Here is a 54,349-nt window from a genome sequence, read left to right as displayed (position 1 = left end):
GCCCTTGGCAAACTTCACGAACGGGTAGGTTCCGGGCTGCTTCACCTTGAGCAGCGCGAGGTCGGTCTTGGGATCGGTCCCGATCACCTTGGCGTCGAGCGTGCGCCCGTCGTCCATCGTCACCGCCACCTCGACGCCGTGCTCCACCACGTGGTTGTTGGTGACGATGTAGCCGTCCGGGGTGATGAAGAAGCCGGAGCCCTGGGCCTGCGCGAACTGGTGTCCGCGCGGACGCTGCGGGGCGCCGCGGCCGTTGGGCTGGCCGAACTGGCGGAAGAAGTCGCGCAGCTGCGGAGGCAGGTTCGGCGGCAGGCCCTGGGCGCCGCCGTCTTCGTCGTCGCCGCCGCCGGCGATCTCGCCCGCGCCAGCGCTGACGTTCTCGACCTTCACCTTCACGGACACGACGGCCGGCTTCACCCGCTGCACCGTATCGGCGAAGGACGGCGGGCCGGCCATCGGCTGGGCGGAGGGCGCCTGCGTCTGCGCGTTCGCGACGGCGGTGGGGAAATCGGAATAGTGAGCCGCGCCGGCGCCGACGACCGCGATCGCGCAGGCCCCGGCCAGGAGGCCGGCGCGGACCGACAGGCGGCGCCTGGGGGAATTCGTCTGATGGGACATCGATCTGCTCCTGAGGTCTGGACTGGGGGGCTTCCCCGAACCTGTGGAGCGGAAGATGGGGGCCGGCGGCTTACGGCGCCGTCACGGGATCATGAAACTTTGGAAAGGTGGGCGAATGCCGGTCAGGCGCCCGGACCGGGGCCGGTCACGCGCTCCAGCGCGGTCCGCTCCTCGACGCTGAGCGGCGACGGGGATCCCGGCCTGCGCCGCCGCGCCTGCGACCAGACTACGACGAGGCCGCCCAGCAGCACCAGGAAGGGCCCGCCCCACAGGAGCGCCGTATGCAGCGACAGCGCCGGCCGCAGCAGCACGAACTCGCCGTAGCGATCGACCAGGAAGCGCTTGATCTCGTCGGCGCCCGCGCCGGCCTTCAGCTTCTCGCGCACGATGACCCGCAGGTCGCGGGCCAGCGGCGCGTCGCTGTCGTCGATGGACTGGTTCTGGCAGACGAGGCAGCGCAGCTCCGAGGACAGGGCGCGCGCGCGGGTTTCGAGCTTCGGATCCGCCAGCACCTCGTCGGGGTTCACGGCGAAAGCCGGCGAAACGGCCAGGAAGGCCAGCAGCGAGATCGCGACGGCGAGCGCGCGCATCATGCTCATTCCGCCGGGAGCGCGGCGGGCGCGGCACGCCGGACCGGGGCGCCGACCCTCGCCCTGCCGTCGGCGAGCGAAAGCCCGCCGCCGGCGGCCATGACGACCGCGCCGAGCCAGATCAGCAGCACCCAGGGCTTCCAGTAGAGCCGGACGCCGACGCGCCCGTCGGCCTCGATCTCGGCCACGCTGGCGTAGACCTGGCCGAGGCCGACCGTGAGCAGGCCGGCTTCGGAGGTCGGCATCGTGCGTCCGGCGAAGATGCGCTTGCCGGGCTCGAGCACGCCCACGGGCGCGCCGTCGCGGCGGACGGACAGCAGAGCCGCCGTCTCGCGGTAGTCCGGCCCGTTGCGCGGAACGACCGCCTCGAGCGCCACCCTGTACGGGCCGACGTCCAGGCCGTCGCCCGGCTTCAGGGTGGCGATGCGCTCGACGCCCCAGGCGGTGGCGGAGATGCCGATCACCGTGACGCCCATGCCGGCATGCGCCAGGGCCGTGCCCCAGGCCGAGCGCGGCAGGCCGGCGGCGCGGCGCAGGACGGTCGCCACGGAGGCGCCGGCCCGGCGGGAGCGGGTGATCACCTCGGTGGCGGAGCCCAGGATGAGCCAGAAGCCCAGTCCCACGCCGAGCGGCGCGGCGACGGGTCCGCCCCGCGTGAACGCGAAGACCGCGATGGTGCCCGCGACGGCGATCGCGAAGGCGGCGGACAGGCGCTGCGCCACCCCGGCGAGGTCGCCCCGCTTCCAGGCCAGCGACTGGCCGACCGGGACGAGCAGCAGGAGCGGCGTCGCCAGAGGCAGCACGGTCGCCTCGAAGAAGGGCGGGCCGACCGAGATCTTCGCCCCGGTCAGCGCCTCGAGCGCCAGCGGGTAGAGGGTGCCGATCAGCACCGCCGAGCACGAGGCGGCCAGGAACAGGTTGTTCAGCACCAGCGCGCCTTCGCGCGAGATGGGGGCGAAGAGACCGCCCTGGCGCAGCATCGGGGCCCGCCACGCGAACAGCGTCAGCGCGCCGCCGATGAAGAACACCAGGATGGAGAGGATGAACACGCCGCGCGACGGGTCGCTGGCGAAGGCGTGGACGGAGGTGAGCACGCCGGACCGCACCAGGAAGGTGCCGATCAGCGACAGCGAGAAGGCCAGGATCGATAGCAGGATCGTCCAGACCTTCAGCGAGTCGCGCTTCTCCATCACCACGGTGGAATGCAGCAGCGCGGTGCCGGCGATCCACGGCATCAGGGAGGCGTTCTCGACCGGGTCCCAGAACCACCAGCCGCCCCACCCCAGTTCGTAATAGGCCCAGTAGGAGCCCATCGCGATGCCGAGCGTCAGGAACATCCAGGCCAGAAGCGTCCAGGGCCGGACGAAGCGCGCCCAGACAGCGTCGATGCGGCCTTCCAGAAGCGCGCCGATCGCGAAGGAGAACGCGATCGAGAAGCCGACATAGCCGAGATAGAGGAGCGGCGGATGAATGGCGAGCCCGGGGTCCTGCAGGATCGGGTTGAGCCCCTGCCCCTCGAACGGCGCCGGCAGCACGCGGGCGAAAGGGTTGGAGGTGATCAGGATGAAGAGCAGGAACGCCGCCGCGATGGCGCCCTGGACGGAGAGCACATAGGCCAGCAGGCGCACGGGCATGGCCGCGCCGCGCCAGGCCACCAGGGCGGCGAAGATGGCGAGGATCAGCACCCAGAGCAGCATCGAGCCTTCGTGGTTCGACCAGACGCCCGAGATCTTGTAGGCGAGCGGCTTGGCCGAATGCGAATTCTGCACGACGTTCAGGACCGAGAAGTCGGAACCCACATAGGCCGCCGTAAGCGCCGCGAAGGCGAGCGCGACGAAGCCGAACATCGCGAAGGCGGCCGGGCGGGCGACGCTCATCAGGGCCGCGTCGCGGGTGCGCGCGCCCCAGGCCGGCACGGCGGCCAGCGCGAGCGACAGGGCCAGGGCCAGCACCAGGGAGTAGTGTCCGAGTTCGACGATCATGGTCACGATCCCGGTTTGGCTTCGGCCGAAGCCGGCTTGGCGGTCGAGCCCGCGGAGGCGGCGGAAGGCTGCCAGACCCCCTGCTTCTTCAGGGCCTCGGCGACCTCCTTCGGCATGTAGGTCTCGTCGTGCTTGGCGAGGACGCTGTCGGCCCTGAACTCGCCCGAGGGCTGGAGCGCGCCTTCGGCGACCACGCCCTGCCCGTCCCGGAACAGGTCCGGCAGCAGGCCCCGATAGGTGACCGGGACGGCGCGATTGGTGTCTGTGACCTCGAAGCGGACGGTCTGGTCCGGGCCGCGCTGGATGCTGCCTTCCTTCACCAGCCCGCCGATGCGGAACCTCGTGCCGGGCTTGATCGCCTTCTCGACGACGTCCGTGGGCCCGTAGAAGAACACGATGCTGTCGTTGAGGGCGAAGAGCACCAGCCCGGCCGCCGTTCCCAGGACGGCGAGCGCCAGGGCGATCAGGGAGAGACGGCGCTGCTTGCGGGTCATGACGTCAGGAGCCTTCGATCTTCAGTTCCCGGCCCAGCGCCTCGATACGGCCGAGGCCGGGAGCGTCGCCGGCCAGCGCGGCGCGGGCGCGCGCCAGGGCGTCTCGCGCCTTCGCGGGCTCGCCGAGGACCATATAGGAGCGGACCAGCCGCAACCACCCTTCGACGTCCGCGCCATTCGCCGCAAGCCGCGCGTCGAGCCCCGCCACCATGGAGCGGATCGCGTCCTGGCGCTCGCCGGCCGGCATGGACGCGATGGCGTCCGCCGCGGCGCCGGAGGGCTGGTCCGGCGGCGAACCGCCCAGCGAGGAGATCTTTTCGTTCAGGCGGATCCGCACGGGGCTGCCGGGAGGCGCCTCGCTGGCGAGCTCGCCATAGATGGCCAGGGCTTGTTCGGTCGCCCCGTCCTGCTCGAAGGCGAGCGCGCGGTAGAACCGCGCCTTCACGAGCTTCGGGTCGAGCGAGAGCGCCTTCTCGACGCTCTGGCGGGCCGCCGCCGTGACGACGCCCTCGGCGGAGGCGACCTGCGCCTCGCCGAGCTTCTCGAAGCGCTCGCCGCTCTCACCCAGCAGACGGATGGCGTTCTCGAAGGCGCGCTGCGCGTCGTCGTAGCGGCCGCGGCTCATATAAACCGGGCCGACGACCTCGAAGCCGCGTCCATCCTGGGGATTGGCCGCGAGGTGCTCCTCGATCTTGGCCACCGCCTGGTCGAGGCCGAGCTCCGAGCCGGATTTGGCGACCCGGTCCCTCAGGGGCTGGTCGGCGATGTTGGGATTGCCGAGGCCCAGATAGAGCCCCAGGCTGAGAAGCGGCACCCCAACCAAAGCGAGACCCGAGGCGAGCCGGCGGCGTCCCTGCGCCGGAGAGGGCTCAGCGTGGCCCTCGCCGCGCCGCGCGGCCGCGAGCAGAAGGCGGGCCGCCTCCACCTTGGCGGTCTCGGCCTCGGCCGGATCGATGAGGCCGCGCTCGGCGTCCCGCTCGATGTCGGCGATCTGGGATCGATAGAAATGCGCGTCCGTGGCGGCTTCGGGCGAAGCCTCCGTGGCGGGCCGGTCGCGGCCGAGCGGCCCGATGACAGCGAACACGGCGGCGCCGGTCATCAGGGCCATGATGATCCAGACGAGCATGCCGTTCGATTACCGGGCCTTGGCCTCGGCGTCACGCCAATTCGCGCCCCTGCGGCATCCGGATGCGTACGGACGCCGGCGCTCAGGCGGCCGGAAGGGTCAGTTCGGCCCGCAATCCGCCCAGGGGCGATTCGCCCAGCGTTAGGGCTCCGCCATACAGGGTGGCGAGGTCCGACACGATGGACAGCCCGAGGCCGGAGCCGGGCTTCGACTCGTCCAGGCGCGCGCCGCGGCGCAGCATGCTGGTCCAGGCCTCCTTGGGCAGTCCGGGCCCGTCGTCGTCCACCTGGATGCGCAGATAGATCCGGCCGTCCTTCGGGTCCGCCGGGCGCACGTCGACATGGACGTGGGTGGCCGCCCACTTGCCGCCATTGTCGACCAGGTTGCCGATCATCTCCTCGATGTCCTGGCGCTCGCCCCTGAACAGGGTGTCGGGCGCGACCTCGCCGTCGAACACGATGGCGCGGTCGCCATGGATCTTGGCGGCCGTCCGCAGGATGCCGTCGACGATCGGCTCCACGGCGGTCGACGCCCCGACGGAGCCGGCCCGTGCGGCCGCCCGGGCGCGCTCCAGATACCAGTTCACCTGGTCGCGCATGATGGCCGCCTGCTCCTGCACCTTGGCGGCGAGCGGGCCCCCTTCGGCCGCGGCCTCGTTGATGACGACGCTGAGCGGCGTCTTCAGCGCGTGGGCGAGGTTGCCCACCTGGGTGCGGGCGCGTTCGAGGATCTCGCGGTTGGAATCGATCAGCAGGTTCACCTCCGCGGCGACCGGAGCGATGTCGTCCGGGAACTCGCCGGAGACGTGATCCGCCTCGCCCCTGCGGATGGCCCCCACGCCGGCGGAGAGCCGCGCCAGCGGCAGCAGGCCGAAGCGGACCTGGAACACGGTGGTGGCCACCAGCGCCAGCCCGAGCAGCGTGAAGGTGAGGCCCAGCGCCCAGCGGAAGCTGTCGATGGCCGCCTCGATCTCGCCGGCGTCGGCCGCCACCTGGATCAGGAACTTGCCGTCCTCGCCCAGATCGATGACCCGCTCGACCATGCGCAGGCGCCGTTCGTCCGGCCCGGTCGCGTAGCCCTCGCGAAGCTCGCCCGCCTTGGCCTTGACGTTGCTGGCCGCCAGCGACAGCAAGCGGCCGCCGAACAGGGAGGTCGAGCCCTTGATGTCGGGCGCGTCGCGGTCGATGCGGGTGATCTGCCAGTACCAGCCCGAGAGCGGCAGGTCGAAGCGCGGCTCGCCCAGGCTGTAGGGGTCGGAGCGCTCGCTGTCGTTCGGGGACGCCACGTCCGCCACCAGCGATTTCAGGTAGACATGCAGCCGTTCGTCGAAGGCGTGTTCGGTCGTGCGCCGGTTGATGGTGGACAGGATCACGCCCGCGACCAGCAGGATGGCCAGGCTCCAGGCCGCGGAAGACACGAAAAGCCGCGTCGCGATGGACTGGCGTTTACGGAGGGAGTAGCGGCGCAGGACCATCAGGCGCTCCGCTCGCGCCGCAGGGGCGTCATGTCGGGCCGGTCGGAGCCTGAAGGACGTAGCCGAGCCCACGCACGGTCTGGATCACGTCGACGCCCAGCTTGCGGCGGAGCCGGCCGACGAACACCTCGATGGTGTTGGAGTCGCGGTCGAAGTCCTGGTCGTAGAGGTGCTCGACGATCTCGGTGCGGGACACCACGCGTCCGACATGGTGCATCAGATAGGCCATCAGCCGGTATTCGTGGGAGGTCAGCTTCACCGGATTGCCATCCACGGTGACGCGTCCCGCCCGCGTGTCGAGCCGCACGGGCCCGCATACGAGTTCGCTGGTGGCGTGCCCGGCGGCGCGGCGCAGCACGGCGCGCACCCGCGCGAGGATCTCCTCCATGTGGAAGGGCTTGGTGACGTAGTCGTCGGCGCCCGCGTCGAAGCCCTGAACCTTGTCGCTCCAGCGGTCGCGCGCGGTGAGGATGATCACCGGCATCGCCTTGCCGGCGCGGCGCCAGGCCTGGAGCACCCCGACCCCGTCGAGCTTGGGCAGGCCGAGATCCAGGATCACGGCGTCATAGGGCTCGTTCTCGCCCAGATGGCAGCCCTCCTCGCCGTCGAAGGCGCGGTCGACGGCGTATCCGGCCTGCTCCAGCGCGGAGACGATCTGGCGGTTCAGGTCCTTGTCGTCCTCGACGACGAGCAGGCGCACGATGTCATCCTTGGTCGGTTCGGGTCAGCGCGATCCCATGACCTTGCCGGTCTGGGCGTCCACATACACCCTGACGACCCTTCCGTCCCGCTTCAAGGCCGTGATGGCGTAAACGAGCCCGCCGTCGTGTCGGCAGAGGCGCGCCCGCACCGCCTCACCGCCCAAAGCGCCGCGGGCGGCCCTTAGGGCCGAGACCTGCGGAACGACCCGCTTGGCGGCGACCTCCTCGCGGATTTCGCTCTCGCCGAGGCATCCCACCAGCTTCGGCACTTCGGACTCGGAGGCCCGCGCGGCGGACAGGGAATAGGTCGCAACGACCGCAACGGCCGCCATCATGATCCAAGAAAACTGTGCCATCCCACACAGGAAGCCGCAACGTTCCTGAACCGGGGCTGAATGAGCCCGGCGACAATTCGCCGCCGGGCCCGGCCCGAATCAGCTCAGGCGCCGGGTCGCCACGATCCGGAACGCCGTGGAGGCGATGAAGCTCAGGCCGGCGACGACCTGCAGGCCCGTGTCGGCGAATTTGCCGGCGTCCAGCTGCGAGGTGTCGTAGCCGAGGGCCGACAGGCTGACGGCCGCAAGGCCGATCAGGTTGGACCAGACCGTGCGGCTCTGGAGGATGGGTTTGACGAGGTCCATGGCGTTGCTCTCCTGTGCGGGACCGCCGCCCGACGCGGGCGGGCGGGCGGAAACGCCGGCCATCGCCAGCGCTTCGCGTTCGATGAAGCCGACGCGCCTCGTCCAGCCGCGGCCGAAGACGGGCCAGGTCGGCAGGCGCTGGATAAAGCCCAGCCTGAGGCGGCAAAATTCGGAGATGAGCCGGGCCGGATCGGCGCGGCGGGCGGCCTCCAGCGTCGCGGCGTCGCGTTCGTCCGAGCGCGGGAGCGCCAGCGCCTGCCGGAGCAGGGCCAGGGCCCGGCCGGGGCCGGAGTTCACGGCGCAATCGAACACCGCGAGATCCACTCCGGCCGGCAACGCGTCGGCCTGGACCGCGTCCCAGTAGCGGGCGCGGTAGATCTGCTTCGCCTCGGCCTGGTCGAGCGCCATCACGTCGGCGTCGGAGACCGGCCTGCCGCGGGCGCGGGCCAGCGTCGCCTTGGTGACGCCGAAGCGCGTGGGACCGCCGGGATCCAGCGGATGGGAGACGTAGCCGCCCTCGAGCCTGAAGACGACCGCCACGGCCCGATCGAAATCGCCCTGCATCGCGCGCCTCACAGTTCTGCGGAATAGTCGAAGGGGCCGGTCCCCGATTGCAGGGGCGCGGCCCGCATCTCGAAGGCGAGGTCGGCGGGGTTCTGGGCCGCAGCCGTCCTGCGAAAGAAGCGCCGGGCCATGACGGTCTCGATGGCGGGCGGACGGCGCTCGAAGGGCGTCGCGGCGGAGCCCTCCTCGACCTGCACGTCGGCGATGTCGATCGACCCGGCTCCGGCCGCCGACCGGAACACGCGAAACGACAGGAAGGAGCCGGGCCCGACCGTCTTGCCGTTGAGGTCCGGCGGCGTCAGCCGGATGGTCTGGCGCCGCCACGTGGGGGAAGCCGCAAGCGGGGTCAGGCCCAGGCCCGTCACCGTGGGGCTCCCGCCGGCGCCGAACGCCTGCGCGAGGTCGGCCGCGAAGCCGGCGGAGGCCGTCCGGTAGGAGAAGGACACGACGGCCGCGCGCCCGGCGAGCGCCGCGACGTCCTCCATCCGGGTCTGAAGTTCGGGAAAGGACGCCGCGGTCGCGGCGGCGATCGAGAGCGTGGCGAAGAAGCGGGCGCCGGGAACCTCCGTCTGGCCCGCCGCGAAGGGCGTTCGCGCAAGGGTTCCGGTCGCTCCGGCGGCGGATTGGATCAGCCAGCGGTCGGGGCCGAAGACCGGAGCCGCCGCGAGCGCGAACGGGCCCGGCCCCCGCTGGGAGATGGCGAAATCGGCGTTGACGACGAGGTTCCTGAAGGCGTGCGGCAGGCCCGCCGCCCCGGACGGGAAACTGACCGCGCCGGTCGCCGGATCGGCGGCGATGCTGTCGCGCCAGACGGCGCCGTCGGCGGAGACGCGCAGGCGCCAGCGTTCGTCGCCCACGAGCCCCGTCTCGGCCCTGCCCTCGAAGCCGGACTGGAACAGATGCGAGGCGGTGGCGGCGGGCGCGCTCTTGTTCAGCTTCACCCGCAGGTCGCCCGTGCCGCCCTCGGCGGCCGTCCTGGCCGTGAACAGGGCGTTGTTGATTTTGGCCACGAAGGGGTTCGCGGCGTCCGGCGCGGCGCCCAGGCCCAGGCTCTCCAGGCCGGCGAGGCGTCGCGCGAGTTCGTCGAAGTCGCGCCACGCGGCGCCGTCGAAGACCCTCAAGCGCCCTTCGGACACGACATAGACGCGCCATCCGGCCCGCGGCGCCAGGAAGCGCCAGGCGCCGTCGTCGAAGGCCGCCAGGGCGCCCCCATGCCCCTGGAAGACGCCGGCCGGCGTCGCCGACAGCAGGTAGCGGTCGCCGTCCTGGGGCGCGTCGGGCGGCGCGCTCCGCTCGCGCTCCAGCACGGCGCAGTGCACCAGGCCGTCCAGGATCTGGAGCGCCTCGTTGTGGGTCACGTGCTTTTGGGCCTGGGCGGCCGCCAGATAGGGCAGGCCCAGCCGGGTCGTGTCGGTCATGTTCGCCTCGCGATGCGGCTCAGAGGATGGGAAGGTCGGCGGCCAGCGCGGCGCCGCGGCCGACGGCCGCGCTGACCTGGGCGATGCGGACCGCCAGGCGGGTCTGGGCGGCGCCGAAATCGGCGAGCTCCTCCGCCGCCGCGTAGAGGGCCCGGGGCGCGGCGCAGTCCAGCGTCCTGACCACCTGGCCGCCGCTCAGGATGTCGACCGCATAGGCCTCGGCCTCCTCGCCGAGCGGGATCTCGACCGGCTCCCAGGCGTCGGCCTCGCTGCGTCCGCGCCGGATCCAGCGCAGCCCGACGCCGCCGGGCGTGCGCGTCGCTTGTGCGCGGACCGGAGACAGGCAGGCCAGCGCGGCCGGGCCCGGACTCGCCGAGAAGGCCGTGACGGCCGCGTCGTCGCTGCCGCGCGGGGCGGGGCCGACCCGGTAGGAGTAGCCCCGGCCGAGGCTGGCCGCTCCCACCCCGAGCGGCGTCAGCGCCGAATCCAGCAGCGCGACCAGCGAGCCGGCGGGAGCCGGGCGCGCCGCGGCGGCCTCCGAGCCGCCGAGGCCCCGGATCAGGCGCGACAGCCGCCATTGGCCGGGACCGATCAGCTCGGACCTGGCGAAGCACAGCGCCTCCCACGCGCCGTCCGCGCCCTGCACGCCGACCAGGGTCGCCTGCGCCAGCGCGGCGGCGTCGGACGGCGCCGGCAAGGCGCCGGAGCCGAGCGTCAGGCGCAGTTCGGCCGCATCGTCCCAGCGCCAGAGCGGGCCGGCCGCGAGCGGGGCGATGAGGCGGCCCAGCGCGCAGGGCCGGTCGATGAAGGCCTCGGCCTCGAACGCGGCGCCGTCGCTGGAGCGCCAGACGGCCAGGCGCCCCGGCCAGGGTTCGGCCGCCACCGCGAGCGCCTGGAGCACGGCGGGCTCCTGGCGCGCAAGCGGCAGGTCGACCACGACCGCGAAGGGCCGCCCCGCGATGCTGGGCGCGGGGATGGGCTGGACAGGGCCGGCGCGCGGCGGCGCGTCGTAGGTCCCGGTCTCGACCGCCCGGGCCGTGACGTCGCGCTGCTCGGCGTCCCGGATGCGGGTGATCCTGAAGGGCCGCGCGGCGCCGTCGACCGGCAGCCGGACGCAATCGCCCACCTCCAGCGCCAGCCACCCGGGCCGCAACCCGAACTGGACCGTCTCGCGGCCCACCCAGGCGTCGTAGAGCGCCATGTCGGCGAGCCGGGCCGCCGCGGCGCGCGGCAGCGCCGCGGCGATCTCCGTCTGGCTCTCCCGCCGGCTGGCGCCCTCGAGCCGGCGCGACATCACGCTAGCGCGGGCGTAGTCGCCCTCGGCGTCGATGAAACCCAGCGTCAGCTCGCCCGGCAGGTCCGAATCCTGCGCCCGGGTCAGGCGCAGCGTCGCGCCGTCGCGGTCGGGGACGAGGTCGTCCTCCGTCAGGGTCGCGACGGGTTGCGCGTGACGGCCCGAGAAGGACAGCATGCCCCCGGTCGCGGCCGCGTCGAACTCGAACAACGCCGCGAGCGGCTCGAGCGCCGCCCGGGCGCTCAGGGGACGGTCGACCACGTAGCCGTCGAGGAATCCGTCGATCGCCATGCGCCCCGGGGCCGCAGCGCCCCAATCCTCCAGGATCGCGGCGACCAGCTCGTCGAGCGCCGCGCCCTCGAGACGCCCGGTGAGCCAATGCCCCCTCTCCCAGCTCGACGCGTCGCTCCAGACGCCTGAGAGGGCCGGAAAGGCCGGGAACGGCCTTGCGTCCCAGGCCCAGACATGGATCCGGGCCGGATCCACCATGCGGCCGCCATAGAGGTGCGAGACCGGATTGTCGGCGGGATCGAAGCCCGGGGACGCCGGGTCGAAATGCGCCAGCAGGGCGGCGACCGCGCGCGCCTGGATCAGATCGTCCCGGAAGTTGCGCGAGAAAGGCGGCGGGCGCCCCTCGATCGACTTCGGGTCGGGGAAGGCGTTCGGCCCGTTGGCGCCCTTGTCGACGGCCGGGCAGCCGCATTCGACGAACAGGATCGGCTTGGATTGCGGAATCCAGGCGGTCGGCGCGCCCGCCTCGACGCCGCCTGTCCGCTCCACATGCGGACGGGCCCACCAGTTGACGAAGTCCTTCGGCCGAAACACCCATGGCTTGCCATAGGCCCCGTCCGTGATCGGCAGGCGGGCCTGCGCGGCCCGCCCGACGTCGTCGGCGTAGTACCAGTCATACCCCTCCCCGCGCGCGACATTGGCGGACAGGTAAGCGGGGTCGGCCGCGTTGCGGCCCAGCGCGGCGTCGCGGTGGCCGGGCGCGTCGCGCCAGTCTCCCATAGGCTGCCACAGGTCCACCCCCACCGCGTCGATGGCGGGCGACGCCCAGAGCGGATCCAGCGGGAAGCGAAGCTCGCCTGGCGCGGGAACATGAGCGCCGTATTCGGTCCAGTCCGCGGCGTAGACGACCTTCGTCGCCGGTCCGACCACCGCCTTGACGTCCGCCGCCAGGGCGACGAGGAGCGCCGCGGCCGGATAGGCGCCGGGGGCCGAGCGGGTGCGGGTGACGCCGACCAGTTCGGAGCCGATCAGCATCGTGTCGACGCCGCCGGCCGCCGCGGCCAGATGGGCGTAGTGCAGCACATGGCGGCGCAGCGACCATTCGTCCGGCCCCGCATAGGCCACGCCTTCATCGACCACGGCGAAGTCCTCGCGCCGCGCGGACCCGAACAGGGCGGCGATCTGGGCTCCGGCCGCCGGCGTGGCGTCCGGCGAGCCCGCCACGCCCGGAGCCGGATGGCACGTGATCCGCCCGCGCCACGGATAGGGCGGCTGTCCCGGAGCGCCGGTCGCCGGATTGGGCAGCGCGTTGCCGGCCGGCACGTCCATCATGACGAAGGGGTAGAGCATCACCTTCAGGCCGCGCGCCTTGAGGTCGCGGATCGCCGCCACCACGGAGGCGTCGGAAGGCGTGCCGCCATAGGCGGGGCGCCCGTCCACCTGCGAGACCAGCCGCGCATCCTGGCGCTTGAGGCCCGCCGCCGCCCATTCCACGCCGGCATGGGCGCGCCCGATCCCCTCGACCCGCGGCGCGATCGTGCAGAGCCCGGCGCGCAGGTCGTCGCCGAACCACGCCGCCACCAGCCCGACGCTCTCCAGCCGCGGGCACAGGGCCTGCAGCGCGTCGAGGGAGGCGGCCCAGTCGCTGGCGTGCGTGAGCACGTGGCGGTTCTCGGGCGTGGTGACGCCGAAATCCGCCTCGCGCGTGACGAGGTCCGTCGCATAGACGAACTCGCCGGCGCCCGGGATGAGGTCCACCGCGCGGATTCGCGCGCCGAGTCCGGCCACGGGGCGCACCACCTCGAAGCTCAGCTGCGGCACGCGCTCTCCGAACGGCGCGAGCGGCAGCCGCTCGAACACCACATAGGCGAGCCCCCGATAGGCCGGCGCCTGGTCCGCGCCTTCCTTGGCGACGATCAGCGGGTCGGGCTCCTGGTCCTCGGAGCCGAGGTGGACGCGGATCGACAGGTTCGTCTGGTCCAGCTCGCGCCCATCCGCCCAGATCCGCCGGACGAAGGCGATGGGGCCTTCGCAGAGCCCGACCGCCAGGTTGGCGTAATAGGAATAGGTCTGCGTGCTGGCGGATCCGCCGGTGCCGCCGATCCCCTTCCCGCCCCCGCTCTTGACGGTCGAGGCCACTTCCTCGAAGCGCGTCGCCCAGATCGCTTCGCCGCCGATGCGGGCCCGGCCATAGACCCGCGGGATGGGCGCGCCCTCGGTCGAACCCAGCCCCGCCAACGTCTTCAGGCGCGGGCCTTCGACGCGCTTCTGGCCCGAGCCGCCCAGGAGGGCGCCGTCGATGGCCGATCCGGCGGCCGCCCCGAGCGCCTGCCCGATCGCGCCGCCGATGGGCCCGCCCAGCGCGGTCCCGATGGCGGAGCCCGCCGCCTGGAGGATGAGGGTGGTCATGGGTCGAGCCGTCCTTCGTCGAGAGGCGTCCTGCGCGCGGGAAACCGGAAGGCGGCGCACAAGCGCCGCGTCCAGACGCCGATCGCGACCTCGCAGACCCGGGCGCCGTCATGGGCGTGGATCATCCGGCCTCCGCCCGTGGAGACGCCGAGATGCTTGGCGGGCGCGCCGGCCCGCCATCGAAACAGCAGCACGTCGCCCGGCTCCGCGCGCTCCAGCGGGACGCGGTCGAGATGGCGTTCGGCCGCGAGGGTGAGGACGTCCCGGCCCGTCGCCTCCGCCCAGTCCGGCGAGTAGGGCGGCGTCGGCTCGGGCTCGTCGCCATGGAGCGCGCGCCAGACGCCCCTCACGAGGCCCAGGCAGTCGCATCCGGCGCCCTTGAGGCTCGCTCCATGGACGTAGGGCGTGCCGATCCAGCTGCGGGCCTCCGCCACGATGGCGCGGCGAAGCGCGTCCTGCCCCGGGCTCACCGGAACAGGCTCCCGCCGTCCATGGCCACGTCGCCGTTGCGGGCGACGCGAAGGAGGAAGTCGTTGCCGGGCATGTGCGGGAAGCCGCGGAAATTGGCCACGTTGTCGAAGCGCGCCGCGCAGGTCGCCAGGCGCTTGTCGCAGCCCGCCGTGACCGCGAACGCGTCCCCGGCGGCGATCGGGAAGCCGGACGGCCGCCAAAGATGGACCTCGCCCGCGCCGGCCGTCGCCCGGTGGTCCTTCACCTCGGAGCCCCATCCGGCGTTCGGGCCCGACGTGAACGTCAGTCGCCCGCCGGTGAAGAACCCGTCCGGGAAGGCCTTCAGGGCGGAGGACGCCAGGGTGGACGCGCCGTCCGTCGCGCTTACGGCGCCGGCGGCGCGCCAGGCCGGGAGGGCGAGGTCGACCCCGCAGCGCGCGTCGCCCAGATCGGCCGAGCAGGCCGGCTGGAAGGTCCGCCCGCGCGGCGTGTCGAGTTGCTGCGCCAGGCCGCGCAGCTCGGCCACGAACGCGCCGGGGGTGCGCCGGACCTCGCCGATGACATAGACGTCGAGGAGCACCCGCGAGGCCGGGTCGGACCAGTCCACCAGCCAGACCTCCACGGCGGCGGCGTCGTAGCGCCCGGCGGCCAGGTCCGCCTCGTCGAGGCTCGCCGAGGAGAGCGCCCCCGCGACGTCGCCGCCGCCGACCGCGAAGCCGAGCTGGCTTTCGGTGTCGGCGGCCTCGAGCCCGGTCGCGGCGGCGTAGACGACGCCCCCGAAGGAGAGGTCGCGGTCGTGGTCGGTGAAGCCTTGGGTCACGCCGTCGCGGCGCATCAGCTTCCAGCAAAGGGCGAGCGTCGTCGCGCCTTCGGCGAGCCGGTCCGAAAGCGTCGGGGGAAGCGGGCGCATCGGGCGCTCCTGTCGGGTTCAGGGAATGATTTCGATGAGCGGGATCAGCGGGATCTCGCCGGCCGCGAAGGCGTCGAGATCGACCAGCAATTCGTCCGTGTCGAAGCGGACCGGCACGTCGAACAGGAACCCGGCCGTGACCGCCGCGCCGGGCGGCGGGAGAGCGCCGGCCCGGAACGTCACCGTTCCGGTGGCGGCGTCGAGGTCCCACTGCGCGCCGGCGGTTCTCTCCTGGCCCGCCACCGCGACGCGCACGCTGCCCTGGACGGGCTTGGCGATGGGCCGCCTATAGGGCGCGAACGCCGCCCCATAGGTCTTGACCAGCGGGAAGGACGCCCTGCCCGCCTCGCCGGTCCCGATCGGCTGGTCCAGCGGTCCCGGCAGGCTTCCATGCCCGCAGGAGCGGTCGTCCAGGCGGTCCCGCCACCGAAATCCGTAGAGGCGCCCTCGCCGCTCCTCGAAGAACGCCACGACGGCGGCCAGCTCGGCCAGGGTCTTGACCCCGTACCCGGCGTCGTAGCGGCGGCGCGCATGGGCCCAGCGGGCGTTGCGCTCCTCCCTCCCTGATCCGGTGACGACCACGTCGGTGCGGCGGCGCGGTCCGCCGCGGCTCTTTAGCGACACGTCGACGGGAAAGCGCACCTCGTGAAACGGAGCCGGCACGGCGACCTCCTGGACAGGTTGACCTCGCTCAAGGCGCGTCGGCGCCGGGCGGGATGAGATGGCGGCGTTGAAACGAGGAGCTGGCGATGACCCACGTCCCCCACGGCCTGCATGAGGAATTTCCCAACGCTGCGGCGGCGATCAGCAAGCTGAAGATCGGCGACGCCCATTTCGCGCGGCTGGCCGACACCTATGAGCACGTGAACCGCGAGATTCACCGCATCGAGGCCGAGATCCAGCCGGCCGACGACGCCGCGGTCGAGGAGCTGAAGAAGAAGAGGCTGCGGCTGAAGGACCAGATCGCCGCGATGCTGCGCGCCGCCTGAGCGCGCGAAGCGGCGTCACAGCCCGCGCTGGCCGCGGGCGACGGCCCTGGCGATCGCGGCGCTCACCTGCGCCTCCGAGCGGCGGAAGCTCTCGGCGTCCGGGGTGGCGATGTGGATCGTGACCGGTCCGCCGCGCGCCGGGCCAGACCGCACCCCGAGCTTGCCGTCGGCGCCGCGCGCCAGCGGCAGGATCGCCTCCGGCCCGGCCTCCCCGGCCAGCCCCAGCCCCCCGGCCGTGGGAAAATAGGTCGGCGCGCGCACCACGCCGCCGTCGGCGAAGGCCTGCACGGGCGCGCCCGATCCGCCTCCGGAGAACAATCCGCCCTGGCCGGCCAATCCGCCGAACAGGCTCTGCAGCCCCCCGGAGATGGCGGCGTCGAGCGGCTTGAACGCCGCCTTCAGGGCGACGTCCTGCAGCCGCTGGCCCACCGTGCGCAGGATGTCCTCGAACCGCCGTCCCTCAGACGCGCCCTTGGCGAAGGAGGATGCGATCGAGGCGCCGAAGGACTGGGCGAGCCTGTCCAGGTTCTTCAGCTGGGATTCCTGGGACGTCAGATCGGCCAGGTCGGCCATGTCACTCTCCGGCGTGCGGCGGGGGGATGTCGGGAAAGGCGCGGATCAGGTCGGACAGGGCCGCCCGGCCGAGCGGCTCGGGCGGCCGGCGCCCATGGACTCCTTCGGCGGCGGCCGCGAGCTCCCACGGCGTCAGGGCCCAGAATTCGGCGGACGACAGCCGCAGCGCGCCGAGCCCGAAGGCCATGGCCTCTTCCCAGGGGAAGGGCGAGGCCGGCTCCATCGGGGCGTCGACCCGGCGCGCTGCGGCGGTCAAGGGCGCGGGGACGGCGCCTCCGCGCCGGTCCCGAACGCCAGAGCCAGCATCTCCGCGACGGCGGCGGCCACGGCGGGCAGGCCGCCCTCCAGCGGCAGCGCGGCGACCTCGTCGTCCGACAGCGCCGTCCCGCCGCCGCGCACGCCCGCGCCGAGCATCCGCACGAGGTCGCGCGAGGCGAGCTGGCCGGCCGCGAAGCGCTCGCCCAGCGCCTGAAGGTCGTCGACCCCGAAGGCGGCCTCCAGCTCGGCCAGCGCTCCCAGGGTCAGGCACAGGGTCAGGCGGCGTCCGCCGATCTCTGCGGCGACTTCGCCGCGGCGCGGGTTGGCCATGCGGGCCTCCCTAGATGGCGGTGAAGACAAGCGGCCCGGCGCTTTCCAGCGCCAGGTCGAACGTGACCTCGCCGGCGTGGTCGCCGCGATAGTCGAGCGCCGCGATGTGGAACGGACCCTGGATCACCCCGAAGCTCGGCACGATCACCTGCCAGTTGCGGATCAGATCGTCGAACAGCGTCTGCCTCACCAGCATGTCGGCGGGCTCGTCCCGGAACACCCCGGCTCCGCTGACCGCGGCCTTGCGGACGGCGGCGCCGGCCAGAAGCTCGCGCCACCGGCCGATCGATTCGGCGCTGGTGACGTCCACCGCTTCCGAGTTGAACGCGATCTGGCGGGCCCGCAGCCCGGCCACGGCGACGAAGGCGCCGGAGCCGTCGTCGAGCTTGAGGAGGAGGTCCTTGCCTTTCTGGGCGGCCATCGGGAGGTCCTTGAGACTGGAGTGGGAGGATTAGAGCGGTTCGGTGAGGCCGGCGAGCCGGATGACCGCCCGGCGCAGGCCGGTCTTGTCCGGGCGGCCGGTCTCCTGCCCGACGACGCGCAGCAGCACGAGCCGATGCCCGTCGAGCACGAGCGCCGGGTCGGCGCACAGCTCCTCGAGCCTCGCCAAAATGGCGAGCAGCTCGGCGTCGCCGCCCTGGCGGGACCAGGCGGCCAGCGTGAAGGCGTGCTCCCGGCCGGAGGAGGACCCGGTCGACCAATCGCGGGCCACGGCCTCGCCGAAGGTGAGGTAGGGAGGGTCTGAGCCGCGGGGCGGCTCGTCCCAGATGCGCTCGCCCCCGAGAAGCGAGACGAGCGCCGCATCGGCCGCGAGGCGCGCGCGCAGGGCGCTGCGGAGCGCCAGGATGGGATGGGTCACGGGCGGACCTCCTCGCACAGGCAGACGATCCGGCGGCGCCTCTCGTCCGGGTCCCAGGCGGACCTGATGGCGAACATCCGACCGCCCTGGCGCAGGCGCATCGAGGCGTCGAGGCGGGCGCGCCAGCGCAGCGTGATCCGGTGCGAGATCGCCTGTCCGAGACTGCCGGCCCGGACCCCCTCGTCGCCCCGGAGCGGCTCGATGCGGGCCCAGAGCGTCGCGACCGGCGCATAGGAGCGGGTCACGCCCCCCGCCCCGTCCGGCGTTTCCTGGGGCGCCTCGAGGACGAGCCGGCTGCGAAGGCCGGCCACGGAAGAGGATCCGGCCATCTCACAGCCTCGCGCGGCGATAGGGCGCGACCAGAGCGGCCACGGCGGGCGGAGGCGGGACCGGCCCCGCGCCGGGATCCCCGTCGCCGCGGTTTTCGTAGAGATGAGCCGCGAAGAGACGGATCGCGGTCCGCAGCGCCTCCGGGACGGCGGCCGCCGTCGGGCCGTAGCCGGCCGTGAGGTCGATCTCGACCCCTCCTAGGCTGCGGCCGGGCTGCGGCGCGGCCCCCACCAGCGCGAGCTGCGGCGGCATGAACGCCGTCGCCAGCTGGTACAGGTCCGCAGAGAGCGTCGTCGCCGCGCCGCCCGCCGAATAGACCCGGACGGCCGCGACGGCCTGAACGGGCCAGACCGGCAGCCCGAAGGGCGAGCGAGGCCACGCGTTCAGCGTCATGCGCCAGGTCTGCGTGATGAGCTTGCAGCCGGACGCGGCCTCGACGGCGAGCCTCGCGGCGACGATCAGGGCCGACAGGATCGCGTCGTCGTCGGCCGCGTCGATCCTGAGCCAGAGCTTCAGCTCGGCGAGGGTCAGCGGCTCGGCCGCGGGCGGGGTGAGGATCTGGAGGGCCATGGCGGGCTCCGGCGAGGCGCTTCCTTTCGGCCCCGGAGCGTGCGATGTCGCGCCAGGGCCGGGAGGATGCGGAATGCGAGAAGGGCGGACGATCGCCGAATGGGCGAGGCGGGCGGCGATCGGGGCGGCGTTGTACATGGCGCTGGCCTGGCCGGTCGGCTCGGCGCGCGCCGTCGTGCTCGGCGAGGACGCGCCGGGGCTCGGGCGGCATGCGGTGATGCTGGTGGAGCAACGAGGCTTCTGCTCCGCCGCGGTCGTGGCGCCCGACGTGGTCCTCACGGCGGCCCACTGCGTCGTGGGACATGGCGAGATCCGGGCGTTCCACCGCGACGCGGCGGGCGCGCCCGCCTTCCTGGCGCCGAGCGGCGTCGCCGTTCACCCGCAATACGACAAGGGCGCCGTGCAGGGCCGGCGCCGCTCCGTCGACCTCGCTCTGGTGCGGCTGTCGCAGCCGCTGCCGTCCGGCTTCGCGCCCGTCCCGCTCGGGGCGGACGTCCGGCCGGCGGCCGGCCAGGTCTGGACCGTCGGCGGCTACGGCCTCTCGGCCGAGGGGGACCCCCGCACCGGCGGGCGGTTCCGCACGGCGGAGGTCCCGGTGATCGAGCCCTACGGCCCCAGCGCCATCCTGGTCTGGCTCAAGGGCCCCGCGCGCGGCGAGTCCACCGGCCGCGGCGCCTGCACGGGCGACTCCGGCGGTCCGATCTTCGCACCCGACGGCAGCGTCGGGGCGATCACGGTCTGGGCCGAAGGCGCCGGCAAGGCCCGCTGCGGCGCCCTCACGCAGGGCGTGCTGGTCGGCCCCCAGCGCGCCTGGATCGAGAAGACCCTGGCCGGCTGGGGCGTGCGGTGAGCCCTTCTCCCCGGCACGGGGAGAAGGCGGCGCGTAGCGCCGGATGAGGGGAACCGCTCCCCTCACCCCAACCCTCTCCCCGTCACGGGGAGAGGGGGATCACGACACCCCGAACTTCAGCAGCTTGATGGCGTCGAAGTCCTGCACGCCGCCGCCGACGCGCTTGGTGGTGTAGAACAGCACATAGGGCTTGGCCGTGTAGGGATCGCGCAGCACGCGCACGCCGACGCGGTCGACGATGAGATAGCCGCGGCGGAAGTCGCCGCAGGCGACCGCGAAGCTGTCGGCCGCGATGTCGGGCATGTTCTCGGCCTCGACCACCGGGAAGTTCAGCAGCGTGGCCGGCTGGCCGATGGCGGTGGGGGGCTGCCACATGTAGTCGCCCAAGCTGGTCTTGAACTTGCGGATCGCCGCCTGCGTCCGGCGGTTCAGCACGAAGCTGGCGTTCTGGCGGTAGCCGGCCTTCAGGGCGTAGACGAGATCCACCAGCACGTCGGCCGGGTTGACGGTGGGGCTCGACGCCGCGAAGCCGCCCGCGACGCCGGTCGCCAGGTAGCCGAGCTTGCCCCAGGTCCAGGCCGAGACGGCCGCCTTGGGCGCCGCCATGAAGCCGGCCGGCTTGTTGACCCCATCCCCGTTCACGAAGGCCGCGCCCTCCTGCTCGGCGAATACGGTCTCGACCTCGTCGGCGATCCACTGCTCGATATTGACGGCCGCGTCGTCCAGCAGGGTCTGCGTGGCCGACGGCATGGCGTAGAGCTCCATGGCCGGGAAGTTGAGCTCGGCGATGACCTGGCTGGCCGTCTGCGGCCGGGCCGCCGTCTCGGCCACCCAGCCCGAGGCCGGGCCGGTGGTGGAATAGGCCTTCTTGAAGCTGCCGGTGGAGATCTCCCGCACGGACGCGATGGCGCGGATGGGCGAGATCAGCGCCATGCGGCGCAGGATCTCGCGCTCGGCCGGCGGCGGCACGAGGTAGCCGCCGTCCGGCCCGGAGCCGGCCGACAGGGCCTTGGCCTCCAGGGTCTTCAGCCCGGCGCTCTCGCCGGCGCGGACATAGAGGTCGAAGGCGGCCTTGTGCTCGGCGGCGGCGCCGGACGCGGCCTCGCGCTCGTCCCGCCCCAGAGCGGGGCGGCTGGCCTTCAGGGCGATGCTGTCGACGCGCCGGCGGGCCTCATCCAGCGCCTGGTCGATGCGGGCGAGCTTCTCGTCGACGAGCACGTCGGCCGAGAGCCGCGTCTCCAGTTCGCCGAGGCGCTGGTCGTTGGTCTCGCGGAAGGCCTCGAAGGCGCGGTGCAGGTCCTCGAAGGCCTGGGCGTCCGAGGATGCGTGCTTGGTTTCGTAGGAGGGAGCAGCGTGGGTCATGGGTGGGTCCTTGCTGGTGAAAGTTTTGTGGCCGCGTCTTCCTTGCCCCTCATCCTGAGGAGCCCTGCGCAGCAGGGCGTCTCGAAGGACGAGGAGGTCCAGGACGCGGGGATGGTCGTGCAGGCTGGAGCCCCTCACCCTTCGAGACGCGCCCTCCGGGCGCTCCTCAGGATGAGAGGATCGAGTGGGTGGAGTTGGGAACGAGCCCGCCCTCACCGCCCCTTGACGGCGGCGACGCGGGCTTGCGGAAGCAGCGGAAAGGTGACCAGCGAGATCTCCCACAGGTCGACCTTGTGGAGCCGGCGCACGCCGGAGCGCGGGTCGGTGCGGGCGCCGCCGACCTTGAAGCCGATCGAGAGCCCGTCCACCGCGCCCTGGCGCATCAGCGCCAGCAACTCGCGGGCGCGGGCCACGCCCAGGTTGAGGCGGCCGCGGGCGAAGAGGCCGCGGGCGTCCTCGCGCAGCGTCGTCCAGGCGCCGATGGGCTCGGCCGGATCGTGCTGCCACAAGAGCCGCACGCCGGCGACGCCGCGCCGGGCGAGGCTTTCGGCGAAGGCGCCGGGCAGCACCATGTCGCGGCCGAGGTCCACCACGCCGAACAGGCTGGCGTAGCCCTCGAACACGCCCATGGGGGATGGCGCAGCGGCCAGCCGCAGCCGGGCGTCGCGCACCTCGGCGGGCGGCGGCGGAGGCCGGGGCGGCGGCCGTAGCGGCGGCAGGGAGGAGCGGGTTGCGAGCCGCACGGCTCAGCCCTTCCGGGCCGAGGCCGCGGCGCGCGGCCGGCGGCGCGGCGACGGCGCCGATCCGCACGGATCGAGCCGGGCCAGCGTCTGCACGAAGGCGGCGATGACCTGCTCGGGCTCCGGCCGCGCGGCGACAGCGGACGCGGGCGCGTTCGCGTCCGCCCGGGGGGCGGCGCGTCGCAACAGAAACGACAGCATGGGCGATCCTTTGGTGCTGAAAAGGCTTGGTGAAAAAGGTGGGCCGTCAGTCCCGCCGGTCCGCGCGGGCGTTGAAGCGGTGCAGCTCGCGCACGAAGGCGTCGAAGCGGCGGTTGGCGGCGGCGAGCTCCTTCAGGAGCAGCGCCGCCACGGCGGAAGCCCCGCTCGCCCATAGAAAGAGCGCGATGTCGGCTAGGTCTCCGCGCCCGAGAATGCTCTCGATCACGGGGCTTTCGAGAAGGGGAGGCATGGGGGCTCCTTGGATTGGGCCGCGCGCGGCCGGGGGGAACGCAAAAAGCGCCCGCGGCGGGGGCCGGGGCGCTGGGGGGGTGCGCGACGTCACAGAGAAAGAGGGGCGTTTAGAACGATTTCGCGTCTGCGCCCACGAGCAGGTCTCGCAGGCTCTGTGGGACCGGGAAGCCATACCCGCCTTCAGCGCCTTCGACGCTGAGTTGGCCCGCGGCGTGGTAGGGGCTCATGTAAATTTCCGTTCCGATCTTTTGCAGTGTCAGCACGAGCGCCTGAAGGGCGTCATGACCTGCCCCGCGGCTCCGCCAGACGCCTTCGGGCCAAGCGATCGCGTAGTCGCACGTCCAGCTCCGATCTTCGGGCTCCGGACGATGCACAACGATTTCGACAAAGCGTTCGCCGTCATGCTGCATCAGGCGCAAGCGGTGCCGCAGCCGACGCAACGGGCATGTGTTGCAAATCGTCACTTCAAGCTGTCGATCTGATGTCCAGCGGAGCCCGATCTTGTCGACATAGGTGGTGATCGCCGTTTCCTTGCGGCCAGGCGCCGCCAGGGTTTTCGGCTGTGGCTGACGAGGCAATACAATCCAGCGTTTCCCGCGCACGCTCCTGAAAAAATGTCGGCGGGTAGCTAGCCGGGTGCACAATCTCAGTTTTGTTGATGGGGTTGATCAAAACCTTTCCATCGACGTCGGTCAACGTTACTGGCGTCAGGTCTTGGGACCCTTGCGCGTCGGAGTTGCCCCTCCCCCATCCGTCCACTGCCCCCCATCCGGCTCCCCCGCCGGCACGCGCGGCTGGTTCTGCGAGCTTCCGGCTCCGCCACCGCCGAGTCCATCCCCGCCGCCCGGGCTCGCCACGATGTCGCCCGGCAAGGAGTCCACGCCGCCCCAGCCGCCCTTTCCAGCGGCGGGCGCGGGCGCCCGAGGCTTCGCCCCATACCCCACCGCCTCGCGCTTCTCGTCGTCGGTGAGGAAGCCGCCGCGCCCACCCGCGCCCAAAGCGCCTCGCGCTCCGGCGCCAACGCGTCGACGCCGTCGAGGTCGGGCTCCAGGCGCAGGGCGCAGTCGAAGGCGGGGCCGAGCCAGTGGGCCAGGCTCTGGGCCGTGCGGGTGACCAGCGGGATCGACGTTCTGAGAGCGGCGAGCCGGGCAGGCCCGTGGCGCCGTCGGGCACCTAACGATCGGCGACTTCCACAGCCACTCCTCCCAAGTGCTCACGGATCAATGTGGAGTAAGCGCCCTTGCGGACCTTCACGATCAGCGTCGAGGCGTTGAACCACGCCATCGTTAGATCATCGTCCTCCGTCGTCAGGACCACGACCGGACGGCGCTTTCGATCGACAAGCAAAACCTCGTTTAACGCCGACGTTGTCATGAACACCTGCGCGACCCGAAGACGATGGATCGCTTGGTGCAGTCCATCCGGCGCGACCGCGTGAGACACGACTGATACCTCCGTCCGCTGGACAAAATACCACGCGACTATACCATACATACCCAATACCAACACAAGCGATATGTATAAAATATTCCTCATCATTTTGGTCCCAACTGCCCGGCTATTTGGTATCCGAAAATTGTATTCCAAACATTACGCTTCGGAAGACTCTGATAATTAACGTCCATCTGAACTTTTCCGAAATTTGAAAAAATTGCCGCATAGCGGTTTTGCCAATTTAATATTTCCTCCTCAGGGACGCCAGCCCGCGCGAAAAACAACCCGATGGCGACGGAGGAGTAATCGATGTACCTCGAGTCGACCCTCCCCGTTTCAAGGCGCTGAATATCCCACTCTCCGCCTTGGCCAATACGGCTCATATACTGCAGCAACGTTGCTTCGCGAAGAAACGCTCTGTCTATTTTCACTTTCGCCTGGTCACCATTTTCATAAAATAATCAGGAGCGTATTTCTCTGGATAGATTATCTCTTTGTTGGAATACGGATTCCTGATCGCTGATCCAACCTCAGCGATCAAGAGAACTGGCTTTCCGATGTTAGTTTTTTTGGGGTTGCCGTCGTTTCCCACGAGGCTATCAGCGTTCTCGCCGCCAGAAATTGTCCCTCCCCCGTCCGTCCACTGCCCCCCGTTCGGCTCCCCCGCCGGCACGCGCGGCTGGTTCTGCCAGCCGCCTCCGCCCCCGAGGCCATCCCCGCCACGACGTCGCCCGGCAGCGAGTCCACGCCGGCCCAGCCGCCCTTGCCGGCGGCAGGCGCGGACGCCCGAGGCTTCGCCCCATAGCCCACCGCCTCGCGCTTTTCGTCATCCGTGAGGAACCCCGCCGCGCCGATGCGCGCCCACAGGGCCTCGCGCTCGGGGGCCAGCGCGTCGACGCCGTCGAGGTCGGGCTCCAGGCGAAGGGCGCCGTCGAAGGCGGGGGCTAGCCAGTGGGCCAGGCTTGCGGCCGTGCGGGTGACGAGCGGGATCACGGTCTGGCGCCAGAAGCTCCGGTTGGCTTCGGCGTAGTTGGAATAGGTGTTGTCGCCCGGCAGGCCGAGCAGCATGGGCGGCACGCCGAAGGCCAGCGCGATGGGGGGCGGCGGACGCCTGCTGGGTTAGAGTGTATCGCCGAGGATCGCTTTCACTGTATCGGGATAGAACACTTTGTATTTGGCCGCAGCCTCAACATAGAGCGCAATCGTCGGATTTTCTTCAACAGCACGGTTGAACCAGTATTTTGCTTCCATCAGTCTTCCCTCGGCCTCGTAGCTAAGGCCTATGCGATGCGCCAAATAGCCAGCTCCGAGAGATGGATCGCCATCTCCCATAACCAGATAGATATCTCGCGCAGTATTTGTATTTTTTGACCGGAGCGCGTCTCCAGCAGCCTTCTCCAAGGCATTCATGTCCCAAGCCAACTTTACCTCCATTATTTCAATTTGATGTGCAATCTGTCTTGCTGCCCAGGAAATCCCTGCAGATTAATATGCGGCACTTGGCCTTTCAAATATTGTCCAGGGAACAAATCAAACCTGATTACACCTCCATTTGGAAAAATCCACTGATCCGCGCCCTTTGGCGTGGCCTGAAAGCGTGGTTTCGCGCCGCCAAGCGCCTCGAGATCGTCCCAGATTGCGGCGATGGTTGTGCGATCGATTTCCGCCTGGCCCAACAGCCCGCTTGCAATGGTTGAAAGGCTGCCAAGCCCAACACCGCCCCCGCTCGTCCATTGACCGCCATCCGGCTCTCCCGCGGGCACGCGCGGCTGGTTCTGCCATGCGCCGCCCGCGCCCACACCGATCGGCGATCCGATGAGGTCTCCCACGCCGCCGCCAACGCCCTCGGCCGCCGGGTCGAGCGCCTTCGCGCCGGGCTTTGCCCCATAGCCCACCGCCTCGCGTTTCTCGTCATCCGTGAGGAAGCCGGCCGCGCCGATGCGCGCCCACAGGGCCTCGCGCTCGGGGGCGAGGGCGTCGACGCCGTCGAAGTCGGGCTCCAGGCGAAGGGCGCCGTCAAAGGCGGGGCCGAGCCAGTGGGCCAGGCTCTGGGCCGTGCGGGTGACGAGCGGGATCCAAAGAGTCCTGAATGCGGCGAGCCGGGCAGGCCCGGCGCGCCGTCTGCCGCCAGAAGCTGCGGTTGGCTTCGGCGTAGTTGGAATAGGTGTTGTCGCCCGGCAGGCCGAGCAGCATCGGCGGCACGCCGAGATTCAGAACATCACCCTTCGCGGCGCTTAGTCGCTATCGATTTCGGCGACCATAGTCTCAGTTTGCGTTAGTACCTGCTCATTACCGATGAATTCACTAAATTCTATGTGATCTTCAAAAAATGATACCTCGAATCTTTTTCCAACGACGGTTACGGTCACTGTTACGGCATCGTTCCCGTAATATTCGATAAAGAAATGACGTCCTTTTTTCTGTAGCCAATCACAGAATGGGATCAGATCCACTAGACCACTTTTTGCTTTGAATTCAAACATATCATTTTTTCCTAAATCGGTTTTTCGTCAGTAGCTTGCGACAGGACTGAGCTGCTTTGTCCCCGGTCTTTGCTTGAGCTAACACCTCGCCGACAGTCATATCGTAGAATTGGCCAGGCATCACTTTGTTGATCTTACCCAAGCACTCCAAAGAGATAAACTGCTGTACAGTGAGCGCTAGCTGGTCGTTTTCGATGTTAGCTGCAAGCTGGACGCGACCTACGTTCCCGCTGCCCCCTCCCCCGCTCGTCCACTGCCCGCCATCCGGCTCTCCCGGCGGCACGCGGGGCTGGTCTTCCCAAGCGCCTCCGCCGCCGCCAATCGGCGATCCCGTGAGATCTCTGATCCCTCCGCCCACACCCTCGGCCGCCGGGTCGAGCGCCTTCGCGCCGGGCTTTGCCCCATAGCCCACCGCCTCGCGTTTCTCGTCATCCGTGAGGAAGCCGGCCGCGCCGATGCGCGCCCACAGGGCCTCGCGCTCGGGGGCGAGGGCGTCGACGCCGTCGAGGTCGGGCTCCAGGCGAAGGGCGCCGTCAAAGGCGGGGCCGAGCCAGTGGGCCAGGCTCGCGGCCGTGCGGGTGACCAGCGGGATCACGGTCTGGCGCCAGAAGCTCCGGTTGGCTTCGGCGTAATTGGAATAGGTGTTGTCGCCCGGCAGGCCGAGCAGCATGGGCGGCACGCCGAAGGCGAGCGCGATCTCTCGGGCGGCCGCCGCCTTGGCCTGGATGAAGTCCATGTCCTTGGGGCTCATGGAGAGCGGCTTCCAGTCCAGCCCGCCCTCCAGCAGCAGCGGGCGGCCGGCGTTGGCCGCGCCCTGGAAGCTGGCCTCCAGCTCCTCCTTGATGCGGTCGAACTGCTCGTCCGTCAGGTTCACGCCCGCCGCGCCGGCATAGACCAGCGCGCCGGAGGGCCGGGCGGCGTTGTCGAGCAGCGCCTTGTTCCAGGCCCCGGCGGCGTTGTGGATGTCGAGCGCCACGGCGGCCGCCTCGGTGGGCGCGAAGCCGTAGTGGTCGTCCAGCGGGTTGAACAGCGTCAGGTGCAGGATGGGCGGCGGGCTGTCGCCGTCCTGCCGGAAGCGCACCGTGCGGCCGCCCGCCGTGTAGTCGTAGGCCTCGGCCCAGCCGTCCGCGCCGGGCACGACCTTCATGCGGTCGGGCCGCAGCGCGTAGAGCTCGCGGGGCTCGCCGCGCACGCTGGCGAGCTCGAGATAGGCGTTGCCCGCCACCAGCAGGTGGCCGTAGAGCGCATCGAACAGCGCCGCCGAGGCGTCGCGCGGGTTGGGCCGGGCCAGCAGCCGGGCCAGCGGATGGTCCGGCTCCTCGCGCCCGTCGCGGTAGACGAGCAACGGCACGCTGGCCGACGCCTCCGCGACCATGCGAACGGCGCGGTAGACCACCGCGTTGCGCTGGTAGCCCTCCCGCGCCAGCGCCGCATAGTCGCGCGGCGTCCACACGGGGCGGCCCAGGCTCGGAAAGGCGATCAGCGGCCCCGTGCGCGACGACTTCGCCTGCGGCGCCGGAACCGGCGCAGCAACGCGCCCCGCGCGCCCCACGAGGCGCGACAGCAAGGATGACATGGAGGGATCTCCGGGATGCCCCCTCTCCCACGCCGTGGGAGAGGGGCAGGGATGAGGGTGGCGCGGCGGGTCTCGATGGCGCAATGGGAGGGGCGGCGAAGGCCTTCACCCCTGCCCCTCTCCCGCAGGCGGGAGAGGGAGGCTCATCACACCCGCCGCACTCTCGGCTCCGCCGCCTTGGCGCCCAGGGCGAGCGCCGTGACGGCCCAGACGAGGGCGTCCATGCGGTCGGGCGAACGGCCGGTGGAGAGGCCGAAGCCGGTCGCGGTGGGGCCGAAGTCGCACAGCTCGTCCTCCAGCGCCGGGAACGTCCCGGCGTGGCGGACGCGGCCGCGCTCGTAGAGGTGGGCGACCTGCTCGGCCCGCACATGCTTGCCGCGGGTGGCGCGAACGGGCGTCACCGCCAGGCCGGGATCGGCCTCGCGCAGCACGGCCTCGGCCATTTCGCCGCCCTGGTTGACCTCGACCACCACGGCGTCCGCCTCCAGGCGGCGGGCCAGCGCGACGGCGGCGGAGGCCCAGGCGGCGGGGCTGGCGCTGGCGAGCGATGCGTCCTCCAGCACGTGCACGCGGCCGGCGTCGTCGAGGCCGGCCGCGACGATGCCGCAGGCGTCGGCCCGCTTGCCCGAGGAGGCGGGCGGGTCGACCGCCACGACGATCCGCACCAAAGGCGGCGCCTCGGCCTCCCTGCAGGCCTCGATCAGGTCGCGGCTCCACAGCGCGTCCTGCCGCTCCTCCACGATCTCGCCTTCGAGCTCCTGCCGGCCCAGGCGCGTGCCGGCGTATTTGCGGGCCACGGCCTCGATGAAGCTGGCCGCCAGGTGATGCATGTTGGCGCGCGTGCCGGCGCGCGACACCGCCGTGTGAGGGTCGGCGAGCAGCTCCTTTAGCAGCGCCACGGGGCGCGGCGTGGTGGTGACGAGCTGGCTCGGCCGCTCGCCGAGACGCAGGCCGAACTGCAGCATGTCCCAGGTCTCGCGCGCCAGCCGCCACTTGGCCAGTTCGTCCAGCCAGGCGGCCCCGAACTGGGGGCCGCGCAGGCTTTCGGGGTCTTCGGCCGAGAACGCGTGGGCCAGCGCGCCGCTCGGCCACTCCAGCCGCCGGCGCGAGGGCTCCCAGGTCGGCCGCTCCGACCGGGGATGCACGGCCAGGATGCCGGAGGCGCCCTCGATCATGACGTCGCGCACCTCCGCGATGGTCTCCCCGACCAGGGCGATGCGGCCGACGGGCTTGCGGCCGGGACCCCGGCCGCACGCCACGCTCCTCACCCATTCGGCCCCGGCGCGGGTCTTGCCCGCGCCGCGGCCGCCGAGGATCAGCCAAACCGTCCAGGGTCCGCCGCCCTGGGCCTGCGCCGGCGGCCTCTGGTCCTGTCGGGACCAGAGGCCCCAGTCGAATTTCAGGCGCTCGACCTCAGCCGGGCTCAGTCCGCGCAGCGCCTGCAGCAGCGTTCCGCTCTTCTCGCAGGCGAGAAAGGCGTCGAGCAACGTCGTCTCGGAACTCCTCGAGGTCGGGACCGTGGACGGCATGCGCGGACTCCTCGGACAGGCGTCGCCCGTTGCTTTTGAAGGCGGCCTCGTCGTCCTCGGCGAGTTCGCGGACGACGCGGCACAGGATCGCCAGGACCTTGGCGTCCCGCTCGGGATTGGCGGCGCCCGGGAGATCGGCGCTGCGGCGCTCGACGTCCTCGATCTGCCTGGCGACGGCGCTCCAGAGCCGGGCCACGAGGCCGTCGCGGCGCCGTCGGAACCTGTCGCCCGGCGCGACGCGACGGACTGCGCCGGAGCGCTGGGACGTTTCGGCCGGAGGGGATGCGCTTCGGGACGGAGGAGTGGCGTGAGGGGCGGCTTTGGGCAATGACATGGTGAAAACTCCTAATGACGCGCTCTATGCTGAACCGACTGAAATCGTCGGCGCTCCGGCTGTCGTTAACCGCGGCCGGCGCTCGCAACTCTGGAGAATGACCAAGTTCTACCTAGGAAGCGTTACGCTGTCAAGGAGAACTTTCCTAAAAATGACAGGGCCATGTTGACCATCCGGGTCTGAGGACCCGCCTGGCTCAGCGCGGCTCGCGCGCCTTGCGGGGCCAGCGCAGGGGCCAGGCCTTGATGCGGTCGACGACGTCCTCCAGCGCGATTTCGTCCTCGCCGCCGAAGACTTTCCCGGCCACGGACACGCCGGCCTCGCGCACCGTCTCGGGAGATCCGGACACGAGCGGGTGCCACCAGGCGAGGTCCTTGCCCTCGGCCACGAGCCGGTACCCGCAGGTGGGCGGCAGCCAGGGCAGCGAGCGCACCTCCTTGGGGGTGAGGCCGACGCAGTCGGGCACCACCGCGGTGCGGTTCTCGTAGTCCTTGCAGCGGCAGGCGCCGGCGTCGAACAGCCGGCAGGCGATGTCGGTGGCGTGGATGCGGCCAGTGTCCTCGTCCTCGAGCTTCACCAGGCAACAGCGTCCGCAGCCGTCGCAGAGGCTCTCCCACTGGTCGGTGGTCATGTCTTCGAGGGCGACGGTTCTCCAGAACGGGTCGCTTGCCGGCTTTTCGCCTTCAGCCATCGGGTTCAACAACCTTGGCGTTCACCATGAGACGAGGTTCGCACGCATGCGGCGAGTGAGCCCGGCGACCGATCTCGCGCGCGGGCGGTTTGGTTGATAGACTATTAAACGGATCGGACAAGGGCGCCTGGGCGTTACGGGCCCGGTCGGTCGGTGGCGCGAGGGTGCGTGGTGGAGTTCAAGGGCAAGCTCTCGCTGTGGCAGCGGATCGTCAGGGCGTTCGAGTCCTTCGATTCGTGGACGGCGTTTTCGCTGAACGAGAGCGGCCGCCGGTTCGGGGCCGCCTACGCGCGCTATGCGGAGGCCATGGACCTGTTCCAGGTCCGGGGCGCCAAGCGCGTCGGCGTCGAGATCGTGGGCGAAGGCCTGACGCTGGGCGTCGGCGGCCTGCTGGTGATGCTGGCGCTCGCGCTCCCGGCGTTCCGCGAGGTGGGCGGCGACGACTGGCTGAAGAAGCAGGACCTCGCGGTCACCTTCCTCGACCGCTACGGCAACGAGGTGGGGCGGCGCGGCATCCGGCACGACGATTCGGTGTCGCTGGACGAGTTCCCCGACCACTTCCTCAAGGCCGTGCTGGCCACCGAGGACCGGCGCTTCTACGAGCATTTCGGCATCGACGTGATCGGGACCATGCGGGCCATCGCGGTGAACGCGCGCGCGTCGGGCGTGGTGCAGGGCGGCTCGTCGCTCACCCAGCAGCTCGCCAAGAACCTGTTCCTCTCCAACGAGCGGTCGCTGGAGCGCAAGATCAAGGAGGCGTTCCTGGCCCTGTGGCTGGAGTTCCACCTCACCAAGAGCCAGATCCTCAAGCTCTATCTCGACCGCGCCTATATGGGCGGCGGCTCGTTCGGGGCGCAGGCCGCCGCGGAGTTCTACTTCGGCAAGTCCATCAAGGATGTGAGCCTGTCCGAGGCCGCCATGCTGGCCGGCCTGTTCAAGGCGCCGACCAAATACGCGCCGCACAACAACCTGCCGGCCGCGCGCGCCCGCGCCGCCGACGTGCTGTCCAACATGGTGGACGCCGGCTTCCTCACCGAGGGCCAGGTCTACGCGGCCCGCCGCAACCCCGCGACGCCGGTCGACCGCAAGCGCGAGACCAGCCCGGACTTCTATCTCGACTGGGCCTTCAACGAGCTGAAGCACCTGTCGGACGACGGCAAGCTGGGCGGCGACCGGGTGCTGACGGTCCGGACGGCCCTCGACGTCTCCATCCAGAAACAGGCCGAGACGGCGGTCGAGAGCATGCTGCGCCAGTATGGCGACAGCTACGACGCCAAGCAGGCCGCCACCGTCGTGATGGATCCGGACGGCGGCGTGCGCGCCATGGTGGGCGGGCGCGACTACGGCGCCAGCCAGTTCAACCGCGCCACGGACGCGCTGCGCCAGCCGGGGTCGTCCTTCAAGCCCTTCGTCTACACGGCGGCCCTGCTGACCGGGAAGTTCAAGCCGACCACGATCGTGACGGACGCGCCCCTGTGCATCGGCGACTGGTGCCCGAACAATTACGGCCGATCCTACTCGGGCTCCATGCCACTCGCGACCGCGCTGGCGAAGTCGATCAACACCATCCCGGTGCGGCTCTCGATCGCGATCGGGGACGGCAACCCGAAGAACGGGCGCGCCCGCATCATCGACATCTGCCGCCTGATGGGCCTCACCACGCCGCTGGTCGACACCGTGTCGCTGCCGATCGGCGCGGCCGAGGTGACGGTGCTGGACATGACCGCCTCCTATGCGGTGTTCGCCAATGGCGGCAGGAAGGCGGATCCCTTCGCGGCCGTGGAGGTGCGCAACTCGCGCGGCGACATGATCTACCGCCGCGACCGCGACATGCCCGCGCCCAAGCAGATCATCAACCCCAACGTCATCGCCGACATGAACGGCATGCTGGTGAAGGTGGTCGAGGAAGGCACCGGCAAGAAGGCTGCGATCCCGGGCGTCCGCGTGGCCGGAAAGACAGGCACCACGAACGCGTATCGCGACGCGTGGTTCGTCGGGTTCACCGGCAACCTCGTGGCCGGCGTCTGGTTCGGCAACGACGACTACCAGTCGACCAACAAGATGACCGGCGGCTCGCTGCCGGCCATGACCTGGCACGAGATGATGGCGCCCGCCCACCAGAGCGTCGAATTGAAGCCGATCCCCGGCGTCCCGACCACGCCTGGCGGCAAGGATGCGGTGGCGAGCGCGTCGGGAGCGAAGGGGTTCGAGGTGGCGGCCTCGCCGCAGCGGCCCGCCGTCCTGAACCCGCGCGCGCTTGACGCCATCGGGGGGATCGATTCCATGATGAAGTCGATCGTGACCCGGCGCGGCCCCTCGGCCTTCCTGGAGCCGGCGGCGGAGACGAACCTGTTCGGCGCCGTGCGGAGCGTTGGCGGCCGGATGGCTCTCCAGTAAAGGGCTCCCGGTGAGCGACTTCGTGCTTCCCTATGCGGCCCCGCGGGCGGCCGCGCCGCCCCGCCGCCGGTCAGCGCTCGGCGGGTTCCTCGCCGTGCTCGCGATCGGGCTCGGCGTCGGCCTCGGCGCGACCTACTATTCCGTCTCGCGCAACGTCGTCTTCGGCGCCGTGGAGGCGGGACCGTGGACGGCGTGGCCCCGCACCGGCGCGCTCGACGCCGACCCCTACACCCGCGCCTCCGTGGCCCGCAACGGCGAGACGCCGCTGGGGCTCGGCGAAGGCCTCGTCTTCACAGCGCGCCGCGACAGCGCCGGCCGGCCGCTCCTGGCGCAATGCGCTTACCGGGTCGTCGGCAGGGCCCCGCAGGCGCGCTACTGGACCATCACGGCGCAGACGCCCAACGGCCAGCTCATCGACAACCCGGCCGGGCGCTACGGCTTCACCTCGGCGGAGATCGTGCGCGGGCAGAACGGCCAGTTCGCGATCGAGGTCGCCCGCGAGGCGCGCCCCGGGGCATGGCTGCCCGTGACCGGCGCCGGCCGCTTCGACCTCGTGATGAGGCTCTACGACACGCCCGTGAGCGTCACCTCGCGGGTGATCGATCCCGCCACCGCGCCGCGCATCGAACAGGTCGGATGCTCATGAGCGCGACTTTGAGGCGATGGTCCTATCTGGCGGTCCTCGGGCTCGTGCTCGCCGCCATCGTGCATCTGGGCTCTATGCTGGCGATTCCGAGCTTCGCGGCCAACAACGCCGACGCCCGGCTGGCGCAGTTCGCCGGGCGCCATGTCGTGACGCCGCTGCCCGCCGCCGCCGCCGGGCCCTCGGGCCTGCCCTATCGCGATCCCGCCACCGCGATGGCGGTCTGCCGCTACGACCTCTCGTCCGGCCCGGTGCGCATCCAGGCCAACGCCGGCGAACTCTTCCTCTCGCTCGGCTTCCACAGGGCGACGGGCGGCGTCTTCTACGCCCTGACCGACCGCAGCGCCGTGCGCGGCCAGATCGAGGTGCTGGTCACCACGCAGCCGCAGCTCGAAGCCATCCAGGCCAACGATCCCGAGGACGAGCCGGTGCGCGAGCTTCGCCTGGTCTCGCCCGAGGCGACCGGCTTCATCACCTTCCGGGCGCTGGCCCCGGAGCCCGGGCTGGCGGCGGACGCCGCGGCCCTCGTCGCCGGCGCGCAATGCCGGCCGGAGCCGGTGAAGCCGCCCGCCAAGCGCTGAGCCTCCCGGGCCCGATCAGGGCTTCGCCACGACCGGCCTGGGATCGGAGCGCGGCAGGAAGCGGGCGCCGCCCGCGGCGTCTCCGCCCGGCGTGACGATGATCCCGCCGCGCGCCTGGGCGCAGCGGGACGCCATGCCGCGATAGCCCTCGAAGGCCTCCAGCACGCGTTCCGAGCGGATCGCGTCCTTGTCGGGGCTCGTCACCACGAGGCGGTCCAGCGCGAACCGATAGGCGCGCAGGCGGCTCTGCAGGCCGATCTCCACCCACGCCGTGAGCGCTTCGTTCTCGGCGATGCGGGCCCCGGCGGCGTAGCGCGTCTCGACGTCGCCCGGCGGAATGGCGGCCAGCGCCTTGGCCCGGACGGCGTCCATCGCGGCCACCCGGCAGGCCAGCGCCGCGAAGGGGGTGACCAGCAGCCGGTCGCTCTCCATGTCCTCGCGCAGCCGCTGGTAGCGCGACCGCGGGGAGACGTCAGGCGCGGCCAGGAGCGCCTCGTAATAGGCGGATTCGGCGGTCAGCCCGTATTCCCGGGGCTGGATGCGCCGGAAGGCGAGGTCCGCCAGCTGCCGGTCGAAGGCCGAGCGTTCCCGGGCGGGCGTCAGGAACCGGTAGGCGCGGCTGCGAAGCTCCTGCTCGTCGTCGGTCAGCAAGGCGGGGGACACAGGCTCGCCCCGCTGCGTCGCCGCGCCCTGCCCGGCCAGCGGCGCGATCGTTTCGCTCCAGAACGTGGGCTTGGGCCGTCCGAAATCGCCGGTCTCGGAGCAGCCGGCCAGGAGCAGGCCCGCGAAGGCGGCCGCCACGCCAGGGCCGCGCAGGGGTCGGCGCGGCGAAAGGATGCGGCCCATGGTGATCCGTTTCAGGCGCCGCGGCTGCGCCTCTGCCGGCGGCCGCCGGCGGCGGGGCGCTTCGGCTCCTCGGGATGCCGCTCGTAGCGCACGCCCGTGAAGAAGAGGATCTGGCCCCTCGGCCCGATCGACGGCTCGATCCGCCGCGTCGAACGCGCAGGAGCCTGGAAAGACAGCACGCGACCCATCACACCCTCCTCCTGCCCGTAACCCGCGATCATCGCCGCGCGCTCAGGAAAGCGAACCTTGGTTAACGGTCTCTTACGATCAGCATTCAACAGCATTCCCGGTATCCAGAATGTGCATTTTGACACGTTGGATCCCTTGCATCGCCCTGGCGCAGCCAAAGGTTCCCGACAGCGTTAACGCGGCGCTAACGGGCGCGCGACTAGCCTCGCCTGCGCCCATTCCAGCCCATGCGAGCCTGCCTGACCATGACCCATATCACCCCGCCTGAACTGCATGGGCTGCTGGCGATCGCGCGCGAGGAAGGGCTCGACATGAAGCCCGTCCTGCTGCGCGTGCTGACGGACCTTTATCTGTCGACCCCGGCCCACACGACCGACGAGGCGGCCCAGTTCCGCGAGATCGCCAGCACGCTCGTCCAGCAGGTGGACGGCGACACCGCCCTGGTGGTCGCCTGCAAGCTCGCGGGCTACGCCCATACGCCGGTCGAAGTCGGCGCGGCCTTCCTGTCGCGCGGCGACGATTCCGCCCGCATCCTGCTCGCCGACGCCCGCTGGCTGCCGGCCGGCGTCCTGATCGAGCAGGCCGCGGTGGGCGATCGCGTCATGGCGGCCGCCGTCGCGGCCCGCGCCGAGATCGATCCGGACCTGGTGCGCCTCCTGCTCGGCCGCGAAGACCCGCTGATCGACGTCACCCTGGCCGCCAACACCTCCCTGGCGCTGCCGGCCGACGTCATGGACCTGCTGCTGGACCGCGCCCGCGACGAGGACGCGATCGCCAAGGCGCTGCTGTCGCGCGGCGACCTGAACGGCGCCGAACGCGCCGTGCTGTATCTGGCGGCCAACAAGGCCGAGCGCCTGAAGATCATCGACGAGGTGGAGCGGCTCGTCGCGCTGTCCGGCCGCGCGCGCTCGCAGCGCATCGCCCCGCAGGAGTTGGTCGCCCCGATGGAGACGGCCGCCATGTATGGCGACGCCGAATCCTTCGCCACCGTGCTGGCGCTGGGCCTCGGCGCGTCCGTGGCCAAGTCGCAGAAGATCCTGGCGGACCGCTCCGGCGAGGCGCTGGCGCTGGCGCTCCTCTCGCTCGGCTTCAGCGACGAGGTCGCGACGCGCATCTTCATGTTCCGCGACCCCCTGATCGGGCAATCGTCCGAGCGCGTGCACGCCCTCGTGGACCTGTTCCGCAGGGTGTCGCCCCCCGCGGCCGAACGGCTCGTGTCCGCCATGCTGGGCGCCGGCCCGGCCCGGCCGCGCACGGGATCGCACGTGCCCCAGACCGACCAGTCGGAAGCCCCTCACCGCAGCGCCGCCGCCCTGGCGGCCTCGACGACGCAAGCCGGCCGCCGGGCGGGCTAGCCGGGGCGCTAGGCCGGGACCTCGTCCAGGCGGGACAGGCCCGCGCGGTCCTCGACCTCCACGATCCACAGGTCCGTGTCGAAGCGCTGCTCGCGCGCCAGCCGCTCCTCCGCGTCCAGGACGGGGATGGTGGCGGACTGGTGCAGCCGCACGAAGCGCCGTTCCAGGTCGTCTTCCGAAAAGGCGCTCTGCGGCGCCGGCCCGTAGAGGGCGCATGAGCCGTCCAGCCGGTCGACCTTGACGAAGATGGCGCCCGCCTCGGCGGAGCCGCGCCGGCGCAGCACGGCGGGCGCGCCCTCGACGGCGCAGCGGCGGATATAGGCTGCGACGAAGATATCCGAGCGCAGCCTCACCGCGTCACTCGGCCAAAGGGCCGGCCGCGGCGGCGAGCTCGCGGGCGGTGCGGCCGGAGACCTCGCCGGTGGGCGGGAGCTTGCGGTCCCGCTCGAACTTCTCGATCGCCTGGCGGGTGCCGGAGCCGAACACGCCGTCGGTCTTCACCGGCCCGTAGCCGAGCTTGTTCAGCGCCTTCTGGGCCGACAGCACGGCGCGGCTCGGCTCGGAGACGGTCGATCCCGTCTTCAGGATGTCGCCGATGGCGTCCCGCGCCGGGCCGGAGGGCTGGCTGGAGGAGGCCGGCGTCAGCGAGGCCTTTTGCGCCCTCGCCGCATCGCGGGGAGTCTCGGCCGGCGACGCGGGCGAGGCCGGCGTCGCGGCCGAGAGGTCGGCCGGGCGGGAGGGCGGCAGCACGGTCGGGATGCCGGACAGCTTCACCGTCTCGCCGAGCGGACGTCCGAACATGGGCGCCGGATGGGGCGCGTTCTGGAAGGCCAGCGCGTTGATGACGATGCCGACCGCCACGGCCGCGCCGGCTGCCCCCACCGCCGTCGCGCCGGGGTTGCGGAACATCGCCCTGATCCAGGCCGCCCGCGCGGGCTTGCGCTTCGCCCGGGAGGCGCGCCGGGGGCGGCGCTCCTGGCTCAGCACGAAATCGTGGTCGGTGCGGGCGAGGACTTCAGGCACTTTTCTTCACCGTCTGGCTGAGGGCCGAGAGACTCTTGATGGCGATCGCCGCGGGCGCGGGACGGTCGCGCGGACCGATGCTGGCGACCTTGGCGTCGGGCTTGCCCGGCGTCCCCGGGCTGAGCCTGACGCGGCTGTCGAGGCCCAGCCGGACCACCACGCGCGTGCCGACGCCGACGGCGCTCTCGATCTGCATCGAGCCGAAATGCAGGCCCACCAGACCGCGCACGACCGACAGGCCGAGCCCCGTGCCCTCATAGGGCCGGTCGTAGCTGGCGCGGGCCTGGAAGAACGGCTCGCCCAGCCGGGGCAAGTCTTCGGACGCGATGCCGATGCCGGTGTCCTGCACGGCGAAGGCGATGATGTCCCCTTCGCGGCGGACGTCAAGCGTCACGCGCCCGCCGCGGGGCGTGAACTTGATGGCGTTGGACAGCAGGTTGATGAGGATCTGCTTGCAGGCCCGCCGGTCCGCCACGAGCGCCGGCAGGTCGGGATCGACCGTCACCTCGAGCGCCACCTGCGACTGCTCCGCCTTGAGGCGCAGCATCTCGACGGAGACCTCCACCAGGCGGGCGACGTCGAACGGCTCTGTCTGGATGCTCAGCGTCCCGGCGTCGATCTTGGACATGTCCAGCAGCGTGTTGACGACGCTGAGGAGGTGATCGCCCGACACATGGATGATGCGGGCGTAGTCGCGCTGGCGCTGGTCGCCGGAGGGGACGAGGCTCTCGTCGGCCAGCATCTCGGAAAAGCCGATGATGGCGTTCAGCGGGGTCCGCAGCTCGTGGCTCACGGTGGCGAGGAAGCGGTCCTTGAGGGCTGACGCGGCCTCGGCCGCCGCGCGGGCGGAATCGATCTCGGCCTCGTTCTGGCGCTGGGTCGAGACGTCGCGGATGACGCAGACGATCTCGGCGCCCTCCGAGGCCTCCTGGTCGGCCTCGATCTTCCTGCAGCGGATCTCGACCCAGGTGAAGGTCGGCGCGGCCGCCCTGTCGCCGGCTTCGATCTCGCCGTGGCGCATGCGCACCTGCACGCGGCTGAGGGCGCTGCCCGCGCCGGCGTCGGCGAGGGCCATCAGGAATTGCGGGCGGTCGGCCACATGGACGCGCTCGAACAGTCCGCGCCCGTGCAGCGCGGAGGGTGCGACGCCCAGCAGGGCGTGAGCCGACGGGCCGGCATAGAACACCGATCCCTGGGCGTCGTGCCGGGTCACCAGATCGCCGAAGCCGTCCACCAGCAGGCGGTTCTGGGCCGTCAGGCGCCGCTCGCGCACCACCCGGGCGCGCATCTCGCGCTGGGTCAGGAGGGCGATGCACAGCGCGAAGGCCAGGATGGAGGTCTGGATGGCGAGGGTGAGCGGGGCGGCCACGGCCGAGCTGGCCTCGGGGCTGCGGATCTCCATGAGGAAGACGGCGCAGAGCGTCGCCATGGCCAGGCCGGCGGCGTAGCGGATCTCGCGGATGCGGCCGATCATGGCCGCCTCGAGCACCAGGAGCGGCAGTCCCGCCAGCACGGGCGAGGTCGGCCCGTCGCCCAGGCCGGCCATCAACAGGACGGTGGCGGCGGCGACGCCGATGGAGGTGACATGCGCGTTGTGGAGGTGGCCGGTCCTGGACGCGACCACCGCGGTGACGGCCTGGAAGGCGAGGCTGATCACGCCGACGATCGCCGTCAGGCTGACCATGCCGGACATCGCCAGCATGAGCGGCACGGAGGCGAGGCCGACCGCGCCCATGAACAGGCGCGAGCCGATGAACCAGGCGTGCCGCTGCCGCGCCAGGGGCTCGGCGTCGGCGCTGGCGTGAACCAGTTCGCCGAGCTGCTTGCCGATCGCTGCGGTGGGCCAACGCATACGCAACTCGCCTCGGGCGCCTGCACACGCGCCATTCAACACGAGCGGAGCTTCGCAGCCCCGCCTTAAGCGAACGCTAAATGCGGCGTCAAACCGCCGCCGGCGCCCATTGCGGACCCGTCATGCGCCGGGTTCCGTCCGACATGATGAACGAGCCGTTGCCGCGGCGGGCCGGGCGCTTAGCCCGGCCTTAAGGGTGCGTGCGCCAGCATGCGGGCGCTGCAATCAGGACACGCCCCATGGGTCTCGTGCTCAGGACCATCGTCGCCGTGGGCGTCATCTACGCTCTTTCTCCTCTGCGCGAGGCGGATCCGCCCGTGGCCGAGATCGCCGCCGCCGCCAGGAATCGCCTGGCCGCGCAGGCCGAGAGGGCCGTCGGCGCCGCGGTGGAGCGCTGCGTCAGGGACAGGGAGGGCTGCGCTCTGACGGGCGTGGCCGCCCAGGCGGCGGCGTCCGCCCTCATGGGCGGCGACGCCCCGCATGGGGACGAAGCGCCGCCGGCCGCGCGCCGGCGCGACGCCCGGCGCACGCCCTCGCCGCTCCCATAAGCCGCAGCCTTCGCTGTCGCTTTCGGCCCGTCGCCTCTATATGCGTGAGGAACGCAAGGGCCCGGCGGACATGAACGCGACCATCGACGAGATCATCGAGACCTTCGAGCTGCTGGACGACTGGGACGACCGGTACCGGTATCTCATCGAGCTCGGCCGCACGCTGGAGCCGCTGCCTCCCGAGGCGCATACGGACGCCAACAAGGTGCGCGGCTGCGCCAGCCAGGTCTGGCTCGAGGCCTCGTCCCGGACCGCGGCCGACGGGGAGCCGCTGCTGCATTTCCGCGGCGACAGCGACGCCCACATCGTGCGCGGCCTCGTGGCGCTGACGCTGGCGATCTTCTCGGACCATCGGCCCAGCGAGGTGCTGGCGCTGGACGCCCAGCCGGTCTTCGAGCGGCTCGGCCTGTCCGCCCACATCACGCCGCAGCGCTCCAACGGCGTGCGCTCCATGATCGAGCGCATCAAGGCGGACGCCCGGCATGCCCTCGCCTCGGCCTGAGGCTCACTCGGCCAAAGTCGGGCGATAGTCCGCCGCCCCCCACATCCGGACGCCCGTCGAGCGCGCCGGACCGACGGCCTCCACGGCGAGCCCGTAATGCTCGGCCAGGCGGCCCAGCGCCACCGCGAGGACGACCTTGGCGGAGCGCGCCGGCCAGCCCCTCTCCCGCTCGACCTCCTCGAGACCCTTGAGGAACCCGCAGACGTCGATCAGCAGCGCCGCCATCTCGGCGCCGAGCGAGCGGGCCGCATGGTCGCATCGCTGGCGCGCGGCCAATGCGAGATCCGTGACGTGCTCCACCCCGGCGCCGCGGCGCCCGCCTGTCGGGCCGGCGCTCCAGCTCGCCGTGACGCGGGGCAGCACCATGCCGAGCGTCAGGTCGGCGCGGAAGCGCTCCCCGGCGGCGTAGCGCGCATCGTCCAGCAAGGGGCGGCCGTCCTTGCCCGTGCGCCGGCGCAGCCAGGCGAGCGGGCTCTCGGCGTCGTCCATGACGACCGGGGCCTCGCGCCCGTCGATCTCGACCGCGCGCGCGCTCAGCGGCCGGTGCTGGGCCAGGAACGCGTGCTCGGGCGCGGCCTGACGGCGCCGCAGGAACGCCGCGCCCGCCGTGCTGAGCCGCAGCCGGCGATCGTCCCCCCGCCCCGTCCAGCACGCCAGGTCCGACCGGACCAGCGCATCCGCATGGGCGGCCAGGGAGGCGAGCGCCGAGGCCGGACTGCCGTCCGGCAGGGCCGCGAGCTTGGCCAGGAGCCTGAGCGGGCCGGAGGCCCGCGCGCCGGAGACGGCGGACGGCTTTGAAGGCATGTTGTCCTCGCATGTGGTTTGACTGAGGTTTTTATTCTTATATTCTCCCATGAGCCGGCGCGCAAGCGGAGCTGCGTCGGCCGAGACGGGAGAGACGGATGAGAGCGAAATCAGCCGGGATCGGCATGAGGGCGGCGCGATCCGCGCACGAGGCCGTGGAGGCCGGCGCGCGCTTTTACGAGCGCGGGCGGATGCTGTACGGTTGGTGCCGGTCGGACTGGGGTCCGCCCCGGAGGCGGAGCCGGCGCGGACGCGTCGCATCGTGGCGCTTCTGGCGCGCGAACTCAGGGCCGAGCGCGCTCTCGGCCGCGCCGGCCACTGGACCTACGACATCAACCGCCACATCGGGTTGATGCAGGCCTACAAGGCTGAAACCGCAGGGCTGGCGGCCCTGCGCGGCCATCGGCCATGACCCGGCTCAGGGCCATGACCCGGCTCAGGGCCATGACCCGGCGGGGAGCCGGACCGCGATGCGTCCGGCGCTCCGCGCGAACGGCCGGGACCCGGCCTACTTGCCGGCCGCCGGCTTGCGCTTGCGGCGCTGCTGGCCGAGACCCATCTGCTTGGCGAGGTCGGACCGGGCGGCGGCGTAGTTCGGCGCCACCATGGGATAGTCGGCCGGCAGGCCCCACTTCTCGCGATAGTCCTCGGGAGACATCCCGTATTGCGTGCGCAGGTGCCGCTTGAGCGACTTGAACTTTTTCCCATCCTCGAGGCAGACGATGAAGTCCGGCGTGATCGACTTCTTCACCGACACGGCGGGCTTGGGCGCCTCGACCGCGGTCTCCGCCACGCCCGTCGCGAGAGCCAAGAGCGCGCGGTGCACGTCGCCGATGAGGCCCGGCATCTCCGCCACGGTCACGGCGTTGTTGCTGACATAGGCTGCGACGATATCGGCAGCGAGTTCGAGATAGTTCGAAGCTGTCTTCTCTTCTGTCATGTGCTTATAGATCCCCCTCTCGGCCAGTCGGACTTCCGGTCCTGGCATGGTCATGGAAGGCCGGCGGACGCTCCTCTGCGGAAGCTTCGCCGTCCACTTCACGATCCGCCTCGCCCGGTCGGTTGCCCGATTCTCGAAAGGCTCAGCTCAAGCGACGTCTTCAACTCGCCGACGGTCTAGGCCACGTTGTCAACGCATGCAACGAAAAAGGGAAGCTCTACGACCCCCCATGTAGATTCCACATGTGTACTTTCGCCTCACCCCCATGTTGCATCCCGGAATACGGGCAATAGCGTGACCACTCGCGTAAAAATACAACCAGCCGGACCTGTTCCACTCCGGCGTCCACGACCTCGGCCGCAGAGCCGGCGCGTCCGAAGCCGCCCGGCCCCACACCAGACGAGACCAACGCCATGACGACGCCATCCGACGACATGCGGCCCACGCCCCCTCTCGCGCCCCGGCGCGACGCCGTCACGACCGCGCATGGGCGGACGATCGTGGATCCCTATGCGTGGCTGAAGGCCGACAACTGGCAGGAGGTCCTGCGCGATCCCTCCGTGCTGCCCGCCGACATCCGGCGACATCTCGAAGCCGAGAACGCCTATGGGGCGACCGTGATCGGCCGCGTCGGCGAGCTTCACGCCCGGATCGCGGCCGAGATGCGGGCCCGCCTCAAGGAGGACGACTCGTCCGTGCCGGCGCCGGACGGCCCGTTCAGCTACTACACGCGCTACCGCGCCGGCGGGCAGCACCCGCTGGTCTGCCGCAAGCCGAGCGCCGGAGGCGACGAGAGCGTCCTGCTGGACGGAGAGGCCCTCGCGGCCGGCAAGCCGTTCTACCGGCTGGGCCAGCGCCGCCACGCCGACGACCATGCCCTCCTCGCCTGGAGCAGCGACGACGCCGGGTCCGAGTTCTTCACCATCCGGGTGCGCGACGCCGCCGCCCTGCAGGACCTGCCCGACATCGTCGAGGGCGCCACCGGCGAGGTGGTCTGGGCCGCGGACGGCCGCAGCTTCCTCTACGTGAAGCTCGATCCGAACCACCGGCCGAAGCACGTCTATCTGCACCGCCTGGGCGAGCCTGTCGCGAGCGACGTCCTGGTCTATGAGGAAGCCGAGGACGGCTGGTTCGTGAATATCGGCGAAAGCCGCTCCGGCCGGTTCGCCTTCATCGAGATCAGCGACCACGAGACGACGGAGGTCCACGTCCTGGACCGCGCCGACCTGGCCGCGCCGCCCCGCCTGGTGGAGCCCCGCCAGACCGAGTTGCGCTACGAGGTGGAGCACGCCGGCGACCGCTTCGTGATCCTCACCAACGCCGACGGCGCGGAGGACTTCAAGCTCGTCACCGCGCCCCTCGACGCGCCCGGCCGCCGCAACTGGACGGACCTCGTTCCGCACCGCCCCGGCGTGATGATCCTGTCCATGGCGCCGTTTCGCGACTTTCTGGTCCGCACCGAGCGGCAGGACGCGCATCCGCGCATCGTCGTCCGCGCGGCCGACACCGGCGAGGAGCATGCGATCGCGTTCGACGAGGAGGCCTATTCGGTTCGCGCGCAGCCCGGATACGAGTTCGATGCGCCGGCGCTGCGCTTCGTCTACTCGTCGATGACGACCCCGGCCGAGACCTACGACTACGACATGGCCGCCCGGACGCGCCGCCTTCTGAAGCGCCAGGAGGTGCCGTCCGGCCATGACCCGGCCGACTACGTCACGCGCCGGCTGTTCGCCACGGCGCCGGACGGCGAGACCGTCCCGGTCTCGGTCGTCTACCGGGCGGACCGCCCGCAGGGCCCCTCCCCTTGCCTGCTCTACGGCTACGGCGCCTATGGCATTTCGATGCCGGCCGACTTCGACACCGAGTGCCTGTCGCTCGTCGACCGCGGCTTCGTTTACGCGATCGCGCATGTGCGCGGCGGGACCGAGAAGGGCTGGCGCTGGTACCTGTCCGGCAAGCGCGAGCACAAGACCAACACCTTCACCGACTTCATCGCCGCCGCGCAGGCGCTGTGCGACGCCGGGCTGACCGCGCCGGGGCGCATCGTCGCCCAGGGCCGCAGCGCCGGCGGCATGCTGATGGGGGCGGTCGCCAACATGGCGCCGGACCTGTTCGCGGCCGTCGTCGCCGAGGTGCCCTTCGTCGACGTGCTGACCACGATGCTCGACGCCACACTGCCGCTGACGCCGCCGGAATGGCCCGAATGGGGCAACCCCATCGAGAGCGTTGAGGCCTTCGACGCCATCCTGTCCTACTCGCCGGTCGACCAGGTGAGCGCCCAGCGCTACCCCGCCATCCTGGCGGTCGGCGGCCTCACGGATCCGCGAGTGACCTATTGGGAGCCCGCCAAATGGGTGGCGCGCCTGCGCGAGAGCGCCGCGAAGGGCAGCGGGCCCTTCGTGCTGCGCATCGACATGGATTCCGGGCATGGCGGCGCGTCCGGCCGCTTCGACCGCCTGCAGGAAGTGGCGCAGAGCTACGCCTTCGCGGTCGGGGCCGTGCAGGGCCTGCTGACGGCCTGACGCGATCCTCGGGCGGCGTCGACCTACGACGCCGCCGACGTGGCGGCGGGCGCAGGCGAGCCGGAGGCGGGCGCGATCAGCGTCCCGCCCTCGCCCGTCTCCACATAGGTCCGCAACTCGGCCATGGAGTTGAACCGGTACCGGCCCTTCTCGAGCTCGGCCTCGATGCAGCCGTTGGAATACATGAAGTAGTTGACGCCGCCGGACGTGTAGGTCGCCACGACGGTCGGAGGCGCCGGGGGAGCCGCCGGGACGGGCTCGGGCTCCGGCTCATGCTCCGGCTCGGCCTCGGGCTCGGGCTCGTGGCGGCGCTGCTCCGGCGGGGGCGGCGCGTCCCGTTCGGGGCTGAGGCCATGGGCGCCGGCGTCGGACCGCGTGGCGGTCCCGATCCGCTCGACGGCCGGGGCGACGACGGGCGCCGCCGTCACGGGCGCCTTCGGCTCCGGGGCCTCGCCCTTGTCGTCGGAGCGTTCGGCGTCGCGGTCCGGCTCCGGGGCGACCTCGGCCGCGACGACCGCCGGGGCCACGGCCGGCGGTTCGGGCAGGCGCGTCTGCGGGGCCGCGGTTTCGGGCTCGTCGCTGATCTCGGTCAGGGCGCGGCGGATGCGCTTCAGCTCGCGAACCGCCGAGGCGAGGCCCAGCACCACGAAGCCGATGGCGAACAGCGCGCCGCCGGTCTGCAGCCAGGCGGAACCGCTCTCGGCGCGGATATTGTCGGCCCCGTAAAGGCCGGCTGCGGCTCCGGCGAGAATGAGCAGCGCGGCGACGCAGTACAACAGGGCGGTCATGGTTGATCCGGCAATAAACGCGAGGGTCCGCGCTTTCTCGTCGTGACACTCGACAACAGGTCACCTCCTGTCAACTCCAGGGCTGACCGGCCCTTGCGCCGACCGGTTGAAGGAACGCAAGCGCGCCCCACTTCTTCCTCTCAGGGACAGGCGCTTTTCCGCGACGGCCGGGCGTGGGATCCCGGCGGGGACGGCCTTCCGCCCCGACGAATCCCGCTTCCCAGCGAGGCCGAAAGCAGCCTAAGTTCCCCGCCTCTCGGCGCGTCAACGTCCGCGTCGCCCCCGTTCGGGATAAAACTTCGAGGAGATTGCACCATGTCGTTCAGCCTGCCGGATCTGCCCTATTCGCACGACGCGCTGCAGCCCTACATGTCCAAGGAGACGCTCGAGTACCACCACGACAAGCATCACCTCGCCTATGTGAACAACGGCAACAATCTGCTGAAGGGCACGGAATTCGAGGGCAAGTCGCTCGAGGAGATCGTCAAGGGATCGTTCGGGAAGAACCAGGGTCTCTTCAACAACGCCGGCCAACACTACAACCACATGCACTTCTGGAAGTGGATGAAGCCGAATGGCGGCGGATCCATCCCGGGCTCGGTCGAGAAGGCGCTGGTCGACGGCTTCGGCTCGGTCGACAAGGCCAAGGAAGAGTTCATCGCCGCCGGCACGACGCAGTTCGGATCGGGCTGGGCGTGGTTCGCCGTCAAGGACGGCAAGGTCGTCGTCCAGAAGACCCCGAACGGCGAGAGCCCGCTGGTGCACGGCGCGACGCCGATCCTGGGCGTCGACGTGTGGGAGCACTCCTACTACATCGACTACCGCAACCGCCGCCCCGACTACCTCAAGGCCTTCATCGACAACCTGGTGAACTGGGAGTATGTCGAGGAGCTCTATTCCAAGGCGGCCCGGTAAGCCGGAGCGGTCTTGACGTCAGCGAACGGGGCCTCAGGGCCCCGTTTTGCGTGGCGCGGCGCTTCAGGCGCGCGACACGGACTCCAGGAACAGGTCGACCGTGGCGTGCAGCCGGCGCGACTGCTCAGCCACGTCCATGGCCGACTGGTTGACCTGCGCGGCCGACTGGTCGGTCTCGCCCACCACGGCGTCCAGCTCCTTCATGTCGCGCGCGGCGCTTTCGGTGCCGACGGCGGCGCGGGACACGCCCGTGGCGATCTCGCCGGTGGCGGAGGCCTGCTGCTCGACGGCGTGCGCGATCCCGGAGGTGAAGCCCTCGACCTCCTCCATCAGGCGCGAGATCGCCTCGATGGCGTCCACGGCGGAGGCCGTCGCGCCCTGGATGGCGCCGACCTGCTCGGAGATGCGCTCCGTCGCCCGGGCGGTCTGCCCGGCCAGGTTCTTCACCTCGGACGCCACCACCGCGAAGCCCCTGCCCGACTCGCCCGCGCGCGCCGCCTCGATCGTGGCGTTGAGGGCGAGCAGGTTCGTCTGGGCGGCGATCGCCTGGATCAGGCTGACGACCTCGCCGATGTCCTGGGCCTTGCCGGCGAGGCTCTGCACCGTGGAGGTGGTCGCCCGGGTGGTGCTCGCCGCGTCGAACACGACCTGCCGCGCCTTGCTGACCTGCGACTCGATCTCGGTGATGGCGGAGGACAGCTCGTCGGAGGCGCGGGCCACGGTGCGGACGCTCTCGGAGGCGTCCCGGGCCGCCTTGGCGGCCGTCTTGGCGCGCTTGGCCGACTCCGCCGCGATGCCCGTCATGGTGCGGGCCGCGAAGGTCATCTGCTCGCTGTTGGCGGCCACGCTCGACAGGCCCTCGCGCACGGCCGAGCGAAATTGCGCCACCAGCGTGTCAATGCGGTTCTGTCGCGAGGCCTGGCCGTTGCGGTCCATCTCGCTGCGCATCTGCAAAGTCGCGCGCTCCAGGAGGCGATCCTTGAAGACCTGCACGGCGCGCGCCATGTCGCCGATCTCGCCCTGCAGTTGGGTCCCCGGCACCGCGGCGTTCAGGTCCCCGTCGGCGAGCCTGCGCGTGGTGACCGCGAGGTCCCGCACGGGCCGGGTGAGGTGGATCACGGTGATCACGAGCGCGCAGGACAGGACCGCGATGGCGATCAGGCCGATGACCATCGCCACCGTGCGCATGCGCTGCACCCGGGCCTCGGCCCGCTCATGGGAGAACTCGACCAGCAGCGTGGCGTTCGCCCCGTCGCGCGCCGCCGAGAGGTCCGCCCCATAGACCGCCGCCTCCGCCGTCTGGGACCGCCAGGGGCCCGCGCCGGCGGACGCGCCGGCGAGGGCGGCGATGCGGTTGTCGGGGGCGGCGTCACGCACGCCTTTTGCGGTCGAACGGCCGAGGATGCGCCCCTGCGCGTCGACCAGCGCGGCCCATGTCACGTCCGGGTCGCCCGGCAGGCTCGCCAGCACGGCGTTCTGCGCCGCGGCGTCGCCCTTCGCCACGGCCGCCGCCATGATAGGGACCATCACCTGCATGAGATTGGCGTGCTTCGTCGCGAAGCCGTACCGGATGGCGCCGCCGCCCTGGACGCAGGCGCAGGCCACGCACAGGGCCAGCACGAGCGCACCGACGCTCGCAATCACGAGAATGATGGAGCGGTGGAATGTGCGCCACTCGTGATGCTGCACGAATTGTACTCGCGGCCAGTCGGGATCAACTCTCGCGACGTTAGGGCCGCAGCGTAAAAGCAGGGTTAAATCCTCATCATCATCATCTGGCGACAACGCTCAACCGCTCAAGCTTAAGATCCGCCTCGCGCAGCACATGAAGGAACTCGTCGCCGGCGAGGAAATCATGTTCGATTCGACGGGTCAGGGTGACCGGGTCCAGCCCCGCGAGTTCGGCGTCGGGGAAGCCCGGGTGGCACATCACCAGATGGGCCGGGCCGGGGGCGACCAGGAAGCGCGCGAACTGCGCGCCGTAGCCCTGGTCCGGATCGAACGGGCTCACGCCCGAGAACCCTCGATTGGAGGCGATGCCCCGCGCGTCCAGCTGGCGGCCGAAGCCGAGCGCCAGCGCGGCGATCGCCAAGGCCTTCGGCGCGGCGACGCCGCGGGCGAGGATCGCGCCCGGCGTGTCGAACGGGTTGCGGACGATGGGGGGCTCGCCGGGCCACCGCGCCGCGACGGCGCCGAACAGGGCGGCCCGAATCACCGGCAGCACGTGAACGTGCTGATGGCCGTCCACATAGTCCGGCAGGCGCCCGAACGCGTCCGCGAAGGCGTCGACCTGGCGCAGGATCTCGGCTTGCAGCTCGGCCTTGTCGAGACGGCCGGAGAACGCCCTCGCGGCCAGCGTCGACAGGGACGGCAGCGCGCCGCCGCCGCACAGCTTCGGCATCGCGCCGAGGGGCTGGCCCAGCGTCAAATTCACGTGCAGCCCGGCGTCGATGCGTCCATCATGGCCGCGCAGCTCGCCGGCCAGGGCCTTCCAGGCCGGGCGGTTGGTCATCGCCCCGGTTCCGGTGAGGCGGCCGCGCTCGATCAGGTCGAGAATGGACCGGCTCACGCCCTCGGTGAGGGCGTAATCGTCGGCCACGAGGGCGAACGCGGCGGGGCGGTCGGACTGTCGGTAGGAGGGCATCGGGTCCGGGCTGGTCCTCGCCGGGGCGCGCGGCTTGCGCGCCGGCGCAATGTCGGCTCTTTTCGCAGACATAGCACATGCGGCGCACCGCCCGCGCCGACCAGAGACAACGCACGTGACCGACGCCGCCCCCGAGCTCTCCATCGTGGTCCCCGTGTACAACGAGGCCGCCAATGTGGACGCGCTGGTCGCGCGCCTGCGCCCCGTCCTGGACGGCGTCACCGCGTCCTGGGAGATGGTCTTCATCGACGACGGCTCGCGCGACGACACGCTCGCGCGCATCCGCAGCCTCAACGCCGCCGACCCGCGCCTGCGCGCCGTCGCCTTCAGCCGCAATTTCGGCAAGGAGATCGCCATCGCGGCGGGGCTGGACCATGCGCGAGGCCAGGCGACCGTCATCATGGACGCCGACCTGCAGCATCCGCCCGAGATGATCGCGACCTTCGTGCAGAAATGGCGCGAGGGCTACGCCATGGTGTACGGCCAGCGCACCGACCGTCGGGCGGACGGGCCCGTGCGGCGGTGGTTCACGCGCCTGTTCTACCGGCTGTTCGACGCCTTCGGCGAGACGCCCCTGCCGGAGGGCGCCGGCGACTTCCGGCTTCTCGACCGCCGGGCGGTGGACGCGCTGCGCCAGATGGGCGAGCGCGCGCGCTTCTCCAAGGGCCTCTACGCCTGGATCGGGTTCCCGTCGATCGGCGTGCCCTTCGAGGTGGCGGAGCGGGTGCACGGCGTCAGCAAGTTCAACGCCCGCAAGCTGTTCCGCTTCGCCTTCGACGGCATCACGTCCTTCTCCACCCTGCCCTTGAAGCTCTGGACATATGTGGGCGCCTGCGTGTCGGCCTTCTCGCTGATCACCGCGATCTGGATCCTCGTCCAGACCATGATGAGCGGTGTGGACGTGCCCGGCTACGCGTCGCTGATCGTGTCCGTCACCTTTCTGGCCGGCGTGCAGCTCATCTCGCTGGGCGTGATCGGCGAATATATCGGCCGCATCTTCGCGGAGGTGAAGCGCCGCCCCCTCTACATCGTCGGCGACCAGGTCGGCTTCGAGGAACCCCAGGCCATGGCGACGCCCACGCGCCCGGTCGGCGTCGACCGGCGCAGGGCCTGACCCGATGACCGGTTGAGCATGTACAAGAGCATTCTGTCGGTCGGCGGCTTCACGCTGCTGTCGCGCGTCACCGGCGCGCTCCGGGACATGATCATCGCGGCCGTCATGGGCGCGGGCCTGGCCTCGGACGCCTTTTTCGTGGCGCAGAGGCTGCCGAACCATTTCCGCACCATCTTCGGCGAGGGCGCGTTCAACTCCGCCTTCGTGCCGAGTTATTCGGGCGCGCTGGAAAGCCGCGGCGTCGATGCGGCGCGCAGCCTGGCCGGCCGGATCCTGACGCTGCTCACCCTGACCCTGGCGGCCTTCACCCTGGCGGCGCTGGCCTTCATGCCGCAGGTCGTGGCGGTGCTCGCCCCCGGCTTCGCCGACGATCCCGAGAAGTTCCAGCTCACCGTGGCGCTGACGCGGATCACCTTCCCGTATCTGCTGTTCATCACCATCGTGACGCTCGTCTCGGCGGTGCTGAACGCCAATGGACGCTTCGCGGCGGCGGCCGGCGCGCCCATCCTCCTCAATCTGAGCGTCATCGCGGCGCTGCTTGTCGCGTTCTGGTTCCCGAACGCGGCCTATGCGGCCGCCTGGGGGGTGGCCGTCTCGGGCCTGCTGCAGCTGGGCCTCGTCGTCGCCGACGCGGCCCGGGCGGGCTGCATGCCGGCTTTCCGCAAACCCTTTCTCGACAAGGATCTGCGGACCTTCTTCCGCACGCTCGGCCCCGCCATCGTGGGCTCGGCGGGGGTGCAGATCGCCATGTTCGCCGACACGGTGATCGCCTCGCTGCTGCCGACCGGCGCGGTCTCGGCGCTCAACTACGCGGACCGGCTCTACCAGCTCCCCGTGGGCGTGATCGGCATCGCGGCCGGCACGGTCCTGCTCCCGACCATGAGCAAGCGCCTCGCGGCTGGCGACGCCGCCGGGGCCATGGCGGCGCAGAACCGGGCGGTGGCGTTCACCATCGCGCTCTCGGCCCCATTCCTGGTCGCCTTCCTGGCGATCCCGGACCTGGTGATCCGGGCCGTCTTCATGCGGGGCGCCTTCACGATGACGGCGGCCGACGAGGCGGCCGCGGCCCTCGCCGCCTATGGGGTTGGGCTGCCCGCGGTCGTGCTGATCCGGTCGGCGGTGGCGACCTTCTACGCCCGCAAGGACACGGCGACGCCCCTCATCGCGTCATTCTCCGGCATCGCCGTCAACGTGCTGCTGAAGCTCGTGCTCTACAAGCCGATGGGCGCCGCCGGGCTGGCGCTCGCCACCGCCGTCGGGGCCTGGATCAATGTCGGGCTGCTCGTCACGCTGGCGATGCGGCGCGACCTGCTGGCGCCGGATTCCGCGCTGGCGCGCACCTTCGCGGCCGTGGGCGCGGCCGCGCTGGCCCTCGCCGCGGTCGCCCTCATCGGCCGGCAGCCGGTCCAGTCGCTGACGGCCTCCTTGCCGATGCTGCGGAACGAAGCCCAGCTGCTGGCGCTGGGGGCGGCCGGAGCCGCGGTCTACGCAGCCGTGCTGCTGGCCATGTTCAAGGTTTTACGGGTCCCGTTCCGCCGCGCATGACGGCGCCGCCCGCCGGCTCGCAGAGGGCGAAGCCCGGCCTGGGCCGCCAGTCGATCATGAGGCGCGCGAGCCAGGTCCGGCACTCGGCCTCGGTGAAGAAACAGGATTCCGCCGTTCGGGCGTCGGCGAAGATCCGGTCGGACGAGACGTCGAGCGGACGCTCGGCGGCGAGCCTGCCGATCCACAGCGCGCGCGGTCCGTAATAGGGGATCATCACGGTGCAGGATCCGCCGCGTTCGGGACTGTAGCGGATCGGCCGGTCGGCCGCCGCCGGCCCGGCCGCCAGGAGGGCGGCGAGCGCGGCTGCGGTTCGGGGCAGGGACGCAAGCGTGCGAGACGTCATGGGCGCAGCCTAGCGGATTCGCGCCCTGTCGGCCCGCTCGCGTCCTAGCGGCCGGCGTGGGCGAACTCCCAGTAGAGCTCGCGCGCCTTGCGGTAGAGAGGGCCCGGCTGGAGGTCGCGGTCGTCGATGCGGCTCACGGGCTGCACCTTGCCGTAATTGCCCACCGAGAAGATCTCGTCGGCGCCGACGAAGTCCTTGTAGGTCAGGGAGCCCTCGACGACCGTCATGCCGGCCTTGCGGGCGAGCTGAAGGACGCGCTGGCGCGTCACGCCGTTGAGGAACGTGCCGTTCGGGGCGGGCGTCAGCAGCACGCCGTCCTTGCCCATGAAGACGTTCGCGGTGGCGAGCTCGGCGACGTTGCCCAGCATGTCGCAGAGGAGGCAGTTGTCGAAGCCCCGCTTGCGCGCCTCCAGCAGAGCGCGGGCGTTGTTGGGGTAGAGGCAGCCGGCCTTGGCGTTCACCGGCATCGTCTCGATGGTGGGCCGGCGGAACGGCGACAGGGTGATGGCCGATCCTGCCCCCTTGGGCATCGGCGCCTCGTAGATGCACAGGCAGAACTGGGTCGTGTCCGCGTCGGGCGCGACGGCGCTGTGGCTGCCGTCCTCGGGCCAGTACATCGGCCGGATATAGAGCTCGGCCGACGGGCCGAACTTGGCCACGCCCTCGCGGACGAGTTCCGTCATCGCCCCCACCGACATGGTGGCTTTCAGGTTGAGGGCCTCGGCCGAGCGGTTCACCCGGGCGAGGTGCTGGTCGAGGTCGGGCGTCACGCCCTCGAAGGCGCGCGCGCCGTCGAACACCGAGGAGCCAAGCCAGAAGGCGTGAGTGCGCGGCCCCATGATGGGCGGGTTGCCCTCATGCCATCGCCCTTCGAACCAGGTCCAGGTCTGCGACCACTCGGCCATCGTGAACACCTCCAGAACAGTGGCGTGCATCGAAGCGCCCAGCATGCGCCGCGTCAACGCGGTCCTGGGCGGCGAGCCATGAAATTCCATGATCGCCTACGCCACTGCGAATGATCGATGGGCTCATGCACCCTGGCTAAGGCATCTGTTTACTCCCGCGTGTGATGGTGGGCGAACGGGGAGCGCCGGGAGCCGGCGTTCGCGCCGCGGGAGCGCATGATGTCGGATCTGAAGTCCAGGAAGGTCCTGGTCGTGGATGACCAGAAGAGCATGAGAGGCCTTCTTCGTTTCGCCTTGCTGCAGATGGGCTTCGAGACCATCGACGGGGCGGAAAGCGGGGAGGAGGCCATCAAGAAGCTCACCACAGTCCGCTACGACCTCATCATCACCGACATGCACATGGGCGGCGTCTCGGGCCTGGGCCTGCTCAAGGCCATCCGCTCCCACCCGGTGCTGCGCGGCACCCCTGTCATCATGGCGACCAGCGAGACGTCGTCGGACACCGTCCGGCAGGCCAAGATGCTGGGCGTGGACGCCTTCATCCTGAAGCCGGTGGATCCGAACGCGCTGCAGTTGCGGGTGAAGACCGTGCTGAAGGCGGCCTGAGCGCCTTTGGGCTTCGCTGCAACGACGAACGCCGGCGACGACGCCGGCGTTTTGCGTTCTCGGCGCTGAATTCCGCTCAGGCCGCCTGCCCGATGGCGCGGGGCTCCACTTGGGTGCGAACGCCGTCGCCATCCAGCTGGAGCGTCAGCCAGCCGTCCTTCTTCAGGTCGATCACGCTCTGCCCGCCATTCTCGCGGGTGAAGCACGAATAAAGGTCCATGGCCGTCTTGCGCAGCGGGCTCTTGGAGTGGCTCTCGGCGCCCATCACGATCATCGAGGGCCCGATCCGGCGCAGATGGTCGATGCTCACATCCACCCGCTCGCCCGTGGTGATCACGATGTCCAGCGGACGGTTGCCGTCGACCACGACGCAATCGGCCTTGAGGTCCTCGCCGACCGCCTGCGCGATGGCGATCCAGTCGAGGCCGCCCGTCGCTCCCAAGGCCAGCACGGCCTTGGAGCCGGCCGGCCCTTCATGCGCCACGTGCAGGGCCAGCGGGCGCCACTCGCCCCCGTCCATCGGCCGGGGCTTGGCCGCGCCGAACAGGCGGACATTGGTCGCCCCGAAGCCGAGCACGTCGTCGGCCTCCAGCATCTCCACCGGCCTGTCGCCGCGGAACGCCACGTAGCTCGGCGGGTAGCTGACGCCCGCGCCGACGAACTCCACGCAGGTCTTGATGGGGAAGAACTCGTCGATCGCGGCGAGGTCCAGCTTGTTGTCGGCCTCGACCCCGTTATGCGCGTAGTAGTCGATGGCCCCGTCCTCGAGCACCTCGAACAGGCGCTGCAGGACGTCCTGCTGGCTCACCAGTTGGGCGCTGGACCCGAACAGCACGCGCGAACCGTCCTCGCAGGTCACGAGAACCAGTCCGCCGCCGCAGGGATCGATGATGTGAACCTGGGTCGCCGCCATAACGCCTACTCATACACGCCCCGGCATCGGACGCTCCGGGTCCCGCGGGAAACATAGCCCGCGGGCGTTTGCTTAAGCGTTAATGGACGGCTTGCCCGTTATCGGACGAGG

General features: G+C 71.1%; 60 protein-coding genes and 4 pseudogenes (1 of these 64 cut by a window edge). 14 read left to right on the top strand and 50 right to left on the bottom strand.

Going from position 1 to position 54,349, the window contains the following annotated elements; genetic code table 11:
- The 14 genes from ACYVO7_RS08885 to ACYVO7_RS08820 form a co-directional block, all read right to left on the bottom strand.
- Positions 1-618, bottom strand: partial view of a Do family serine endopeptidase gene (locus tag ACYVO7_RS08885; protein WP_460449459.1) — the 5' end (the start) only. 948 nt of this gene lie to the left of the window's left edge; only the first 618 of its 1,566 coding nucleotides appear in the window; it begins with the start codon at positions 616-618; the stop codon falls past the left edge of the window.
- Between the two features lie 122 nt (positions 619-740).
- A complete protein-coding gene (locus tag ACYVO7_RS08880; RefSeq protein WP_460449458.1) occupies positions 741-1,211 on the bottom strand; it encodes a cytochrome c-type biogenesis protein in 471 nt (156 codons plus the stop codon).
- 2 nt (positions 1,212-1,213) lie between these two features.
- On the bottom strand, positions 1,214-3,190 hold the full coding sequence (locus ACYVO7_RS08875; RefSeq protein ID WP_460449457.1) for a heme lyase CcmF/NrfE family subunit: 1,977 nt from the start codon (positions 3,188-3,190) through the stop codon (positions 1,214-1,216).
- A 2-nt stretch (positions 3,191-3,192) separates the two neighbouring features.
- Complete coding sequence (gene ccmE, locus ACYVO7_RS08870; protein WP_460449456.1) at positions 3,193-3,684, bottom strand: cytochrome c maturation protein CcmE; 492 nt, start codon at positions 3,682-3,684, stop codon at positions 3,193-3,195.
- 4 nt (positions 3,685-3,688) lie between these two features.
- On the bottom strand, positions 3,689-4,810 hold the full coding sequence (gene ccmI / locus ACYVO7_RS08865; RefSeq protein ID WP_460449455.1) for a c-type cytochrome biogenesis protein CcmI: 1,122 nt from the start codon (positions 4,808-4,810) through the stop codon (positions 3,689-3,691).
- 82 nt (positions 4,811-4,892) lie between these two features.
- The gene (locus tag ACYVO7_RS08860) at positions 4,893-6,284 is read right to left on the bottom strand and encodes a sensor histidine kinase (RefSeq protein ID WP_460449454.1); all 1,392 of its coding nucleotides are present in this window, start codon (positions 6,282-6,284) and stop codon (positions 4,893-4,895) included.
- A gap of 28 nt (positions 6,285-6,312) precedes the next feature.
- Positions 6,313-6,984, bottom strand: a complete 672-nt coding sequence (locus tag ACYVO7_RS08855) for a response regulator transcription factor (protein ID WP_460449453.1) — start codon at positions 6,982-6,984, stop codon at positions 6,313-6,315.
- Between the two features lie 24 nt (positions 6,985-7,008).
- The gene (locus ACYVO7_RS08850) at positions 7,009-7,317 is read right to left on the bottom strand and encodes a PepSY domain-containing protein (protein ID WP_460449452.1); all 309 of its coding nucleotides are present in this window, start codon (positions 7,315-7,317) and stop codon (positions 7,009-7,011) included.
- Between the two features lie 102 nt (positions 7,318-7,419).
- Entirely contained in the window at positions 7,420-8,190 is a 771-nt protein-coding gene (locus ACYVO7_RS08845; RefSeq protein ID WP_460449451.1) for a glycoside hydrolase family 108 protein, read from the bottom strand.
- Positions 8,191-8,198: 8 nt separating this feature from the next.
- Positions 8,199-9,608 (bottom strand): DUF2793 domain-containing protein, encoded by a 1,410-nt coding sequence (locus ACYVO7_RS08840; protein WP_460449450.1) that lies wholly within the window; start codon positions 9,606-9,608, stop codon positions 8,199-8,201.
- A gap of 19 nt (positions 9,609-9,627) precedes the next feature.
- The gene (locus tag ACYVO7_RS08835) at positions 9,628-13,542 is read right to left on the bottom strand and encodes a baseplate multidomain protein megatron (RefSeq protein ID WP_460449449.1); all 3,915 of its coding nucleotides are present in this window, start codon (positions 13,540-13,542) and stop codon (positions 9,628-9,630) included.
- Positions 13,539-14,012, bottom strand: coding sequence for an NlpC/P60 family protein (locus ACYVO7_RS08830; protein ID WP_460449448.1), 474 nt, complete (start codon positions 14,010-14,012; stop codon positions 13,539-13,541). The genes ACYVO7_RS08835 and ACYVO7_RS08830 overlap by 4 nt, the downstream gene beginning before the upstream one ends.
- Complete coding sequence (locus ACYVO7_RS08825) at positions 14,009-14,902, bottom strand: DUF2163 domain-containing protein (protein WP_460449447.1); 894 nt, start codon at positions 14,900-14,902, stop codon at positions 14,009-14,011. Before ACYVO7_RS08825 ends, ACYVO7_RS08830 begins: the two co-directional genes overlap by 4 nt.
- 18 nt (positions 14,903-14,920) lie before the next feature.
- Positions 14,921-15,565, bottom strand: coding sequence for a phage distal tail protein, Rcc01695 family (locus ACYVO7_RS08820; RefSeq protein ID WP_460449446.1), 645 nt, complete (start codon positions 15,563-15,565; stop codon positions 14,921-14,923).
- Between the two features lie 86 nt (positions 15,566-15,651).
- On the opposite strand from ACYVO7_RS08820, the gene ACYVO7_RS08815 reads away from it, so the two are divergent.
- On the top strand, positions 15,652-15,891 hold the full coding sequence (locus ACYVO7_RS08815) for a YdcH family protein (protein ID WP_460449445.1): 240 nt from the start codon (positions 15,652-15,654) through the stop codon (positions 15,889-15,891).
- A gap of 15 nt (positions 15,892-15,906) precedes the next feature.
- Here ACYVO7_RS08815 and ACYVO7_RS08810 read toward each other — a convergent pair whose 3' ends face one another.
- The 7 genes from ACYVO7_RS08810 to ACYVO7_RS08780 are packed head-to-tail and all read right to left on the bottom strand — an operon-like array spanning position 15,907 to position 18,811.
- Entirely contained in the window at positions 15,907-16,464 is a 558-nt protein-coding gene (locus ACYVO7_RS08810; protein WP_460449444.1) for a phage tail tape measure protein, read from the bottom strand.
- 1 nt (position 16,465) lies between these two features.
- Entirely contained in the window at positions 16,466-16,720 is a 255-nt protein-coding gene (locus ACYVO7_RS08805; protein ID WP_460449443.1) for a rcc01693 family protein, read from the bottom strand.
- Positions 16,717-17,052, bottom strand: a complete 336-nt coding sequence (locus ACYVO7_RS08800) for a gene transfer agent family protein (RefSeq protein WP_460449442.1) — start codon at positions 17,050-17,052, stop codon at positions 16,717-16,719. Before ACYVO7_RS08800 ends, ACYVO7_RS08805 begins: the two co-directional genes overlap by 4 nt.
- Before the next feature lie 10 nt (positions 17,053-17,062).
- Positions 17,063-17,473: a phage major tail protein, TP901-1 family gene (locus ACYVO7_RS08795; RefSeq protein ID WP_460449441.1), complete on the bottom strand. Its 411-nt coding sequence runs from the start codon at positions 17,471-17,473 to the stop codon at positions 17,063-17,065.
- A 30-nt stretch (positions 17,474-17,503) separates the two neighbouring features.
- Entirely contained in the window at positions 17,504-17,911 is a 408-nt protein-coding gene (locus tag ACYVO7_RS08790; RefSeq protein ID WP_460449440.1) for a DUF3168 domain-containing protein, read from the bottom strand.
- A complete protein-coding gene (locus ACYVO7_RS08785) occupies positions 17,908-18,240 on the bottom strand; it encodes a phage head closure protein (RefSeq protein ID WP_460449439.1) in 333 nt (110 codons plus the stop codon). Before ACYVO7_RS08785 ends, ACYVO7_RS08790 begins: the two co-directional genes overlap by 4 nt.
- 1 nt (position 18,241) lies before the next feature.
- On the bottom strand, positions 18,242-18,811 hold the full coding sequence (locus tag ACYVO7_RS08780; protein WP_460449438.1) for a head-tail connector protein: 570 nt from the start codon (positions 18,809-18,811) through the stop codon (positions 18,242-18,244).
- A 73-nt stretch (positions 18,812-18,884) separates the two neighbouring features.
- Here ACYVO7_RS08780 and ACYVO7_RS08775 point away from each other — a divergent pair, with 73 nt between their 5' ends.
- Entirely contained in the window at positions 18,885-19,661 is a 777-nt protein-coding gene (locus tag ACYVO7_RS08775; protein ID WP_460449437.1) for a S1 family peptidase, read from the top strand.
- Between the two features lie 99 nt (positions 19,662-19,760).
- Here ACYVO7_RS08775 and ACYVO7_RS08770 read toward each other — a convergent pair whose 3' ends face one another.
- The 16 genes and pseudogenes from ACYVO7_RS08770 to ACYVO7_RS08695 all read right to left on the bottom strand — a co-directional run bounded on the left by ACYVO7_RS08770 (position 19,761) and on the right by ACYVO7_RS08695 (position 30,263).
- A complete protein-coding gene (locus ACYVO7_RS08770; protein WP_460449436.1) occupies positions 19,761-21,023 on the bottom strand; it encodes a phage major capsid protein in 1,263 nt (420 codons plus the stop codon).
- 212 nt (positions 21,024-21,235) lie between these two features.
- On the bottom strand, positions 21,236-21,652 hold the full coding sequence (locus ACYVO7_RS08765) for an HK97 family phage prohead protease (RefSeq protein WP_460449586.1): 417 nt from the start codon (positions 21,650-21,652) through the stop codon (positions 21,236-21,238).
- 117 nt (positions 21,653-21,769) lie between these two features.
- A complete protein-coding gene (locus ACYVO7_RS08760; protein ID WP_460449435.1) occupies positions 21,770-21,964 on the bottom strand; it encodes a hypothetical protein in 195 nt (64 codons plus the stop codon).
- Between the two features lie 46 nt (positions 21,965-22,010).
- Complete coding sequence (locus ACYVO7_RS08755) at positions 22,011-22,214, bottom strand: hypothetical protein (RefSeq protein ID WP_460449434.1); 204 nt, start codon at positions 22,212-22,214, stop codon at positions 22,011-22,013.
- Positions 22,215-22,323: 109 nt separating this feature from the next.
- On the bottom strand, positions 22,324-22,818 hold the full coding sequence (locus ACYVO7_RS08750; protein WP_460449433.1) for a DUF6968 family protein: 495 nt from the start codon (positions 22,816-22,818) through the stop codon (positions 22,324-22,326).
- Between the two features lie 330 nt (positions 22,819-23,148).
- Positions 23,149-23,348, bottom strand: a pseudogene (locus ACYVO7_RS08745) (phage portal protein); the annotation flags it as partial.
- Positions 23,349-23,389: 41 nt separating this feature from the next.
- The gene (locus tag ACYVO7_RS08740) at positions 23,390-23,659 is read right to left on the bottom strand and encodes a hypothetical protein (RefSeq protein WP_460449432.1); all 270 of its coding nucleotides are present in this window, start codon (positions 23,657-23,659) and stop codon (positions 23,390-23,392) included.
- 783 nt (positions 23,660-24,442) lie between these two features.
- Positions 24,443-24,745 (bottom strand): annotated as a pseudogene (locus ACYVO7_RS08735) (phage portal protein); the annotation flags it as partial.
- 24 nt (positions 24,746-24,769) lie between these two features.
- On the bottom strand, positions 24,770-25,072 hold the full coding sequence (locus ACYVO7_RS08730) for a hypothetical protein (protein WP_460449431.1): 303 nt from the start codon (positions 25,070-25,072) through the stop codon (positions 24,770-24,772).
- Between the two features lie 11 nt (positions 25,073-25,083).
- The gene (locus ACYVO7_RS08725; protein WP_460449592.1) at positions 25,084-25,545 is read right to left on the bottom strand and encodes a hypothetical protein; all 462 of its coding nucleotides are present in this window, start codon (positions 25,543-25,545) and stop codon (positions 25,084-25,086) included.
- Positions 25,528-25,891, bottom strand: a pseudogene (locus ACYVO7_RS08720) (hypothetical protein); the annotation flags it as partial. The gene ACYVO7_RS08725 and the pseudogene ACYVO7_RS08720, both read right to left, overlap by 18 nt.
- Positions 25,885-26,133 (bottom strand): hypothetical protein, encoded by a 249-nt coding sequence (locus ACYVO7_RS08715; protein WP_460449430.1) that lies wholly within the window; start codon positions 26,131-26,133, stop codon positions 25,885-25,887. The gene ACYVO7_RS08715 and the pseudogene ACYVO7_RS08720, both read right to left, overlap by 7 nt.
- 388 nt (positions 26,134-26,521) lie before the next feature.
- Positions 26,522-27,709: pseudogene (locus ACYVO7_RS08710) on the bottom strand (phage portal protein); the annotation flags it as partial.
- 146 nt (positions 27,710-27,855) lie between these two features.
- Positions 27,856-29,196: a DNA-packaging protein gene (locus ACYVO7_RS08705; protein ID WP_460449429.1), complete on the bottom strand. Its 1,341-nt coding sequence runs from the start codon at positions 29,194-29,196 to the stop codon at positions 27,856-27,858.
- The gene (locus tag ACYVO7_RS08700; RefSeq protein WP_406856845.1) at positions 29,123-29,434 is read right to left on the bottom strand and encodes a hypothetical protein; all 312 of its coding nucleotides are present in this window, start codon (positions 29,432-29,434) and stop codon (positions 29,123-29,125) included. Before ACYVO7_RS08700 ends, ACYVO7_RS08705 begins: the two co-directional genes overlap by 74 nt.
- A 334-nt stretch (positions 29,435-29,768) precedes the next feature.
- The gene (locus ACYVO7_RS08695; RefSeq protein ID WP_460449428.1) at positions 29,769-30,263 is read right to left on the bottom strand and encodes a YcgN family cysteine cluster protein; all 495 of its coding nucleotides are present in this window, start codon (positions 30,261-30,263) and stop codon (positions 29,769-29,771) included.
- A gap of 171 nt (positions 30,264-30,434) precedes the next feature.
- Between ACYVO7_RS08695 and ACYVO7_RS08690 the strand changes: the two genes are divergently transcribed.
- Genes ACYVO7_RS08690 through ACYVO7_RS08680 form a run of 3 tightly spaced genes read left to right on the top strand, consistent with a single transcriptional unit; the run spans position 30,435 to position 33,884 of the window.
- A complete protein-coding gene (locus tag ACYVO7_RS08690) occupies positions 30,435-32,660 on the top strand; it encodes a transglycosylase domain-containing protein (RefSeq protein ID WP_460449585.1) in 2,226 nt (741 codons plus the stop codon).
- Between the two features lie 10 nt (positions 32,661-32,670).
- Complete coding sequence (locus ACYVO7_RS08685) at positions 32,671-33,306, top strand: DUF1214 domain-containing protein (protein ID WP_460449427.1); 636 nt, start codon at positions 32,671-32,673, stop codon at positions 33,304-33,306.
- The gene (locus ACYVO7_RS08680; protein WP_460449426.1) at positions 33,303-33,884 is read left to right on the top strand and encodes a DUF1254 domain-containing protein; all 582 of its coding nucleotides are present in this window, start codon (positions 33,303-33,305) and stop codon (positions 33,882-33,884) included. The genes ACYVO7_RS08685 and ACYVO7_RS08680 overlap by 4 nt, the downstream gene beginning before the upstream one ends.
- Positions 33,885-33,899: 15 nt before the next feature.
- Here the strand turns inward: ACYVO7_RS08680 and ACYVO7_RS08675 are convergent, their stop codons facing one another.
- Positions 33,900-34,730: a hypothetical protein gene (locus tag ACYVO7_RS08675; protein ID WP_460449425.1), complete on the bottom strand. Its 831-nt coding sequence runs from the start codon at positions 34,728-34,730 to the stop codon at positions 33,900-33,902.
- 11 nt (positions 34,731-34,741) lie between these two features.
- Entirely contained in the window at positions 34,742-35,014 is a 273-nt protein-coding gene (locus ACYVO7_RS08670) for a hypothetical protein (protein ID WP_460449424.1), read from the bottom strand.
- 150 nt (positions 35,015-35,164) lie between these two features.
- On the opposite strand from ACYVO7_RS08670, the gene ACYVO7_RS08665 reads away from it, so the two are divergent.
- Entirely contained in the window at positions 35,165-36,274 is a 1,110-nt protein-coding gene (locus ACYVO7_RS08665) for a DUF2336 domain-containing protein (RefSeq protein ID WP_460449423.1), read from the top strand.
- Between the two features lie 8 nt (positions 36,275-36,282).
- On the opposite strand, the gene ACYVO7_RS08660 is transcribed toward ACYVO7_RS08665, so the two are convergent.
- Genes ACYVO7_RS08660 through ACYVO7_RS08650 form a run of 3 tightly spaced genes read right to left on the bottom strand, consistent with a single transcriptional unit; the run spans position 36,283 to position 39,149 of the window.
- The gene (locus tag ACYVO7_RS08660) at positions 36,283-36,627 is read right to left on the bottom strand and encodes a DUF1491 family protein (RefSeq protein ID WP_460449422.1); all 345 of its coding nucleotides are present in this window, start codon (positions 36,625-36,627) and stop codon (positions 36,283-36,285) included.
- A 4-nt stretch (positions 36,628-36,631) separates the two neighbouring features.
- On the bottom strand, positions 36,632-37,297 hold the full coding sequence (locus ACYVO7_RS08655) for a peptidoglycan-binding domain-containing protein (protein ID WP_460449421.1): 666 nt from the start codon (positions 37,295-37,297) through the stop codon (positions 36,632-36,634).
- The gene (locus ACYVO7_RS08650) at positions 37,290-39,149 is read right to left on the bottom strand and encodes a sensor histidine kinase (RefSeq protein WP_460449420.1); all 1,860 of its coding nucleotides are present in this window, start codon (positions 39,147-39,149) and stop codon (positions 37,290-37,292) included. The genes ACYVO7_RS08655 and ACYVO7_RS08650 overlap by 8 nt, the downstream gene beginning before the upstream one ends.
- A 239-nt stretch (positions 39,150-39,388) precedes the next feature.
- Between ACYVO7_RS08650 and ACYVO7_RS08645 the strand changes: the two genes are divergently transcribed.
- Both ACYVO7_RS08645 and ACYVO7_RS08640 read left to right on the top strand, forming a co-directional pair.
- Positions 39,389-39,697, top strand: a complete 309-nt coding sequence (locus ACYVO7_RS08645; protein ID WP_460449419.1) for a hypothetical protein — start codon at positions 39,389-39,391, stop codon at positions 39,695-39,697.
- Positions 39,698-39,767: 70 nt separating this feature from the next.
- Positions 39,768-40,199, top strand: a complete 432-nt coding sequence (locus ACYVO7_RS08640) for a SufE family protein (RefSeq protein ID WP_460449418.1) — start codon at positions 39,768-39,770, stop codon at positions 40,197-40,199.
- Positions 40,200-40,202: 3 nt separating this feature from the next.
- On the opposite strand, the gene ACYVO7_RS08635 is transcribed toward ACYVO7_RS08640, so the two are convergent.
- Positions 40,203-41,003, bottom strand: coding sequence for a DUF6456 domain-containing protein (locus tag ACYVO7_RS08635; RefSeq protein WP_460449417.1), 801 nt, complete (start codon positions 41,001-41,003; stop codon positions 40,203-40,205).
- Between the two features lie 205 nt (positions 41,004-41,208).
- Here ACYVO7_RS08635 and ACYVO7_RS08630 point away from each other — a divergent pair, with 205 nt between their 5' ends.
- The gene (locus ACYVO7_RS08630; RefSeq protein WP_460449416.1) at positions 41,209-41,415 is read left to right on the top strand and encodes a hypothetical protein; all 207 of its coding nucleotides are present in this window, start codon (positions 41,209-41,211) and stop codon (positions 41,413-41,415) included.
- A 96-nt stretch (positions 41,416-41,511) separates the two neighbouring features.
- Here the strand turns inward: ACYVO7_RS08630 and ACYVO7_RS08625 are convergent, their stop codons facing one another.
- Positions 41,512-41,943, bottom strand: a complete 432-nt coding sequence (locus ACYVO7_RS08625) for a Ros/MucR family transcriptional regulator (protein WP_460449415.1) — start codon at positions 41,941-41,943, stop codon at positions 41,512-41,514.
- Positions 41,944-42,356: 413 nt separating this feature from the next.
- On the opposite strand from ACYVO7_RS08625, the gene ACYVO7_RS08620 reads away from it, so the two are divergent.
- Entirely contained in the window at positions 42,357-44,465 is a 2,109-nt protein-coding gene (locus ACYVO7_RS08620) for a S9 family peptidase (RefSeq protein ID WP_460449414.1), read from the top strand.
- Between the two features lie 23 nt (positions 44,466-44,488).
- Here ACYVO7_RS08620 and ACYVO7_RS08615 read toward each other — a convergent pair whose 3' ends face one another.
- On the bottom strand, positions 44,489-45,253 hold the full coding sequence (locus ACYVO7_RS08615; RefSeq protein ID WP_460449413.1) for a hypothetical protein: 765 nt from the start codon (positions 45,251-45,253) through the stop codon (positions 44,489-44,491).
- 315 nt (positions 45,254-45,568) lie between these two features.
- Here ACYVO7_RS08615 and ACYVO7_RS08610 point away from each other — a divergent pair, with 315 nt between their 5' ends.
- Positions 45,569-46,168, top strand: coding sequence for a superoxide dismutase (locus tag ACYVO7_RS08610; RefSeq protein ID WP_406856828.1), 600 nt, complete (start codon positions 45,569-45,571; stop codon positions 46,166-46,168).
- Between the two features lie 63 nt (positions 46,169-46,231).
- Here ACYVO7_RS08610 and ACYVO7_RS08605 read toward each other — a convergent pair whose 3' ends face one another.
- Positions 46,232-47,857 carry a methyl-accepting chemotaxis protein gene (locus tag ACYVO7_RS08605; RefSeq protein ID WP_460449412.1) on the bottom strand — a complete coding sequence of 542 codons (1,626 nt, stop codon included), beginning with the start codon at positions 47,855-47,857 and terminating at the stop codon, positions 46,232-46,234.
- Between the two features lie 82 nt (positions 47,858-47,939).
- Positions 47,940-48,812 (bottom strand): ChbG/HpnK family deacetylase, encoded by an 873-nt coding sequence (locus tag ACYVO7_RS08600; RefSeq protein ID WP_460449411.1) that lies wholly within the window; start codon positions 48,810-48,812, stop codon positions 47,940-47,942.
- 115 nt (positions 48,813-48,927) lie between these two features.
- Between ACYVO7_RS08600 and ACYVO7_RS08595 the strand changes: the two genes are divergently transcribed.
- Together ACYVO7_RS08595 and murJ are read left to right on the top strand one after the other, a co-directional pair.
- Positions 48,928-49,926: a glycosyltransferase family 2 protein gene (locus ACYVO7_RS08595; protein WP_460449410.1), complete on the top strand. Its 999-nt coding sequence runs from the start codon at positions 48,928-48,930 to the stop codon at positions 49,924-49,926.
- 18 nt (positions 49,927-49,944) lie between these two features.
- Positions 49,945-51,471: a murein biosynthesis integral membrane protein MurJ gene (murJ, locus tag ACYVO7_RS08590; protein ID WP_460449409.1), complete on the top strand. Its 1,527-nt coding sequence runs from the start codon at positions 49,945-49,947 to the stop codon at positions 51,469-51,471.
- Here murJ and ACYVO7_RS08585 read toward each other — a convergent pair.
- Together ACYVO7_RS08585 and ACYVO7_RS08580 are read right to left on the bottom strand one after the other, a co-directional pair.
- Positions 51,437-51,814 carry a hypothetical protein gene (locus ACYVO7_RS08585; protein ID WP_460449408.1) on the bottom strand — a complete coding sequence of 126 codons (378 nt, stop codon included), beginning with the start codon at positions 51,812-51,814 and terminating at the stop codon, positions 51,437-51,439. The genes murJ and ACYVO7_RS08585 overlap by 35 nt on opposite strands.
- A 44-nt stretch (positions 51,815-51,858) precedes the next feature.
- A complete protein-coding gene (locus ACYVO7_RS08580; protein WP_460449407.1) occupies positions 51,859-52,749 on the bottom strand; it encodes a branched-chain amino acid aminotransferase in 891 nt (296 codons plus the stop codon).
- Between the two features lie 189 nt (positions 52,750-52,938).
- On the opposite strand from ACYVO7_RS08580, the gene ACYVO7_RS08575 reads away from it, so the two are divergent.
- On the top strand, positions 52,939-53,325 hold the full coding sequence (locus ACYVO7_RS08575; RefSeq protein WP_460449406.1) for a response regulator: 387 nt from the start codon (positions 52,939-52,941) through the stop codon (positions 53,323-53,325).
- Between the two features lie 76 nt (positions 53,326-53,401).
- Here ACYVO7_RS08575 and ACYVO7_RS08570 read toward each other — a convergent pair whose 3' ends face one another.
- On the bottom strand, positions 53,402-54,238 hold the full coding sequence (locus ACYVO7_RS08570) for a hypothetical protein (protein ID WP_460449405.1): 837 nt from the start codon (positions 54,236-54,238) through the stop codon (positions 53,402-53,404).
- Positions 54,239-54,349 lie beyond the last annotated feature (111 nt).

The organism is Alsobacter sp. SYSU BS001988 (assembly GCF_054796215.1).
Note: the sequence above shows the minus strand (reverse complement) of the source record. Positions and strands in the feature narration are given on the sequence as shown.

Coding starts and splice junctions, on each gene's coding strand:
- ccmE (WP_460449456.1), bottom strand. CDS start 3,684: ATGACCCGCAAGCAGCGCCGTCTCTCCCTGATCGCCCTGGCGCTCGCC.
- ACYVO7_RS08645 (WP_460449419.1), top strand. CDS start 39,389: ATGGGTCTCGTGCTCAGGACCATCGTCGCCGTGGGCGTCATCTACGCT.
- ccmI (WP_460449455.1), bottom strand. CDS start 4,810: ATGCTCGTCTGGATCATCATGGCCCTGATGACCGGCGCCGCCGTGTTC.
- murJ (WP_460449409.1), top strand. CDS start 49,945: ATGTACAAGAGCATTCTGTCGGTCGGCGGCTTCACGCTGCTGTCGCGC.
- ACYVO7_RS08570 (WP_460449405.1), bottom strand. CDS start 54,238: ATGGCGGCGACCCAGGTTCACATCATCGATCCCTGCGGCGGCGGACTG.
- ACYVO7_RS08875 (WP_460449457.1), bottom strand. CDS start 3,190: ATGATCGTCGAACTCGGACACTACTCCCTGGTGCTGGCCCTGGCCCTG.
- ACYVO7_RS08575 (WP_460449406.1), top strand. CDS start 52,939: ATGTCGGATCTGAAGTCCAGGAAGGTCCTGGTCGTGGATGACCAGAAG.
- ACYVO7_RS08665 (WP_460449423.1), top strand. CDS start 35,165: ATGACCCATATCACCCCGCCTGAACTGCATGGGCTGCTGGCGATCGCG.
- ACYVO7_RS08835 (WP_460449449.1), bottom strand. CDS start 13,542: ATGACCACCCTCATCCTCCAGGCGGCGGGCTCCGCCATCGGGACCGCG.
- ACYVO7_RS08775 (WP_460449437.1), top strand. CDS start 18,885: ATGCGAGAAGGGCGGACGATCGCCGAATGGGCGAGGCGGGCGGCGATC.
- ACYVO7_RS08760 (WP_460449435.1), bottom strand. CDS start 21,964: ATGCTGTCGTTTCTGTTGCGACGCGCCGCCCCCCGGGCGGACGCGAAC.
- ACYVO7_RS08860 (WP_460449454.1), bottom strand. CDS start 6,284: ATGGTCCTGCGCCGCTACTCCCTCCGTAAACGCCAGTCCATCGCGACG.
- ACYVO7_RS08825 (WP_460449447.1), bottom strand. CDS start 14,902: ATGCGCCCGCTTCCCCCGACGCTTTCGGACCGGCTCGCCGAAGGCGCG.
- ACYVO7_RS08800 (WP_460449442.1), bottom strand. CDS start 17,052: ATGGCCAACCCGCGCCGCGGCGAAGTCGCCGCAGAGATCGGCGGACGC.
- ACYVO7_RS08810 (WP_460449444.1), bottom strand. CDS start 16,464: ATGGCCGACCTGGCCGATCTGACGTCCCAGGAATCCCAGCTGAAGAAC.
- ACYVO7_RS08780 (WP_460449438.1), bottom strand. CDS start 18,811: ATGGCCCTCCAGATCCTCACCCCGCCCGCGGCCGAGCCGCTGACCCTC.
- ACYVO7_RS08625 (WP_460449415.1), bottom strand. CDS start 41,943: ATGACAGAAGAGAAGACAGCTTCGAACTATCTCGAACTCGCTGCCGAT.
- ACYVO7_RS08680 (WP_460449426.1), top strand. CDS start 33,303: ATGAGCGCGACTTTGAGGCGATGGTCCTATCTGGCGGTCCTCGGGCTC.
- ACYVO7_RS08675 (WP_460449425.1), bottom strand. CDS start 34,730: ATGGGCCGCATCCTTTCGCCGCGCCGACCCCTGCGCGGCCCTGGCGTG.
- ACYVO7_RS08635 (WP_460449417.1), bottom strand. CDS start 41,003: ATGCCTTCAAAGCCGTCCGCCGTCTCCGGCGCGCGGGCCTCCGGCCCG.
- ACYVO7_RS08880 (WP_460449458.1), bottom strand. CDS start 1,211: ATGATGCGCGCGCTCGCCGTCGCGATCTCGCTGCTGGCCTTCCTGGCC.
- ACYVO7_RS08600 (WP_460449411.1), bottom strand. CDS start 48,812: ATGCCCTCCTACCGACAGTCCGACCGCCCCGCCGCGTTCGCCCTCGTG.
- ACYVO7_RS08610 (WP_406856828.1), top strand. CDS start 45,569: ATGTCGTTCAGCCTGCCGGATCTGCCCTATTCGCACGACGCGCTGCAG.
- ACYVO7_RS08770 (WP_460449436.1), bottom strand. CDS start 21,023: ATGACCCACGCTGCTCCCTCCTACGAAACCAAGCACGCATCCTCGGAC.
- ACYVO7_RS08650 (WP_460449420.1), bottom strand. CDS start 39,149: ATGCGTTGGCCCACCGCAGCGATCGGCAAGCAGCTCGGCGAACTGGTT.
- ACYVO7_RS08815 (WP_460449445.1), top strand. CDS start 15,652: ATGACCCACGTCCCCCACGGCCTGCATGAGGAATTTCCCAACGCTGCG.
- ACYVO7_RS08695 (WP_460449428.1), bottom strand. CDS start 30,263: ATGGCTGAAGGCGAAAAGCCGGCAAGCGACCCGTTCTGGAGAACCGTC.
- ACYVO7_RS08755 (WP_460449434.1), bottom strand. CDS start 22,214: ATGCCTCCCCTTCTCGAAAGCCCCGTGATCGAGAGCATTCTCGGGCGC.
- ACYVO7_RS08840 (WP_460449450.1), bottom strand. CDS start 9,608: ATGACCGACACGACCCGGCTGGGCCTGCCCTATCTGGCGGCCGCCCAG.
- ACYVO7_RS08785 (WP_460449439.1), bottom strand. CDS start 18,240: ATGGCCGGATCCTCTTCCGTGGCCGGCCTTCGCAGCCGGCTCGTCCTC.
- ACYVO7_RS08715 (WP_460449430.1), bottom strand. CDS start 26,133: ATGTTTGAATTCAAAGCAAAAAGTGGTCTAGTGGATCTGATCCCATTC.
- ACYVO7_RS08845 (WP_460449451.1), bottom strand. CDS start 8,190: ATGCAGGGCGATTTCGATCGGGCCGTGGCGGTCGTCTTCAGGCTCGAG.
- ACYVO7_RS08670 (WP_460449424.1), bottom strand. CDS start 35,014: ATGCTGTTGAATGCTGATCGTAAGAGACCGTTAACCAAGGTTCGCTTT.
- ACYVO7_RS08580 (WP_460449407.1), bottom strand. CDS start 52,749: ATGCACGCCACTGTTCTGGAGGTGTTCACGATGGCCGAGTGGTCGCAG.
- ACYVO7_RS08765 (WP_460449586.1), bottom strand. CDS start 21,652: ATGGGCGTGTTCGAGGGCTACGCCAGCCTGTTCGGCGTGGTGGACCTC.
- ACYVO7_RS08615 (WP_460449413.1), bottom strand. CDS start 45,253: ATGACCGCCCTGTTGTACTGCGTCGCCGCGCTGCTCATTCTCGCCGGA.
- ACYVO7_RS08620 (WP_460449414.1), top strand. CDS start 42,357: ATGACGACGCCATCCGACGACATGCGGCCCACGCCCCCTCTCGCGCCC.
- ACYVO7_RS08585 (WP_460449408.1), bottom strand. CDS start 51,814: ATGACGTCTCGCACGCTTGCGTCCCTGCCCCGAACCGCAGCCGCGCTC.
- ACYVO7_RS08795 (WP_460449441.1), bottom strand. CDS start 17,473: ATGGCCGCCCAGAAAGGCAAGGACCTCCTCCTCAAGCTCGACGACGGC.
- ACYVO7_RS08850 (WP_460449452.1), bottom strand. CDS start 7,317: ATGGCGGCCGTTGCGGTCGTTGCGACCTATTCCCTGTCCGCCGCGCGG.
- ACYVO7_RS08640 (WP_460449418.1), top strand. CDS start 39,768: ATGAACGCGACCATCGACGAGATCATCGAGACCTTCGAGCTGCTGGAC.